General features: G+C 67.6%; 57 protein-coding genes and 2 tRNA genes (2 of these 59 cut by a window edge). 38 read left to right on the forward strand and 21 right to left on the reverse strand.

Annotation, left to right across the window (positions count from 1 at the left end; translation table 11 throughout):
* Positions 1-913: the 5' portion of a TonB-dependent receptor gene (locus ACW175_RS18000; RefSeq protein WP_492101365.1), read on the reverse strand. Its footprint begins 1,469 nt before the window's first position; only the first 913 of its 2,382 coding nucleotides appear in the window; its start codon is at positions 911-913; its stop codon lies beyond the left edge, outside the window.
* Positions 914-1,152: 239 nt separating this feature from the next.
* Here ACW175_RS18000 and ACW175_RS18005 point away from each other — a divergent pair, with 239 nt between their 5' ends.
* Positions 1,153-1,290: a hypothetical protein gene (locus ACW175_RS18005; RefSeq protein WP_199170637.1), complete on the forward strand. Its 138-nt coding sequence runs from the start codon at positions 1,153-1,155 to the stop codon at positions 1,288-1,290.
* Between the two features lie 3 nt (positions 1,291-1,293).
* Here the strand turns inward: ACW175_RS18005 and ACW175_RS18010 are convergent, their stop codons facing one another.
* Positions 1,294-1,674, reverse strand: coding sequence for a hypothetical protein (locus ACW175_RS18010; protein WP_492101366.1), 381 nt, complete (start codon positions 1,672-1,674; stop codon positions 1,294-1,296).
* A 148-nt stretch (positions 1,675-1,822) separates the two neighbouring features.
* A complete protein-coding gene (locus tag ACW175_RS18015) occupies positions 1,823-2,152 on the reverse strand; it encodes a DUF1491 family protein (RefSeq protein ID WP_492101367.1) in 330 nt (109 codons plus the stop codon).
* Between the two features lie 123 nt (positions 2,153-2,275).
* Here ACW175_RS18015 and ACW175_RS18020 point away from each other — a divergent pair, with 123 nt between their 5' ends.
* Positions 2,276-3,196: a hypothetical protein gene (locus ACW175_RS18020; RefSeq protein ID WP_492101368.1), complete on the forward strand. Its 921-nt coding sequence runs from the start codon at positions 2,276-2,278 to the stop codon at positions 3,194-3,196.
* Here the strand turns inward: ACW175_RS18020 and divJ are convergent, their stop codons facing one another.
* Positions 3,197-4,948 (reverse strand): cell cycle sensor histidine kinase DivJ, encoded by a 1,752-nt coding sequence (divJ, locus tag ACW175_RS18025; RefSeq protein WP_492101369.1) that lies wholly within the window; start codon positions 4,946-4,948, stop codon positions 3,197-3,199.
* A gap of 197 nt (positions 4,949-5,145) precedes the next feature.
* Between divJ and ACW175_RS18030 the strand changes: the two genes are divergently transcribed.
* The 5 genes from ACW175_RS18030 to ACW175_RS18050 all read left to right on the forward strand — a co-directional run bounded on the left by ACW175_RS18030 (position 5,146) and on the right by ACW175_RS18050 (position 8,287).
* Positions 5,146-5,940, forward strand: a complete 795-nt coding sequence (locus ACW175_RS18030; protein WP_492101370.1) for a sensor histidine kinase — start codon at positions 5,146-5,148, stop codon at positions 5,938-5,940.
* A 43-nt stretch (positions 5,941-5,983) separates the two neighbouring features.
* The gene (locus ACW175_RS18035; RefSeq protein WP_492101371.1) at positions 5,984-6,424 is read left to right on the forward strand and encodes a SufE family protein; all 441 of its coding nucleotides are present in this window, start codon (positions 5,984-5,986) and stop codon (positions 6,422-6,424) included.
* Positions 6,417-7,367 carry an oxygen-dependent tRNA uridine(34) hydroxylase TrhO gene (trhO, locus tag ACW175_RS18040; RefSeq protein ID WP_492101372.1) on the forward strand — a complete coding sequence of 317 codons (951 nt, stop codon included), beginning with the start codon at positions 6,417-6,419 and terminating at the stop codon, positions 7,365-7,367. The genes ACW175_RS18035 and trhO overlap by 8 nt, the downstream gene beginning before the upstream one ends.
* 60 nt (positions 7,368-7,427) lie before the next feature.
* On the forward strand, positions 7,428-7,880 hold the full coding sequence (locus ACW175_RS18045; RefSeq protein ID WP_492101373.1) for a PA2169 family four-helix-bundle protein: 453 nt from the start codon (positions 7,428-7,430) through the stop codon (positions 7,878-7,880).
* An 86-nt stretch (positions 7,881-7,966) separates the two neighbouring features.
* Positions 7,967-8,287, forward strand: a complete 321-nt coding sequence (locus ACW175_RS18050; RefSeq protein WP_492101374.1) for an ArsR/SmtB family transcription factor — start codon at positions 7,967-7,969, stop codon at positions 8,285-8,287.
* A gap of 113 nt (positions 8,288-8,400) precedes the next feature.
* Here the strand turns inward: ACW175_RS18050 and ACW175_RS18055 are convergent, their stop codons facing one another.
* A complete protein-coding gene (locus ACW175_RS18055; protein ID WP_492101375.1) occupies positions 8,401-9,498 on the reverse strand; it encodes a DUF1028 domain-containing protein in 1,098 nt (365 codons plus the stop codon).
* A gap of 131 nt (positions 9,499-9,629) precedes the next feature.
* Positions 9,630-10,103, reverse strand: coding sequence for a GatB/YqeY domain-containing protein (locus tag ACW175_RS18060; RefSeq protein WP_492101376.1), 474 nt, complete (start codon positions 10,101-10,103; stop codon positions 9,630-9,632).
* A gap of 215 nt (positions 10,104-10,318) precedes the next feature.
* Between ACW175_RS18060 and ACW175_RS18065 the strand changes: the two genes are divergently transcribed.
* The gene (locus ACW175_RS18065; RefSeq protein ID WP_492101377.1) at positions 10,319-11,068 is read left to right on the forward strand and encodes a glucose 1-dehydrogenase; all 750 of its coding nucleotides are present in this window, start codon (positions 10,319-10,321) and stop codon (positions 11,066-11,068) included.
* An 18-nt stretch (positions 11,069-11,086) separates the two neighbouring features.
* On the opposite strand, the gene ACW175_RS18070 is transcribed toward ACW175_RS18065, so the two are convergent.
* From ACW175_RS18070 to ACW175_RS18095, 6 genes are all read right to left on the reverse strand, one after another.
* Positions 11,087-11,752, reverse strand: a complete 666-nt coding sequence (locus ACW175_RS18070) for a DUF6456 domain-containing protein (protein ID WP_492104994.1) — start codon at positions 11,750-11,752, stop codon at positions 11,087-11,089.
* A gap of 62 nt (positions 11,753-11,814) precedes the next feature.
* Positions 11,815-12,186, reverse strand: coding sequence for a helix-turn-helix domain-containing protein (locus tag ACW175_RS18075; RefSeq protein WP_492101378.1), 372 nt, complete (start codon positions 12,184-12,186; stop codon positions 11,815-11,817).
* A gap of 136 nt (positions 12,187-12,322) precedes the next feature.
* Positions 12,323-13,243: a sugar kinase gene (locus ACW175_RS18080; RefSeq protein ID WP_492101379.1), complete on the reverse strand. Its 921-nt coding sequence runs from the start codon at positions 13,241-13,243 to the stop codon at positions 12,323-12,325.
* 2 nt (positions 13,244-13,245) lie between these two features.
* Positions 13,246-15,030 carry a DUF885 domain-containing protein gene (locus ACW175_RS18085; protein WP_492101380.1) on the reverse strand — a complete coding sequence of 595 codons (1,785 nt, stop codon included), beginning with the start codon at positions 15,028-15,030 and terminating at the stop codon, positions 13,246-13,248.
* A 110-nt stretch (positions 15,031-15,140) separates the two neighbouring features.
* Positions 15,141-15,215: transfer RNA gene (locus ACW175_RS18090), tRNA-Gly, on the reverse strand.
* A 49-nt stretch (positions 15,216-15,264) separates the two neighbouring features.
* A tRNA-Gly gene (locus tag ACW175_RS18095) sits at positions 15,265-15,339 on the reverse strand.
* Positions 15,340-15,488: 149 nt separating this feature from the next.
* Here ACW175_RS18095 and ACW175_RS18100 point away from each other — a divergent pair.
* Positions 15,489-16,349, forward strand: coding sequence for an SDR family oxidoreductase (locus tag ACW175_RS18100; protein ID WP_492101381.1), 861 nt, complete (start codon positions 15,489-15,491; stop codon positions 16,347-16,349).
* Positions 16,350-16,353: 4 nt separating this feature from the next.
* Here ACW175_RS18100 and ACW175_RS18105 read toward each other — a convergent pair whose 3' ends face one another.
* Positions 16,354-17,226, reverse strand: a complete 873-nt coding sequence (locus ACW175_RS18105; protein WP_492101382.1) for an alpha/beta fold hydrolase — start codon at positions 17,224-17,226, stop codon at positions 16,354-16,356.
* Positions 17,227-17,281: 55 nt separating this feature from the next.
* On the opposite strand from ACW175_RS18105, the gene ACW175_RS18110 reads away from it, so the two are divergent.
* Complete coding sequence (locus ACW175_RS18110) at positions 17,282-18,469, forward strand: glycosyltransferase family 4 protein (RefSeq protein WP_492101383.1); 1,188 nt, start codon at positions 17,282-17,284, stop codon at positions 18,467-18,469.
* Positions 18,466-19,437 carry a glycosyltransferase family 9 protein gene (locus ACW175_RS18115; RefSeq protein WP_492101384.1) on the forward strand — a complete coding sequence of 324 codons (972 nt, stop codon included), beginning with the start codon at positions 18,466-18,468 and terminating at the stop codon, positions 19,435-19,437. The genes ACW175_RS18110 and ACW175_RS18115 overlap by 4 nt, the downstream gene beginning before the upstream one ends.
* 9 nt (positions 19,438-19,446) lie before the next feature.
* Here the strand turns inward: ACW175_RS18115 and ACW175_RS18120 are convergent, their stop codons facing one another.
* Positions 19,447-20,046: a YitT family protein gene (locus ACW175_RS18120; RefSeq protein ID WP_492101385.1), complete on the reverse strand. Its 600-nt coding sequence runs from the start codon at positions 20,044-20,046 to the stop codon at positions 19,447-19,449.
* 252 nt (positions 20,047-20,298) lie between these two features.
* On the opposite strand from ACW175_RS18120, the gene infC reads away from it, so the two are divergent.
* The 13 genes from infC (at position 20,299) to msrA (ending at position 34,603) form a co-directional block, all read left to right on the forward strand.
* Complete coding sequence (gene infC, locus ACW175_RS18125; protein WP_099580303.1) at positions 20,299-20,820, forward strand: translation initiation factor IF-3; 522 nt, start codon at positions 20,299-20,301, stop codon at positions 20,818-20,820.
* A 131-nt stretch (positions 20,821-20,951) separates the two neighbouring features.
* Positions 20,952-22,886 (forward strand): alpha/beta hydrolase family protein, encoded by a 1,935-nt coding sequence (locus ACW175_RS18130; protein WP_492101386.1) that lies wholly within the window; start codon positions 20,952-20,954, stop codon positions 22,884-22,886.
* A gap of 62 nt (positions 22,887-22,948) precedes the next feature.
* Positions 22,949-24,997 carry an alpha/beta hydrolase family protein gene (locus ACW175_RS18135; protein ID WP_492101387.1) on the forward strand — a complete coding sequence of 683 codons (2,049 nt, stop codon included), beginning with the start codon at positions 22,949-22,951 and terminating at the stop codon, positions 24,995-24,997.
* Between the two features lie 111 nt (positions 24,998-25,108).
* A complete protein-coding gene (locus ACW175_RS18140) occupies positions 25,109-27,160 on the forward strand; it encodes an alpha/beta hydrolase family protein (RefSeq protein ID WP_492101388.1) in 2,052 nt (683 codons plus the stop codon).
* Between the two features lie 56 nt (positions 27,161-27,216).
* On the forward strand, positions 27,217-28,410 hold the full coding sequence (locus tag ACW175_RS18145; protein WP_492101389.1) for an MFS transporter: 1,194 nt from the start codon (positions 27,217-27,219) through the stop codon (positions 28,408-28,410).
* Between the two features lie 187 nt (positions 28,411-28,597).
* A complete protein-coding gene (rpmI, locus tag ACW175_RS18150) occupies positions 28,598-28,798 on the forward strand; it encodes a 50S ribosomal protein L35 (protein ID WP_018061454.1) in 201 nt (66 codons plus the stop codon).
* Between the two features lie 15 nt (positions 28,799-28,813).
* Complete coding sequence (gene rplT / locus ACW175_RS18155) at positions 28,814-29,173, forward strand: 50S ribosomal protein L20 (RefSeq protein WP_099580311.1); 360 nt, start codon at positions 28,814-28,816, stop codon at positions 29,171-29,173.
* A gap of 120 nt (positions 29,174-29,293) precedes the next feature.
* Entirely contained in the window at positions 29,294-30,367 is a 1,074-nt protein-coding gene (pheS, locus tag ACW175_RS18160; RefSeq protein ID WP_492101390.1) for a phenylalanine--tRNA ligase subunit alpha, read from the forward strand.
* A gap of 10 nt (positions 30,368-30,377) precedes the next feature.
* Complete coding sequence (gene pheT / locus ACW175_RS18165) at positions 30,378-32,816, forward strand: phenylalanine--tRNA ligase subunit beta (protein WP_492101391.1); 2,439 nt, start codon at positions 30,378-30,380, stop codon at positions 32,814-32,816.
* Positions 32,817-33,103: 287 nt separating this feature from the next.
* Entirely contained in the window at positions 33,104-33,250 is a 147-nt protein-coding gene (locus ACW175_RS18170; protein WP_492101392.1) for a hypothetical protein, read from the forward strand.
* 123 nt (positions 33,251-33,373) lie between these two features.
* A complete protein-coding gene (locus tag ACW175_RS18175; RefSeq protein WP_099580315.1) occupies positions 33,374-33,670 on the forward strand; it encodes a hypothetical protein in 297 nt (98 codons plus the stop codon).
* Positions 33,655-33,957 (forward strand): hypothetical protein, encoded by a 303-nt coding sequence (locus tag ACW175_RS18180; protein WP_492101393.1) that lies wholly within the window; start codon positions 33,655-33,657, stop codon positions 33,955-33,957. The genes ACW175_RS18175 and ACW175_RS18180 overlap by 16 nt, the downstream gene beginning before the upstream one ends.
* Positions 33,958-34,012: 55 nt before the next feature.
* A complete protein-coding gene (msrA, locus tag ACW175_RS18185) occupies positions 34,013-34,603 on the forward strand; it encodes a peptide-methionine (S)-S-oxide reductase MsrA (RefSeq protein ID WP_492101394.1) in 591 nt (196 codons plus the stop codon).
* A 40-nt stretch (positions 34,604-34,643) separates the two neighbouring features.
* Here msrA and ACW175_RS18190 read toward each other — a convergent pair whose 3' ends face one another.
* Positions 34,644-35,369, reverse strand: a complete 726-nt coding sequence (locus tag ACW175_RS18190; protein ID WP_492101395.1) for a DUF1134 domain-containing protein — start codon at positions 35,367-35,369, stop codon at positions 34,644-34,646.
* Positions 35,370-35,530: 161 nt separating this feature from the next.
* On the opposite strand from ACW175_RS18190, the gene lepA reads away from it, so the two are divergent.
* The 6 genes from lepA (at position 35,531) to ACW175_RS18220 (ending at position 43,816) form a co-directional block, all read left to right on the forward strand.
* Positions 35,531-37,339 carry a translation elongation factor 4 gene (gene lepA, locus ACW175_RS18195; protein ID WP_492101396.1) on the forward strand — a complete coding sequence of 603 codons (1,809 nt, stop codon included), beginning with the start codon at positions 35,531-35,533 and terminating at the stop codon, positions 37,337-37,339.
* A 66-nt stretch (positions 37,340-37,405) separates the two neighbouring features.
* Positions 37,406-40,360, forward strand: a complete 2,955-nt coding sequence (locus tag ACW175_RS18200) for a class I SAM-dependent DNA methyltransferase (RefSeq protein ID WP_492101397.1) — start codon at positions 37,406-37,408, stop codon at positions 40,358-40,360.
* A 64-nt stretch (positions 40,361-40,424) separates the two neighbouring features.
* Positions 40,425-40,838, forward strand: a complete 414-nt coding sequence (locus ACW175_RS18205; protein WP_492101398.1) for a very short patch repair endonuclease — start codon at positions 40,425-40,427, stop codon at positions 40,836-40,838.
* Positions 40,835-41,998, forward strand: a complete 1,164-nt coding sequence (locus tag ACW175_RS18210; protein WP_492101399.1) for a DNA cytosine methyltransferase — start codon at positions 40,835-40,837, stop codon at positions 41,996-41,998. The genes ACW175_RS18205 and ACW175_RS18210 overlap by 4 nt, the downstream gene beginning before the upstream one ends.
* The gene (locus ACW175_RS18215) at positions 41,995-42,825 is read left to right on the forward strand and encodes an Eco29kI family restriction endonuclease (protein WP_492101400.1); all 831 of its coding nucleotides are present in this window, start codon (positions 41,995-41,997) and stop codon (positions 42,823-42,825) included. Before ACW175_RS18210 ends, ACW175_RS18215 begins: the two co-directional genes overlap by 4 nt.
* 112 nt (positions 42,826-42,937) lie before the next feature.
* The gene (locus ACW175_RS18220; RefSeq protein ID WP_492101401.1) at positions 42,938-43,816 is read left to right on the forward strand and encodes a hypothetical protein; all 879 of its coding nucleotides are present in this window, start codon (positions 42,938-42,940) and stop codon (positions 43,814-43,816) included.
* On the opposite strand, the gene ACW175_RS18225 is transcribed toward ACW175_RS18220, so the two are convergent.
* Both ACW175_RS18225 and ACW175_RS18230 read right to left on the reverse strand, forming a co-directional pair.
* Positions 43,813-44,589 (reverse strand): protein NO VEIN domain-containing protein, encoded by a 777-nt coding sequence (locus ACW175_RS18225; protein WP_492101402.1) that lies wholly within the window; start codon positions 44,587-44,589, stop codon positions 43,813-43,815. The two genes, ACW175_RS18220 and ACW175_RS18225, sit on opposite strands and share 4 nt — an antisense overlap.
* Before the next feature lie 39 nt (positions 44,590-44,628).
* The gene (locus tag ACW175_RS18230; protein WP_492101403.1) at positions 44,629-45,171 is read right to left on the reverse strand and encodes a hypothetical protein; all 543 of its coding nucleotides are present in this window, start codon (positions 45,169-45,171) and stop codon (positions 44,629-44,631) included.
* A gap of 93 nt (positions 45,172-45,264) precedes the next feature.
* On the opposite strand from ACW175_RS18230, the gene ACW175_RS18235 reads away from it, so the two are divergent.
* Together ACW175_RS18235 and ACW175_RS18240 are read left to right on the forward strand one after the other, a co-directional pair.
* On the forward strand, positions 45,265-45,453 hold the full coding sequence (locus ACW175_RS18235; protein WP_492101404.1) for a hypothetical protein: 189 nt from the start codon (positions 45,265-45,267) through the stop codon (positions 45,451-45,453).
* Positions 45,450-46,070 carry a glutathione S-transferase family protein gene (locus ACW175_RS18240; protein ID WP_492101405.1) on the forward strand — a complete coding sequence of 207 codons (621 nt, stop codon included), beginning with the start codon at positions 45,450-45,452 and terminating at the stop codon, positions 46,068-46,070. Before ACW175_RS18235 ends, ACW175_RS18240 begins: the two co-directional genes overlap by 4 nt.
* On the opposite strand, the gene ACW175_RS18245 is transcribed toward ACW175_RS18240, so the two are convergent.
* Positions 46,000-47,085, reverse strand: a complete 1,086-nt coding sequence (locus tag ACW175_RS18245) for a M15 family metallopeptidase (RefSeq protein ID WP_492101406.1) — start codon at positions 47,083-47,085, stop codon at positions 46,000-46,002. The two genes, ACW175_RS18240 and ACW175_RS18245, sit on opposite strands and share 71 nt — an antisense overlap.
* Before the next feature lie 100 nt (positions 47,086-47,185).
* On the opposite strand from ACW175_RS18245, the gene ACW175_RS18250 reads away from it, so the two are divergent.
* Positions 47,186-48,274, forward strand: coding sequence for a L,D-transpeptidase family protein (locus ACW175_RS18250; RefSeq protein ID WP_492101407.1), 1,089 nt, complete (start codon positions 47,186-47,188; stop codon positions 48,272-48,274).
* 72 nt (positions 48,275-48,346) lie between these two features.
* On the opposite strand, the gene ACW175_RS18255 is transcribed toward ACW175_RS18250, so the two are convergent.
* On the reverse strand, positions 48,347-49,111 hold the full coding sequence (locus tag ACW175_RS18255; RefSeq protein WP_492101408.1) for a class I SAM-dependent methyltransferase: 765 nt from the start codon (positions 49,109-49,111) through the stop codon (positions 48,347-48,349).
* A 164-nt stretch (positions 49,112-49,275) separates the two neighbouring features.
* On the opposite strand from ACW175_RS18255, the gene ACW175_RS18260 reads away from it, so the two are divergent.
* The 4 genes from ACW175_RS18260 to ACW175_RS18275 all read left to right on the forward strand — a co-directional run bounded on the left by ACW175_RS18260 (position 49,276) and on the right by ACW175_RS18275 (position 52,792).
* Positions 49,276-51,378 (forward strand): acylase, encoded by a 2,103-nt coding sequence (locus ACW175_RS18260; protein ID WP_492101409.1) that lies wholly within the window; start codon positions 49,276-49,278, stop codon positions 51,376-51,378.
* 82 nt (positions 51,379-51,460) lie between these two features.
* Complete coding sequence (locus tag ACW175_RS18265; RefSeq protein WP_492101410.1) at positions 51,461-52,096, forward strand: beta/gamma-crystallin; 636 nt, start codon at positions 51,461-51,463, stop codon at positions 52,094-52,096.
* A gap of 12 nt (positions 52,097-52,108) precedes the next feature.
* Positions 52,109-52,573 carry a beta/gamma crystallin-related protein gene (locus ACW175_RS18270; protein WP_492101411.1) on the forward strand — a complete coding sequence of 155 codons (465 nt, stop codon included), beginning with the start codon at positions 52,109-52,111 and terminating at the stop codon, positions 52,571-52,573.
* A gap of 81 nt (positions 52,574-52,654) precedes the next feature.
* Positions 52,655-52,792, forward strand: a complete 138-nt coding sequence (locus ACW175_RS18275; RefSeq protein WP_099580356.1) for an entericidin A/B family lipoprotein — start codon at positions 52,655-52,657, stop codon at positions 52,790-52,792.
* A 30-nt stretch (positions 52,793-52,822) separates the two neighbouring features.
* On the opposite strand, the gene ACW175_RS18280 is transcribed toward ACW175_RS18275, so the two are convergent.
* Both ACW175_RS18280 and ACW175_RS18285 read right to left on the reverse strand, forming a co-directional pair.
* Positions 52,823-53,586, reverse strand: a protein-coding gene (locus ACW175_RS18280; protein WP_492101412.1) for an IS5 family transposase whose coding sequence is annotated in 2 segments (ribosomal slippage) — positions 52,823-53,248 and positions 53,251-53,586 — 762 coding nt in all. Because the reading frame shifts where the segments join, the coding sequence is not laid out codon by codon here.
* Between the two features lie 76 nt (positions 53,587-53,662).
* Positions 53,663-53,833 carry a hypothetical protein gene (locus ACW175_RS18285; RefSeq protein ID WP_492101413.1) on the reverse strand — a complete coding sequence of 57 codons (171 nt, stop codon included), beginning with the start codon at positions 53,831-53,833 and terminating at the stop codon, positions 53,663-53,665.
* A gap of 280 nt (positions 53,834-54,113) precedes the next feature.
* Here ACW175_RS18285 and ACW175_RS18290 point away from each other — a divergent pair, with 280 nt between their 5' ends.
* A protein-coding gene (locus ACW175_RS18290) for a DUF983 domain-containing protein (RefSeq protein WP_492101414.1) crosses the window boundary here: on the forward strand, positions 54,114-54,305 show its 5' end (the start). Its footprint extends 204 nt past the window's final position; only the first 192 of its 396 coding nucleotides appear in the window; it begins with the start codon at positions 54,114-54,116; its stop codon lies off the right edge, out of view.

Here is a 54,305-nt window from a genome sequence, read left to right on the forward strand (position 1 = left end):
AGCCTGGGAAGACGGGGCTGGTCCTGTACGAGGTGTCGGTCGACGGGTTGCGCCAGTTGAAGTCGGTGACGCCGTGCATGTCGCTGTAAGTGGCGAAACCATAGGCCTCGACCGCGTCGTTGAGCGGCAGGACCAGGTTCAGCGAGCCGCGCCACACCTCGCGGTCGGGCTGACCCCAGCGCTGAACGGGGTTGGGCACCTTGATGCTGGGATTGGCGGCCTGGAAGGCGGTGGCGTCCGGGCGCTGGCGCGTGCGTGAGGTGGCGTCGGCGTTTGTGTAGTCGATCGCGCCGACCAGACTGCCGCCGTTGCCGATCGCCAGGCCGTAGCGCGCGCCGATCTCGGTCTTGTCGCCGTCGCCGGCATAGTAGCGACCGAACTGGCTGTAGCCGTCGAAGCCGGCCTTGTCGCTGAGGATGATGTTGATCACCCCGGCGATGGCGTCCGAACCGTACTGGGCCGAGGCGCCGTCGCGCAGGACCTCGATGCGCTCGATGCCGCTGGTCCCGAGGGAAGCGAGGTCGACGCCCTGCTGGCCGCGTCCGCCCAGCACCGCCGAGCGGTGGCGGCGCTTGCCGTTGACCAGCACCAGGGTCTGGTCGGGCGAGAGGCCGCGCAGGGTGGCCGGGCGCACGAAGGCCTGGCCGTCGGCGGCCGGCAGACGCTGGACGTTGAACGACGGCGTCGTCGCCGCCAGCTTGTCCATGATCTCATCGGACACGGTGTTCTTCAGCACTTCCTGGCTGACGACGTCCACGGGGGCGACCGACTCGAAGGCGGTGCGATCGACGCGGCGGGTGCCGGTGACGACCACGGTGTCCACCTCGGAGGCGGCCGCCTGCTGAGCCGCCTGCTGGGCGTGGGCCTGGCTGGAGAGGGCAAGGGCGAGCGCGCCCCAAGCGACCGTGGACATGAGTTTCATCGTCAACCTGCACTGAAGAGTTTCAGCGCGGGTTAGCGGCGGGTCTTGTCGAGTCGGCGACGGTAAGACGTCGGTTTGATGAAGCCTCGCACACCCGCGTTCTTCCGAAAGGCGCAAATCGCCCGGAAATGCGTCAAAATACCCCTATTCGAAGAATGGGTTTGGAGTCATGCTTCCCTCATTCCGCACCGACGACGTCAGATCGTCGGGCGAATGGAGGAAATAGAAAGATGGCCCTGCTCGAGCATCATCGCGCCCCTACCCGGCAGCACCCCGCGGGCAGCGCGCTTTGCTTCGGCGTCACCATCGCCGGACTGGTCGTCCTGGCGATGACGCTGAGCTGGCTCTTCAAGCTGGTCTCGTTCTAGGCCCTAGGCGGCCAGGCGCCGCCAGACCTGACGATCGGCTTCGATATTGGTGAGCGCGCCGGAGTTCTGGCGCTGCAGCAGCGCGGCCATCACCTCGATGCCCAGCTGCGCATAGCGCACCTGGACGTCTTCCTTGCGGCAGCCCCGGCCCGGCGCGATGAACAGGGCCGCATTGACCTCCGGCGCCTTGGCCACGATCAGGGCCGCCAGGCGCTCGGCCCTTTCGTGATCCTTCTGGTGCAGCAGAGGCTCTTGCGCGAACAGCTCCTTGCCCAGCTCGCCGACATAGTTGAGCGACAGCGCGGCGAAGCGGTCGCGCGTCATCGGCGGCGAGAGGTCGGCCGCGTCAAAGCTCAGAATGACGTCGTTCATGAGAAAAAGCATGGCGGATACTGGCTGCTGAACTCTGGGGAAGGGGTTCGAAAGCTAGCGCAGCATGCCCAAAATGAGCTTTAGGTCAGGTTTAGGATCAGGGTTAACGGTCGCCTGGAGTCGAGTTCTCCCCAGCCTCTCCACCGATATTGAACGCGCTTCAGGCTTCGACGGGTTCGGTCAGAAAGTGTCGGCCGTCGCGGTCCTCGATCTCGACCACCCAGACGTCCGGGTCGATGCGGGCGGCGCGCTCGGCGTAGGCGTCCAGGTCTGGCTCGAACTCGGAACGGACCGGCTGCATCCAGAATCGCTCCCCGTCGCCACGGGTCGCTTCGCTGTAGAGCCGCGCGGTTCCAGCCCGGCGGTCGACGATCTTGACCAGCACCGCCCCGGCCCGGGCATCGCCCTTGCGGGCGACCATGGCGAAGGCCCCGCCCAATTCGGCCCGGCGGATCAACGCACCGACCCAGATATCCGTCGAAAGAAGCATCGCTAACCGAACCGCAACCCCACGGGGCTTAAGGCTGCCCCTTCAAGGCTCGAAGCATACGAGCAAATGACGCCCCTCCGCTCGCTTAAATAGGCCGGCGAAACGTCCAGGAGTTGAAGCGCGATGGCCGCCGAAATCGGCTTCCACTATCGGCCATCGCGCTCTCCGCGCCAGAAAGGCCGCTGGGCGCGATGGATCGGGGTATTGATCGGGCTAGCGACCTTCGCTCTCCCGACGGCGCTGTACGCCAACGCCGCCGACCAGCTCTACGAACGCACGCTGATGACGGCGGCCGATGGCCGCTGCCGGCTGTTCACGTCCACCGTCTCGGTCGCCCTGGACGCCTCGCGGGCCCAGGCGCGCGGCGCGACGTTGCGCTCGGGCGCCAGCGAACTGCAGGTCGCCGCCCTGGAGCAGCGGGCCCGCGCCAAGGCGGCTGGCACGGCCTGCGATTCCAAGGACCTGGCCCTGGCCGCCTCGCGGGTGAAGAAGGCCTTCGAAGGCTACTCCCAGATGCTGGCCATGACCTATCCGGGCGACGTCGCGTCCTGGAAGGCCGAGCGCTCGGTGTCGGCGACCATTCCGGTCTGGCGGCTATCGCAGCCGGCCAGCTTCGGCGGCGACCGGCTGATATTCGGCCTGGTCGGCCGCGCCCTGGCCGTGACGACGGTGGCGACCTTCGACAACGGCCAACGCCCCTATGCGGCGCGGATCATCGTGCGGGACACTAGCCGGACCCTGGGTCCCTACATCGCCTCCAACGCGGGCCGGAACCTGGCGGCCAAGGTCGCGCCGCGCAACGCCAGCCTGGTGTTCGCCGCCCAGACCCGCGAGGAAGCCCCCCTCACCTTGCTGCCGACCGGCGCGAAGACGGGCCTGGCTTTCCGGTTCCCGGCGGCGGCGATCGAGGCCATGTCGCGACTGGATCCGCGCGAGGCCGTAACGGTGGAGTTCGTGTTCCAGGGCGGGGGTCGCGACGAGGTCACCCGCAAGGCCTATATCGAGGTGGGGGATTTCGCGGCGGGTTTCGCGTTCCTGCGCTGATCAGCGCGGCGCGAAGGCGATCACATTGTCGCCCAGGGCGGTCGGCGCGGGCTTGGGTTCGCCCTCGACCGGCGCCTCGACCTGCGGCGCCGGCTCGGTCAGCGTCTCCAGAGTCACCGACTTCAGCGGGGCCATCAGCACGGGCAGGCGCACCGAAACGCTGGTGCCCGCGCCCAGGCGGCTTTCGATCGTCATCTCGCCGCCATGCAGCTTGGCGAAGGCGCGAACCAGCGACAGGCCCAGGCCCGTGCCCTTGGCGCGCTGCTCGACGCCGCCGGCCTGTTCGTAGGGGCGGCCCAGGCGCTCGAGGTCTTCGGGGCTGATGCCGACGCCGGTGTCGGCGACAATGATCTCCAGCACGCCGTCATAGCCATGGGCCGTGACCGTCACCTGGCCGCCGCGCGGGGTGAACTTCAGGGCGTTGGACACCAGGTTCAGTACGATCTGCTTCAGGGCGCGGCGATCGGCGTCGACCTCCAGCTCGCCCGGCGGCAGGACGCCACGCAACTGAACGCCGGCGCCGTCGGCCTGGACGCGCAGCAGGCGCATGGCCGCCTGCACCGCCTCGCGGGCGTCGAACACGCCGCGCTGCAGCTCGAAGCGCTCGGCCTCGATCTTCGACATGTCCAGGACGTCGTTGATCAGGTCCAGCAAGTGGCCGCCGCTCTCGTGGATCAACTCGGCGTACTCGGCGTAGCGATCGCTCAGCGAGCCGAACATGCGGGCGCGCATGATGTCCGAAAAGCCCATGATGGCGTTCAGAGGCGTGCGGAGCTCATGGGACATGTTGGCCAGGAACCGGGCGCGGCCGGCGGCCAGGGCCTCGGCGTCGGTGCGAGCCTGGTCGAGGGCGGCTTCGCGATTGCGCTCGACGGTGACGTCGCGCAGGACGCCGACTAGCTGGTTCGGCGCGATGCGGACCAGATCCAGGGCCACGATGCGCTCGACGCTCAAGGCCGGATTGAAGGTCAGGCTGGCCGCGCCCTCGCGATGGGCGGCGGCGATGGCGGCGGTCAGGCGCTGGCGGTCGCCCGGAGCGGCCGCGCCGGTCAGGCCGCGATTGACGAGGTCCACGGTGGTGACGCCGCGCGGCGGCGCGCCGCGCACGGCGGTCACCTGGCCTTGGCCCCTGATGGCGATCGCCAGATGCGGCAGGCCGTCGAGCAGGCTCTCCAGCCCGATGATCTCGGAGGCGTAGCGATCATCGCGAGCCCCTTGACGACGCCGGCCGATCAAGAGGCCCGCGGCCAGGCCGAGGCCCGTGGTGACCAAGGCGAGAAAACCCAGCACGAAGGCCAGCGGTCCGGTCGGGGCCGGCGGAGCCAGGCCGGAAAGTTGGGTCAGGGCCGCCACGCAGCCGCCGATCAGGGCCAGGGCCGCGCCCTCGGCCAGTCGCTTGGGCTGGTCCAGGGTCGAGGCCGCCGCGACGGGGGCTAGGCACCAGGCGGCCATGGCGCCCGAGACGCCGCCCGTCAGCGCCGCCGCGATCGAGCCCCCCACGGCCCACAGGACCAGCAGCACCGACTGGGTGCGCTCATCGTCGCGTGAAAAAAGCAGCGCCGCCAAGGCCGGGACCGCGCCCGCGCCCAGGGCCGCCCACACGGGCCAACCGCCGGTGTTGTTGGCGAACAGCGCCGCGGCGGCGGCCAGACAGATAGCGGCCAGCCAGCCCAGACGCCACGCATGCGCGGGATCGAACCCCGCCTGGGGAGCGGGGCGTCGGATCAGGTCTGGAAGCGTTTCGAATTCCAACGGCCGGTCGACTTGCAAGCGCGGCGGGGAGGCGCCGTCCTCAAACCTTAACGCGAGGGAGCCCTTCCCTCCAAGGCCACACAATCATTGAGCGACCTTTCCTGGTGGAAGCGCTGTGGATGGAAACGGAATCGTAAGCGCGAGTCGGCATCCTCCCGGTCTCAAGTCGTCACGGACAGAAGGTCCGGGAGCCCACCATGCCAGAACCGGCGTCCCTGGACGCACTGCCCGACCGCGCCTTCGCGGCCCCCGTCCCGGCCGACCGCCGGGCGGTCGCGAACGAGCGCCGACGGCTGGCGCTCGACGATCGCAAGCGCTCGTTCCTGCGCATGGTCAGCCACGAACTGCGCACCCCACTGAACGCCGTGATCGGCTTCTCGGAGATTCTGTCGCACGAGCTTTACGGCCCGCTCGGCAACCCGCAGTACAAGGAATATGCGGGGATCGTGCACGAGAGCGGCATGAAGCTCCTCAAGCTGGTCAACCAGATTGTCGAGATCGCCCGCCTCGAGGGGCATGTGACCGATATCGAGATGACGCCTGAGCCGCTGGACGAGGCGCTGGACGACGTGATTGACGGCTTGAAGGCCGAGATCGCCCGTCGGGACGTCATCGTTCATGTGGTCAATCAGGGCGCTCTGCCCAGCGCTGTCGCCGACAGTCGCGGCCTGCGCACGATGCTCTCCAATCTCCTGCAGAACGCCATTACGCACTCGCCTGCTGGGGGAGTCGTGCATGTCGCCGCCGCCAGGATCGGCGGCGAAATCGAGATCACCATCCGCGACCAGGGCCCCGGCGTGGAGAGTTCCGAGTTGCCGCGCCTGCTGCAGCCGTTCGAACAGGGCGGTTCGGCCCTGACCCGGACCCAGGAGGGCGTGGGCCTGGGCCTGCCGATCGTCGACCTGCTGTCACGGGCCATGGGCGGGCAGCTGAGACTGTCCTCCAGCCTGGGCGCGGGCTTCCTGGCGCGGCTGATCCTGCCGGCCGCCTAGGCTCAAGCTTGCCTTGAACCGGCGCGCCCCCTAAGTGGCCGCCATGACCAGTCCGATCGACACCGCCCTCAACGACCTCGCCGAAGAGTTCGAGCTCCTCGGCGATTGGGAAGAGCGCTATCGCTACGTGATCGAACTGGGCAAGGAACTCCAGCCGCTGACCGACGCCGAGCGCTCGGAAGACAACAAGGTGCGCGGCTGCGCCAGCCAGGTCTGGCTGGTCACCCTGCCCCAGGCCGACGGGACCCTGGCGTTCAAGGGCGACAGCGACGCCCATATCGTCAGCGGGCTGGTGGCCATCATGCTGCGCCTCTATTCCGGCCGCACGCCCGCCGACATCGCCGCCTTCGACGCCAAGCGCGCGATGGACAAGCTCGGTCTGTCCGAGGCCCTGTCCTCGCAGCGCTCCAACGGCCTGAAGTCGATGGTCGCCCGCATCCAGCACGACGCCCAGAACGCGCTGGGAAAGCTCGCCCTTGGCTAGTTTCCGCGTCGCAGCGCTCTATCGGTTCACGCGGTTCGAGGATCCGGCGGCGATCCAGGGTCCGCTGGCGGCGCTGTGCCGCGGCCTCGGCGTCAAGGGCACCCTGCTGCTGGCCCGCGAGGGCATCAACGGCACGATCGCCGGCGAGGACCCCGCCATCGAGGCGGTGCTGGACCACATCCGCGCCCTGCCCGGCTGCGAAGGCCTGTCGCCCAAGACCGCCTGGGCCGAGCGCATGCCGTTCCACCGGATGAAGGTCCGCCTGAAGAAGGAGATCGTCACCCTGGGCGAGCCGGACCTGGATCCGACCGACGCCGGGACCTATGTCGATCCCCGCGACTGGAACGCCTTGATCGCCGATCCCGACGTGGTGGTGATCGACACCCGCAACGACTACGAGGTCGCGGTCGGCCAGTTCGCGCGCGCGGTCGATCCCAAGACGGCCAGCTTCTCGGAATTCCCGGCCTGGTTCCGCGACTTCCGCCAGGGCCTTGAGGCCGAACGCGGCCCGGACGCCGCGCCGCTGAAGGTGGCCATGTACTGCACCGGCGGCATACGCTGCGAGAAGTCGACCGCCCTCCTGAAGGCCGAAGGGATCGAGGACGTCTTTCACCTGAAGGGCGGCATCCTCGACTATCTGGAGCAGGTGCCCGAACCCGAGAGCCTCTGGCGCGGCGAGTGCTTCGTGTTCGACGAGCGGGTCGCGGTCGGCCATGGCCTGTCGCAAGGGACCCACGTCCTGTGCCGCGGCTGCCGCATGCCGGTCAGCCCCGAGGCGCAAGGCTCGCCAATGTATATCGAGGGCGTCGCCTGCCCGGCCTGCCATGACCAGCGTAGCGAAGACCAGAAGGCCCGAGCGGCCGAGCGCCACCGGCAGGCTCAGCACTGCGAGGCCCTGGGCATCGACCACGTCGGCGCGACTTTTCCTTCACGGTCAAGCTGAACGCTTCGCGGTCGCCCCGCGTTGACCCGGCTCCCCTTCCTTCCAACGAGGAGCCGCCCCATGGCCCATACCAACGAAGACCACATCAAGCTTGTCAACGGCCTGGTCGAGACCACCATCGACAGCGCCGACGGCTATGCCGAAGCCGCCAAGGACGCCGACGCCTCGCGCTACAAGGACCTGTTCGAGCGCCGCGCTCAGGAACGCCGCTCGGTCGCCTCGGAACTGCAGGACGAGGTCCGACGCCTGGGCGGTGAGCCCAAGGACGACGGCACCATTCTGGCCGCCGCCCATCGCGTGTTCCTGAACCTGAAGGACTCGATCACCAAGGGCGACGAAGCCGTCGTCAACGAGGTCGAGGCCGGCGAGGACCACATCAAGGCCAAGTACGAAAAAGCCCTGCAGGACACCGATGTCGACGCCCAGACCCGCGCCGTGATCGACAAGGCCTGGACCTCGGTCAAGTCCGGCCACGACCAGATGCGCGACCTCAAGCTCTCGCTGAAGCACTAGGTTTCAGCGCTGAACCACCCAAGGGCGGGATCGAAAGGTCCCGCCCTTTCGCCTACGGATTTGCCTCCGCGCCCGACCGATCGCATATGAGGGGCATGGAAGACGCAGCCCACATCGTGTTGGACGCCGCTCTTGTCCTTGACGAGCGCCAGGTGAACCTGATCGCCAAGGCCCTGGCCGATCCGCGTCGCCGCCAGATTCTCAAGGAGGTCGGCGCGGCTAGCGAACCCTTCCCTTGCGGCGCCATGGCCCAGCACGTGCCGGTCACCGCCGCCACGCTCTCGCACCATATGAAGGAGCTAGAGAACGCTGGCCTGATCAAGATCTGCCGCCAAGGCAAGTTCGCCTTTCTTGTGCTGCAGCGCGACGTCCTGAACGCCTACCTCGCTCAACTGGCTGAAATCTGAGAAATCAGCGGCTTCGTGTCGCTCGCCCCGCAACGAATCCGGCTCGCAATGTGTCCGCAACGAACGCGCCGAGGCCGTCCACACGCGAGAGATGCTTCGTTGCTATACGGACTTCATCGCTTGCTGGTCATGCCGCCCTGTCCCGCCAACTCGGTCCGCCATCCCGCGGCTCCGGCGTCCCGCCACAAAGCTTGATAGATCGGGTCCTCAACCTCGATGCGCGCCCACGCAGGATTGAGGTGGGCGAACGCGGCCAGGGCCTGCAGCGTTGCCGACGTATCCCCAAGGGTGGCGTTGAGTCTGGCGGCGCGCCGCCAAATCCGGTCCCAGTTGCCTCCCAGCCGGACCGCCTCGGCCAGACTGGAGCGCGCCGAACCGACTTCGCCCCTGCGGGCCGCGCGTTCGGCCCGTACGACGGCGTCATTGGCTTGGTGAAGGTTCAGCAACGCCCTCAACGCGGGAATGGGCCGGTCCGCAGCATCGACCCGAAGATCCACGTCCTGGAACCCCCCGTCCGGAGTACGGACCAGTAGCGCCGCGGAAAGGCGTCCCGTTGTTTGCCCGCCCGCGGCTTCTCCAGCTTCCAGAGCGGAGATCAGACGGTCCGCCAGCGAGCCTTGCGCGGTGAGAAAGCGGGACCGCATGGCTTCCAGAACTTCCGGGCCGGCCAGGCCGTTGCCCTGAACACTGAAGCCCGGCCCGGTCAGTTCGCCCGTCCACCCCGAACGCCGCGCTTGAGCGCCGCTGAAGGCGGCGCCGTCTCCCGTCAGGGCGACGATCCCCACTTGCCGGAAGGACGAGTCCTGTCCCTCAAAGCCATCGTCTGTCTGCAGCAACTCCCGCAGCGCGCTTGCCGCCGACTGCTCTGACGCCAGCAGCGCCAACCCCTTGGGACCGTATGAGGGGTTGGTTTCGAACTGCGAGGCGACCGCGCCCACACCCGCCTCGGCGTAGATCACCGTCGCGCCCACGGCCAGATTGTTGGTGGCGACAGCGGCGCCGCAGTTTCTGGCGGAGTCGCAGGCCACGATCGAGAACGTGGCCCAGGCGGGGCTTGCCGCGAAGGCGCTGAGCGCGACCGATATCGCGGCGCCTGCCAGTGCTCTGTTCCATTTCATCTCGCGAACCTCGGAGGAAGCAGGGTTGAATATCACCACACCCAAACCTGTCGCGTCTTCGCCGGAACAGCGCGTCACCAGGTTTGACGTCAAACGCCTCTTACCAGGCGTCGAGGTCCCGGACAGTGATCATCCGCTCGTTGGCGGTCGCATGGCCGCTCGCCAAAAGCCGCCGCCCAGGCTCGCTTCGCGATCCCGCCGCGAGGCCGCGCGGTTGCCTCAATTCACGCCTTGGCCAACGCGCTGGCCGCCTTGCCGTCATACTGACCGCCGAAGCTGCTCTTCAGGTAGGCCATGATCATCCCGACATTGGCGCCGGGGTTCTTGGCCCGGAAGTCGTCGATGGCCTCGCGCAGTTCCGATTCCGTCATCTGCTTTGGACCATACGAGGACAGGATCGTCAGTTCGGTCTCGGCCGCCTTGGTCCGCGCGTCCACCTTCGACGCATCGCCACCAGCTTCGATCAGACGCGCGCGTTCGGTCGCGAGGTTCTCCAGCGTCAGCTTCGTGTTCTTCAAAAACTTCGCGACGGTCGCGACAACCTTTTCGTCAGTGACTTCCGTCACGCCGCGCTTGAATTCCTCGGTCGTGATCTGCGTCGCCTCGCCGATCAACGTGGTGAGCACGTCGGCCCTCAGACGGTCGTTCAGCTTGCGCGCCGCGAGTTGGTCAGCTTTGAGTTCGTCGAGCAAAGCCATGTCTTCGTCCTTTCGGTTCACTCTATTCGATAGTGCCGTAGCGGCCTTCGCGACTGCCTCGTGGTTCTGACAGCCCTAACCTGTTTCCGGGACACTTCCAGCCTGTAGCGACAAGCCCTTCAGAAATTCTCTCAAGCCTCGCTCATTGAATCATTTCGATAGATATCTAAATGTCGAAGCATGCGCCGTTAGGGCGCCAATGAGTGAGAGAGATCATGAGCAAGCTTGCTGGCAAGACCGCCGTCGTCACGGGCGCCTCGAAGGGTATCGGCGCGGCCATCGCCAAGGCCCTGGCCGCCGAAGGCGCGGCCGTCGCCGTCAACTACGCCTCCAGCCGTGAAGGCGCCGACAAGGTCGTGGCCGAGATCACCGCCGCCGGCGGCAAGGCCATCGCGGTTCATGGCGACGTGGCCAAGAGCGCCGACGTCACCCGCTTGTTCGACGAGACCCACAAGGCGTTCGGCGGCGTCGATATCCTGGTGAACAACGCCGGCGTCTATGAATTCGCCGCGCTGGAAGACGTCACCGAGGCGCACTTCCATCGCCAGTTCAACATCAACGTCCTGGGCCTGCTGCTGGCCACCCAGGAGGCGGCCAAGCGCTTCGGCGCCGACGGCGGCAGCGTTATCAACATCAGCTCGGCGGCGACCACGGTCGATATCCCCACCGCGGCGGTCTACACGGCCACCAAGGCCTCGGTGGACTCCATCACCCGCGTGCTGGCCAAGGAGCTGGGTCCGCGCAAGATCCGCGTCAACGCCATCTCGCCCGGCGCGGTCGAGACCGAAGGCACCCATACCGTGGGCATCATCGGCAGCGATCTGGAGACCCAGATGATCGCCCAGACCCCGCTGGGCCGCCTGGGCCAACCGTCCGACATCGCGCCGGTGGCGACCTTCCTGGCCTCGCCCGAAAGCTTCTGGATCACCGGCGAGATCATCGCCGTCGCCGGCGGCAACCGCTAACCGCTAACCGCTAGGCCTTCACGCCATCCGGTAGTGCCGCGCCAGGCGCTGCAAGGCGAGTTTCAGGACCGTCTTGCCCGCCCGGCGCGGCAGCTTCAGCGACCGCTCGGCCGTCTCCAGCGCCGAGCCCAGCAGGCAGACCCGCTCCAGGATCTCGCGCAGGCCCGGGCCCACCTCGGTCAGCGCCTTGGCGATCCGCTGGCGGGCCGCGACGTCGCGTTCGGCTGGCGCCAAGCCCGGCCGGCCGCCGTCCACGCGCGGCGTCGCATCCCAGCGCATGGTCATCCGCCCCTGGGCGCCCAGGCTCTCGAACTCCTCTCGAAGCCGCTCGCCGGCGGCCGCTTCGATCGGCGTCAGCCAGGGCTGTCCATTCCTGTCGCGACGACGCGCCAGCCAGGCGATCGGCGACTCGCCGAGATTGCGCCGCACCGGACCGCCGGCCGTAGCGACCTCTTCCTCGATCACGCCCGGCCGCCCCGGCGGCGGCGCCTTAGGCTCCGGCCGCGCCGTCATCGTCCAGCCGCCCTGGGCGCGGGCCGTCAAGGTCGCCTGGCGGGCCAACACCTGGAATGCCGCCTCGTCCAGGGTCAGCATCACGCTGCGCCGGCGACTGGCCCCCAGGCGAACGCCGTAGCCCAGAGCCTGGGCCTCTACGACCGCGCCGGGCCGCGACAGCAGCCGCATGGCGCGCTCGGCCAGACGTCGGGCTTCCAGCTCGGCATCGAAGATCTCGTCGGGGGCCGCGCTCACGCCGGGATCTCCTCGGCATGGGCCGGCGCTTGGCGCAGGCAGGCTTCCAGGTCCGAGAGCCGACGATCGAAGGTCGCGTCCTCGCGCATGTCCTCGATCTTGCGACACGCATGGCCGCAGGTAGTGCGGTCGCGGCCGAACGCGAAGGCCACCCGCGTCAACGGCCAGTGGAAGGTGATGTGGGTCAGGTAGATGGCCAGCTGCCGCGCGCGGACCGCGGCGTGGGTGGCGCGCCTCGGCGCGCTGATCTCGACCGCCGGCACCCCGGTGGCCAGGGAAACGAGATGGGTGACGAAACCGACCGTCAGGCGGTCGCGACGGGGATCGGGCGTGATCGCCCAGATGTCCTCAAGGGCTTCAACCAACATAGCGTCCTCTCCTCCCAGCCGCGAGCGCGGCGGGCGAGAACCACTATAGGTTTATTTTCTTATAGAGAGGAAGATATTCCTATTTTGCTCATACCTAAAAACGCTAAGCGATTGAAAATAAATGTATTGATCTTCGCTATTCCCGCGCCCAGACGGGCATTGATTCCGCAGGAATGATCGCGCCCTTGCAACAGACCACGGTCGCCGCGAGCGCGTGCGCCCGCCTCACCGAGTCGTCGATCGACAGCCCCGCCAGCCGTGACGACAGGTAGGCGGCGTTGAAACTGTCCCCCGCCCCCGTGGTGTCGATCGCCTTCACCCGGCCCGGCGGCGATGTCGCGGTACGGCCTTCCGGCTGGTGGACATTGACCGCGTGGCTCTCGTCGCGGGCCACCACCTCGGCGCCGGCGGCGGCCCATTCGGCGGCCAGGTCCTCGGCCTCGCGGCCGTAAAGCGGGCGGCTGTCCTCACTGCTCAGCGAGATGTAGCGGCAAGATGGAACGACGCCGTCCAACGCATCGCGAGCCGCCTCAGGGCTGGGCCAAAGGGCCGGGCGATAGTTGAAATCCAGCGCCACGGCGACGCCCAGCGAGTGGACATAGGCCAGGATGTCCTTCAGGCGCGCCCGGCCTATGTCGCCGACCACCGCCAGGGTGACGCCCGACAGGTAAACGAGGCCGCTGGCCTTGGCCGCCTCGATCAGTTGGTCGGCGGTGTGGGCCGAGAACAGGTCGCGGATCGGTGCCCGCTCGCGCCAGTAGTGGAACTTCCGCTCGCCGTGCTCGTCCAGGACGATGGCGTAAAGGCCCGGCAGGCGGTTCTCGACCTGGCGGACAAGGCGCGTGTCGATGCCCTCGCGGCGCATCGCCGACAGCACGCCCTCGCTGAACGGATCCCCCTGCCCCAGCGCCGTGCAGTAGGCGACCTCGTCGCCCAGGCGCGCCATGTAGATCGCCGTGTTGAACGTGTCGCCGGCGAAGCCCATCCGGTAAAGGCTGTCCGCGCTCTCGGGCGAGAGCTCGACCATGCATTCGCCGAGTACGGTGATCCTGGCCATGCTCAGCCCTTCTTATTGGCCGACTCGGCCTTGGACTTCTGGTCGATCCAGGCGTCGATCCGGGTCTCCAGCACCGCCAGCGGCAGGGAGCCGTGCAGCAGCACCGCGTCGTGGAAGCCACGCTCGTCGAACCGGTCGCCCAGCTTGGCTTCGGCCCGTTTGCGCAACTCGAGCAGCTTCAGCTCGCCGATCTTGTAGGCCAGGGCCTGGCCAGGCCAGGAGACATAGCGCTTCAGCTCGACCTCGATATTGGTCGGCGACAGGGCGGTGTTGTCGGTAAAGCAGGCGCGGGCCTGCTCCAGGCTCCAGCCCTTCCAGTGCATGCCCGTGTCAGCGACCAGGCGGCAGGCGCGCCACATCTCGTAGGACAGGCGGCCGAACAGCTCGTAGGGGTCGCGATAGATCCCCATCTCCTCGCCCAGCCATTCCGAATAGAGTCCCCATCCCTCGCCGAAGGCGTTGAAGTAGAGGTTGCGGCGGAACTCGGGGACGCCCGCCTGCTCGGCGGCCAATGAGGTCTGGATGTGGTGGCCGGGCGCGCCCTCGTGCAGCACCAGGGCCGGCAGCTCGTACAGCGGCCGCTGGTCTAGTTCAGAGGTGTTGATCATCAGCCCGCCAGCCCGGCCGAGCTTGGCGTCGCCGCCGAAATAGCGGCCGGTGGTGTAGCCCTTCTCGATGCTGGCCGGCACTGGCCGCACGCCATAGGTCAGGCGCGGCAGGACGCCGAAGTGGGCCGGCAGCTGATCGTCGGCGCGCTTGGCGATCTCGCTGGATTTCTCCAGCAGTTGCTGGCGGCTCGTGGCGTAGAAGCGCGGGTCCTTGCGCAGCATGGCCAGGAACGCCGGCAGGGCGCCCTGGAAGCCGGCGGCCTTCATGGTTTCCTGCATGCGCGCGCGGATCCGGGCAACCTCGGCCTGGCCGATGTCGTGAATCTGGTCCGGCGACAGGGTGGTGGTCGTGTGTCGGCGGGCCAGGAAGGCGTAGTAGCGCTTGCCGTCCGGCAGGTCCGACGCCGCCAGGCTCATGGCCGCGTGCGGGACGTACTCGTCGTTCATGAACTTCAGGAACGCGGCGCGGGCGGGCGCGACCTTGTCGGTCATCGCCTTCTCGCCCTCGGCGACCAGGACCGTGCGCGTGGCTTCCGGAATGCTGGCCGGCAGGCCGCGCAGCGGCGCCATCAGCGGATCGTCGGCCAGCGGCGTGGCGATGGCCCGCTGGGCGCGATCCCGCACCGCCTGGGCGGTCGGAATGGCCTGGACAAAGCCGGTCTTCACCCCGCGACGGGCGTTGTCGATATTGGCCGCGTACCAGCCGGGCATGGCGTCGAGCAGGCCTATCCAGCGCTTGGCCTCGGCCTCGCTCTTCAGCTTCATGCCGCTGGCGCGGTACAGCATCATCACGTCAAAGCCGCCGTCGCTACTGAACGGCATCCGCGACTCGTCGTAGCCGGCCGCCTCAATGCGGTCCTTGACGGTCCACTGCAGCAGGTCGCGGGTCAGCCTTTCCTCGTCGGACAGACCTTTCGTTTCCATCGACGACAGAGCGGTGGAGATCGCGTTCAGCTTGGTCAGGCGCGTGGCGTCGGCGGCCGGCGAGACGTCGGGCATACGCCAGCGCGCCTCGTTGGAGCCGCCGGAATCCGGATCCTCGTCGGCATTGCCCAGCGCCTCGTAGCGGGCGACCAGGCTGGTCAGATTGTCAGAGGGCCCGGCCCACGCGGCCGACACGGCCAGGGCGGTGAGACAGACGCCCGCCAGGGCGGCGCGCCAGGATGCGATGCGAGTCATAGGCGGAGCTTAGGCGAACGCGGATCGCCCGGCGACACGCGAATCGCCAACTTCAATCCCCTGGCGAGGACTGATTAGCAGCGTCTGAATTTTCGGAAGATGATCGAGAATGGAGCGGGCGAAGAGATTCGAACTCTCGACCCCAACCTTGGCAAGGTTGTGCTCTACCACTGAGCTACGCCCGCCCATTCGCGAGATATATAGTCGCTCCATTCTCCCGGAAGTTCGGAAGAATGGAGCGGGCGAAGAGATTCGAACTCTCGACCCCAACCTTGGCAAGGTTGTGCTCTACCACTGAGCTACGCCCGCATCGGCGAGGCTCAAAAGAGCGCCCCGCGACGAGGAGGCGGCTTATGGCAGAGGGCTTCGCGCTTGGCAAGCGCCCTTTGAGGGGTTGCCGACAGCCTTTTTTCGGAGGCTTGATCCGGACTGCATTTCCGGGGGCGGAGTTCTAGGCGTTGCGTCTGTTTGTGTTCGGTCTGGGCTATGTCGGCGCGGCGTTTTCGCGCGCTTTGCGAGCCCGAGGGTGGGAGATCGCCGCCACGGCGCGGGACGCGGACCAGGCTGATCGGCTGCGCGCCCAGGGAATCACGCCCGCCCATCCGGACGATCGAGAGGCCATGGCCGCCGCGCTACAGGGGGTAAAGGCCGTGCTGATCACCGCCCCGCCCGGCCCTGACGGCTGTCCGGCCCTCGAATCGCTGGTTCCCGCCCTGGCCCAGGCCCGGGCCTTCCCCGACTGGATCGGCTACCTGTCCACGACGGGCGTCTACGGCGACTACGACGGCCGCTGGGTGTTCGAGACCGCGCCGCTGAAGGCCCAGTCGGTCGAGGGCGCGCGCCGCGTGGGGGCCGAGCGCGACTGGCGCGAGGTCGGGCGCGGCATGGGCCTGACCGTCACCACCTTCCGCCTGCCCGGCATCTATGGCCCCGGCCGAAGCGCCCTGGATCGCCTGCGGGCTGGCGAAGGCCGTCGCATCGTCAAGCCGGGCCAGGTGTTCAGCCGCATTCACCTGGACGACATCGTCTCGGGCCTGCTGGCTTCACTGGAGCGACCGAAGGCGGGCGGGGTCTACAACCTCGTCGACGACGCGCCGGCCCCGCCGCAGGACGTCATGGAGCACGCCGCCCACCTGCTGGGCGTCCCGGTCCCGCCGGACCTTCCGTTCAACGCACTGGGCATGTCCCCCGCCACCCGCCGCTTCTACGCCGAGAACAAGCGCGTCTCGAACGCCCTGGCCAAGGCCGAACTGGGCTGGCGGCCGGCTTATCCGACGTATCGTGAGGGTCTGTCGGCGATTTTGAAGGCCGGCGGCTAGATGTCTACTCGTCGTCGATCGCCGGCGTGATCGGCGTGATGCCCACGGCCTCCAGACCCGCCGCGTTGCGCAGGCGCGCGGCGCGGGCCAAGCGGCGGGAGACCAGATCACCCTCCTCCGGTTCGGCCAGGCCCTTGGCCTCGGCCACGGCGGCCACCAGGCGTTGCAGGTCCTGGGGGCGTGAGAGCCGATGATCGCCGTCCTTGATCAGGGTGAAGACGACGTCCTGGCTGTTGACGGCGTTGGCCAGTTCCAGCGCATGGGTCCACGGCACGTCCGGGTCGGCGCCGCCTTGCAGCACCCGCACCGGCACGTCGATCGGCATGGGCCCCGGCAGGATCGACCACCGCGCCCCGTCTTCCAGCAGTTCTCGGGTGATCGCGTAGCCGCCGTCGTCGTACTCCGACGGCCGGATCCAGAAGCCGTCGCGGGCGATGGCCGCCTTGGCCTCGGCCGACAATTCCGGCTCCATCAGCTTCTCGGTGAAGTCCGGCGCGGGGGCGATCAGCACCATGGCCTTGACCCGGTCAGGTCGGGCGATGGCGGCCAGGCATGACAACCAGCCGCCCATGGACGAGCCGACCAGCACCAGCGGCCCGTCGGTCAGGTCGTCGATCACCGCCAGGGCGTCCGCGCGCCAGCGGCTGATCGTGCCATCCTTGAACGCGCCATCGGACTCGCCGTGGCCGAAATAGTCGAAGCGGACGTAGTTGCCGCCGGTCGCCTTGGCCTGCTCGGCCAGAACCTCGGCCTTCGTTCCGGTCATGTCGCTGTGGAAGCCGCCCAGCCAGACGACGGTGGGACCTTCGCCCTCGACGCGGCGAAAGGCGATCTTCGAGCCGTCTTCGCGCATCAGGGCGCCGGGGGATTCGGTCATGGCGTCGCCTTGATCCTTTCGATAACTAAAACGCGTCCGTTTCGCCGAGAGTCGCGTGCCCGACCTACCCGCCGATTTCACCCTGCTGCAAGTCACGCCTGAGCTGGAAACAGGCGGGGCCGAACAGACGACGATTGATGTCGCCCATGCCGTCGTGGCGCAAGGCGGCAAGGCGCTGGTGGCGACCAAGGGCGGGCGCATGGCCTCGCGGCTGGAGGCCGACGGCGGCCGTCTGGCCCAGATGCCGGCCCAGACCAAGAACCCGCTGGTCATGCTGGGCAACGCCGCGCGGCTGATCGACCTGATCCGGCGCGAGAAGGTCACGCTGGTCCACGCCCGCTCACGCGCTCCGGCCTTCAGCGCCCTGTGGGCGGCGCACGCCACCAAGGTGCCGTTCGTGGCCACCTATCACGGGGTCTACAACGCCAAGTCCAATCTCAAGCGGTGGTACAACGCGGTCATGACCAAGGGCGACCTGGTCATCGCCAATTCCGAGTACACGCGCGACCACGTCATCCGGGAACACAACATCGCGCCGGAGAAGGTCGTGGCCATCCCGCGCGGCGTCGACCTGTCGCGCTTCGAGCCGGGCGTGGTCGGCGCCGACCGCATCGCGGCCCTGCGCAAGGCCTGGGGCGTCGCCGACGGCGAGCGCCGGCTGAAGGTGCTGCTGGCCGGCCGCCTGACGCGGTGGAAGGGCCAGGCCCTGATGATCGAGGCCATGACCCTGCTCAAGGCGCGCGGCGAGGATCGGGTGCTTCTGCTGCTGGCCGGCGACGACCAGGGCCGCAAGGGCTATCGCGCCGAGCTGGAGGCCGCCATCGCCGCCGCCGGCTTGCAGGACGCGGTGAAACTGGTCGGCCATTGCGATGACATGCCGGCGGCCTATCTGCTGGCAGATCTGGCCATCGCCCCATCGCTGGAACCCGAAGCCTTCGGCCGCACGGCGGTCGAGCCGCAGGTCATGGGCCGTCCGGCCATGGCCTCGGACCACGGGGCGACGCGCGAGACCATCGTCCCGGGCGAAACCGGCTGGCTGGTCGCGCCTGGCGACGCCAAGGCCTGGGCCGACGCCCTGCTCGAGGCCTGTGAAATCGGCGCGGCCGGACGACAAACCCTCGGACAGGCCGCGCGCCTTCGTGCGCGACGGTTGTATTCAGTGGACGCTATGTGCGAAGCGACCCTCAAGGTCTATGCCCATATCCTGGGGGCACGCGTATTGGGTTCGGAGCGTTCGTCTTGAGCAAGGAGATCAAGAAGGTTCTGGTGATCAAGCTGGGAGCTCTGGGCGACTTCGTCCTGGCGCTCGCGGCGATGAAGAAGATCCGTGAGGCCCATCCGAAGGCCAAGATCACGCTCCTGACCACCCCGCCCTTCGAGGCCCTGGCCAAGCTCAGCCCCTATTTCAACACCGTCGAGACCGATGGCCGGCCCGGCGACGTGGGCGAGACCCTGGCCATGATCGGCCGGATCCGCAAGGCGCGCTACGACCGGATCTACGACCTGCAGACCAACAGCCGGACCAACTGGTACTTCCAGCTGCTGCGTCCGTTCCCGCCGCAATGGAACGGCGTCGCCTTCGGCGCGTCGCTGCCGCAGAAGGGCTCGGCCCGCCTGCGCATGCACACCCTGGAGCGCCAAGCCGACCAGCTTCGGGCCGCCGGCATCTGGCCGGACGCCCCCACCGAGCCGGGCAGCGCCCCACCGCCGGACCTGACCTGGATCCTGCGCAAGCACAAGGAGCCGCGCCCCGTGGCCGGCGCCGCGACCCCGCGCCCCTACGTCCTGTTCGTGCCCGGCGGCTCGGCCCATCGGCCCGAGAAGCGCTGGCCGGTCGAGAACTACGCCCAGCTCGGCTCGCTGCTGAAGGCGCGTGGCCTGGATATCGTCATCATCGGCGGTCCGCAGGAAAGCGCCATGGCGCGCCACATCCAGAAGGCTGTCGGCGGCGCCCGCGACCTGACCGGCCGCACCGACTTCGCCCAGCTTGCCGTGCTGGGGGCCAAGGCGGCCCTGGCCGTCGGCAACGACACCGGCCCGACCCACCTGCTGGCCGCCGCCGGCGCCCCGACCATCGCCCTGTTCTCCGACGCCTCGGATCCCGAGCTGTGCGGCCCGCGCGGCCACGTGGCCGTCATTCGTTCGCCGGATCTGAAGGCCCTGCCGGTCAGCACCGTTGCCAGCGCGGCGGTGGCGCTACTGCCGCACTGAGGTCTCGGGTCAGTACCCCGCGTACCTGCCCGGCTTGTGGTTGGCGATGATCACCGCGCTCAGCGCAACGGCGCTTGCGATGGACAGCAACAGCTTGTCGAACGGGATGATGAAGAAGGCGGCCAGGACGACCAGGCAGTCGGCGGCCATCTGGACCTTGCCCGCGCTGACGCCGCGGCGCTCGTGCAGATAGAGCGCCAGCACCCCGACCCCGCCGACACTGGAGCGGTGACGCGCGAGAGCCAGGATCCCCATGCCGATGATCGTGCCGCCGAAGACGGCCGAGAAGAGCGGATCGACGTGACTGACCTTCAGCCAGTGCGGCATGCCGAAGGCTAGGCCCGCCAGCAGCAGGTTGGTCACAAGGGTCTTGAAGGTGAAGGTCCAGCCCATGGTCCGCTGGGCCAGGACGTAGAACGGCAGGTTCAGCAGGAAGAACACCGTCCCCACAGGCCAGCCGCCCAGATAGGAGATGATCAGCGCCACCCCGGCCACGCCGCCGGTGACGAGTCCCGCGGCCTTGAGCAGGGTCAGGCCCACGGCGATGAAGCTGGAACCGATCAAGAGGGCGTGGACGTCCTCCAGGGCGGTGTGGCGGTGCTGATTCATGGAGCTCTGGCGGGGGTCTTGAAGAGGGAAAAACGTCCCCGCCTCGCCGTTTCCACCCCTTCGCCCGCTGAGATCAGAAAAAACTGGACCCGCCCGACGTCTCTTTGATCGCCTTCGCTTGATAGAGCGAGGCCGGCGCGTCATATATCACTTTCTCGCGGCGCGCCCAGCGCGGTGCGCGCGCGTTCAGCTATACCCTTACTACTCACGCTTCACATCAACAGTCCCGGAGCCGCCCCTATTCGCCGTCCTATGCAAACGCCGCCCGTTAAAGACGGACCGCGTATCAACGAAGACATCCGCGTCCCCCGCGTCCTGCTGATCGACCAAAACGGCGAGAAGCAAGGCGAGATGCCGACCGCGTCCGCTATGGAAGCGGCCGAGGAAGCTGGCCTGGACCTGGTGGAAATCGTTCCGAACGCCAATCCGCCCGTCTGCAAGATCCTGGACTACGGCAAGTTCAAGTTCCAGGAGCAGAAGAAGAAGAACGAGGCGCGCAAGCGGCAGAAGGTGGTCGAGCTCAAGGAGATCAAGCTCCGGCCGAACATCGACATCCACGACTACGAGGTCAAGGCAAAGGCCATGACCCGTTTCTTCGAGGAAGGCGACAAGGTGAAGGTCACCCTGCGCTTCCGCGGTCGTGAAATGGCGCACCCCGAGCTGGGCATGAAGCTGCTGCACAAGGTCAAGGCCGACTTCGACGAAGTCGCCAAGGTCGAGTATGAGCCGCGCATGGAAGGCCGTCAGATGATCATGATCCTGGCCCCGCGCTAGGATCGATCTCTGGGTAGACAACAAACGCCCCGGCCCCAGCGGTCGGGGCGTTTTGTTTTGCGCATCCGAATCCGAGAGCTCGACAGAAACGCTCTTCTTGGTAGAAATCGCCCATCGCTTCGGGGGACTTCGTGCTCAAGACCTTTTTCGCCGCGACCGCGGCCTGCTTCGCCATGCTTTCCGGGCCGACCTGGGCCGCGCCCAAGCCGGACCTGGCCATCTACGGCCAGCTGCCGACCATCGAGATGGTCGAGATCTCGCCCGACGGGACCAAGCTGGCGATCGTCGCGTCCAGCGGCGAGCAGCGCATCCTGACCGTCCGCCAGATCGGCGGCGGCGTGATCAGCGGCATGAACATCGGGACCGCCAAGCTGCGTGGCGTCGAGTGGGCCGGACCCGATCACCTGCTGCTGGTCGGCTCGCAGACCGCCATCGTCCCCGGCGTTCAGGGACCGAAGCAGGAATATTTCATGGTGTCCGACTTCGACATCGCCACCGGCAAGCAGGCGCCGCTGCTGAACGATCAGGCCGGGGCCATGAACATCATCGTCGGGTGGCCCATGCCGCGCACGATCGACGGCCAAGCCGTGGCGATCCTTGAAGGCGTTCGCTTCGTCGACAATCGCGGCCAAGTCACGCTCTACCGGACGCTGATGTCCACCCGGGCCACCAAGATTCATGACTTGGCGGGCGAACCGAACACCAACGGCTGGCTGGTCAACGCCGCCGGCGAGCCCGTCGCCCAGTCGCTCTATGACCAGAAGCGCGGCGTCTGGTATCTCAAGACCAAGGTTGACGGGGCGTGGCGCCAGATCGACGAGGCCGTGACGCCGATGGGCTCCTATGGCCTGGCGGGCTTTGGACGCGACGGCAAGTCGATCCTGATCTGGCGCACTGACGACCAGGGTAACGACACGCTGCGCGAGTACCAGATGGATGGCGCGCACCAGGATCTGGCGCAAGGCATCGACCAGACGGCCCTGCTCCATGACCCCGTTACCCTCGCGCTGCTGGGCGGCTACAAGCTGGACGGCGACGACCTGCGCTACACCTTCTACGACGCCACTGTCCAGAAGACCTGGGACTCTGTACGCAAGCCGTTCGGCGCGGATTATGTCAGCCTAGCCTCGTGGTCGCACGACCGGCGCAAGGTGGTCGTGCGCGCCGACTCCAAGACCGAAGGCCCTGGCTACTTTCTGGTCAATCTCGACACCAAGCGGGCCGACTTCCTGGGTCCGGTCTACAAGGGCGTGGACGCCAATACCGTCTCGCCGGTGCGTTCCATAAAGTACAAGGCCGCCGACGGCCTCGAGATCAGTGGCTACCTCACCTTGCCCAAGGGGCGCGATCCCAAGAACCTGCCGCTGATCGTGCTGCCGCACGGCGGGCCGCAAGGACGCGACACGCCTTCTTTCGACTGGTGGAGCCAGGCGCTCGCCTCGCGCGGCTACGCGGTGTTGCAGCCCAACTTCCGAGGCTCGGAGGGTTTCGGCTGGGACTTCATCAAGGCGGGCTTCGGCGAGTGGGGCAAGAAGATGCAGACCGACCTGTCGGATGGCGTCCGGGATCTGGCCAAGCAGGGGATCGTCGATCCCAAGCGCGTCTGCATCATGGGCGCCTCCTACGGCGGCTACGCGGCCCTGGCCGGAGCGACCCTCGACAAGGACGTCTACCGGTGCGCCGTGTCGGTCGCCGGCCCCTCCGACCTGCAGACCATGCTGGCCACCAACAGGGAACTGCATGACGGTCAAAGCTCGGCCGCTCAACGCTATTGGATGCGCTTCATGGGCGCCGATGGCCTTCGGGATCCCGATCTGGCCACCATCTCGCCGGCCCGCCAGGCCGCCAAGATCGACATTCCCGTGCTGCTGATCCACGGCAAGGACGACACCGTGGTCCGCTATGACCAGAGCCAGACCATGGCGAGCGCGATGAAGCGGGCGGGCAAGCCGGTCAGCTTCGTCACCCTGGACGGCGAGGACCATTGGCTCTCGCGCGGCGCCACGCGCCTGAAGATGCTGACCGAGGCGATCGCCTTCGTCGAGAAGAACAATCCGCCGGACTGAGGCCGGGCTGACGCCGTCTACGACGCGCGGTAGAGCCTTTTTTTTGGGGGGGGAGACTTTCGATGCTCAAGACCATCCTTGCCGCCGGCGCGGTCGCCTTCGCGACTCTGGCTATCGCCTCACCTGTCGCCGCAGCCGACAAGCCGGACCTCGCCATCTATGGCGCCTTGCCCAGCATCGAGGCGGTGGAGATCTCGCCCGACGGCTCGAAACTGGCCGTGGTCACCACCGACGGCGCGCACCGCTTCCTGACCGTGCGCAAGACCGAGGGCGGCGCCATCACCGGCCTGGCCCTGGGGACGGCCAAGCTGCGCAACCTGCGCTGGGCCGGCGAGAAGGACATCGTCTTCGTGACCTCCGAAGCCGTCCGCGGCGCGGGGACCGTCGGTCCGGCGCGGGAGTATTTCCAGGCCGTCGACTTCGACCTGGTCGGCGGGAAGCAGAAGCCCCTGCTGCACGGCGAGAAGGACACGATGAACATCGTCGTCCAGCCGCCCCACGTCCGCGTGGTCGATGGCGATCCCATCGCGTTCCTGGAAGGCGTCTACTTCATGCGCGGCCAGGGCGCCGACACCCTGTTCCGCACCAGCCTGAAGACCGGAACCCTTCGCCGCCTGGACATCGGCGCGCGCTACGGCGCGGACGCCTGGCTGGTCGACACCGCCGGCGAGCCGCTCGCCCAGACCACCTATGACGGCAGGACGGGTCGCTGGAGCCTGCTGATGCGGTCGGACGGCAACTTCAAGACGGTCGACGAGGTCGAGGCGCCCACCGGGTCGTTCGGCCTGTCGGGCCTAGGCCGCGATGGCAAGTCGGCGCTGGTCTGGCGCACGGGCGAGAGCGGCGAGAATACCTTGCGCGAATATGCGGTCTCCGGCGCGTCCCGGGACGTTCCGGGCGGTCCCTATGCCGGCGTGGTCCACGATCCCGCCACCCTGGCTTTGATCGGCGGCTACCGTCTGGACGGCGACGCGCCGCGCTACAGCTTTTTCGATGCGGCCACGGAGAACGCCTGGAACAGGGTCAGCGCCCCGTTCAAGACCGATCGCGTCTTCCTGCACGCCTGGTCGAACGACAAGCGCAAGGTCGTCGTGCGCGTGGAGTCGGCCACCGAGGGTCCGGCCTACGCCCTGGTCGATCTTGACGCCAAGCGCGGCGGCTATCTGGGCGCGGTCTACCAGGGGGTAACGCCGCGGACGATCTCGTCGGTCAAGGCGATCACCTACAAGGCCGCCGACGGCCTGGAGATCAGCGCCTACCTGACCCTGCCGCGCGGCAGGGACGCCCGGAACCTGCCGCTGATCGTCGTGCCGCACGCCGATCCGCAAGGCCGCGACACGCTCGACTTCGACTGGCTGAGCCAGGCCCTGGCGTCGCGCGGCTATGCCGTGCTGCGCCCGAACTATCGCGGCTCAGAAGGCTTCGGCGCCGCCTTCGTGAAGGCCGGCTTCGGCGAGTGGGGCCGAAAGATGCAAACCGACCTGTCGGACGGCGTCCGCGACCTCGCCAGGCAAGGCCTCGTGGATCCCAAGCGAGTCTGCATCCTGGGCCAGGCCTATGGCGGCTACGCGGCCCTCGCGGGCGCGGCGCTGGATAGGGGCGTCTATCGCTGCGCGGTGTCGGTGGCCGGTCCGAGCGACCTCGTCCAGATGCGCCAGAACATCCTGAACCCCGAACCGATCTGCGGCAGGAGCTCCACCTTCGTCGCGGCCGGCGTGCGGGGCAGCTACGAGTGTTCCACGGCGATCACCGCCCTGCCCGATCCCGGCCGCATCCTGGCAGCCAATATCGACGAGCATCAGCGCCAGACCACACCCCGCGGCTGGCTGCGCTACATGGGTGTTGGAGGCGGCGCCGATCTGGCCGCCCTCTCGCCGGTCCGGCTGGCCGAGCGCGTCGATATCCCGATCCTGCTGATCCACGGCAAGGACGACACGGTCGTGCCCTTCGCGCAGAGCCAAGCCATGGCCGACTCGCTGACGAAAGCCGGCAAGTCCGTCAGGCTGATCGCGCTGGAGAACGAAGATCACTGGCTCACCCACGGCGAGACGCGCCTGAAGGCCCTGACCGAGGCCGTCGCCTTCCTGGAGAAAAACAATCCTCCGGACTGAACGCCCGTGGACAATGGGCCTAAGTCCCAGCCCGGAATCTCAACTTAAGATTTACAAACCTCGCCACTTCGCTGCACTCTCCACTTAAGTTCCTCGGCTAGGGAGTTTGTGATGCTGAAGGTCATTCTGGCCGCAAGCGTGGCCGCTGTCCTGGTTCTGGCGGGGCCCGCCGTCGCGGCGGACAAGCCTGACCTGGCGATCTACGGCGCCCTGCCAAAGATCGAAGAAGTGGTCATCTCGCCCGACGGCTCGAAGCTGGCGGTGGTCACCACCGATGGTGAACAACGCTACCTGACGGTGCGCAAGACCGAAGGCGGCGGCATCGCCGGCATCGCGCTGAAATCCAACAAGCTGCGCAAGGTCATGTGGGCGGGTGAGGACCATGTGGTTCTGGTCGTCTCCCAGGCCAGCCAGGGCATGACACTGGTGGGCCCTTCACGCGAGTATTTCACGGCCAGCGACTTCAACATCGTCACCAACACGCTGCGCACTCTTCTGGAGGGCTCCAAGAAGACCAGCACCAAGATCGGCGTGGAGCAGACCTTCAACATCATCGTCGGCCCGCCTCAGGTCCGCATGATCAAGGGCGACCCGGTAGTGTTCCTGGAAGGGGTCCAATACCTGCGCGGAACCGCGGCCGACACCCTGTTCGCCGTGAACCTGCGGACGGGGACGCAGCGCCAGGCCGAGAATAACCCGCGCTACAGCACGGACGGCTGGCTGGTCGACGTCGATGGCAAGTCGGTCGCTCAATCCACCTATGACATCAAGAGCGGCCGCGGAGCCTTGCTGATCGCGGCCGGCGGCGGCAACTGGAAAAAGGTCGACGAGGCCGACTCGCCGACAGGCTCCTATGGCATTTCCGGCCTGGGCCGCGACGGCAAGTCGGTGCTGGTCTGGCGTCGCGGCGACGATGACGTGCTGCGCGAATACAGCAGAGGCGGCGGGCGCGAGGCGCTGCCGGACGATCTCGATTTCGACGGCCTGATCCACGATCCGTACAGCGCCCGCCTGCTCGGCGGCTACACCCTCGACGGCGACGAGCTGCGCTACACCTTCTTCAATCCGGCCGTTCAGAGCGCCTGGTACGCCGCCATCAAGCCCTTCAAGGACGCGCGCGTCAGTCTAAAGTCGTGGTCCAGGGACTGGGGCCGGGTGATCGTGCGCGTCGACGCGCCCACGGAAGGCCCAGCCTACTACCTGATCGACCTCAAGACCGGGAAAGGGTGGTTCCAGAGCCGCGTCTACGACGATCTCAAGCCCGAGGCGATCTCGCCGGTGCGCGCGATCAAGTACAAGGCCGCCGACGGCCTGGAGATCAGCGGCTACCTGACCCTGCCGCGCGAGCGTCAGCCCACGAACCTGCCGCTGATCGTCCTGGCGCACGGTGGCCCGGAAGGCCGCGACGCGCCGGGCTTCGACTGGTGGAGCCAGGCCCTGGCGTCGCGCGGCTACGCCGTGCTGCAAGCCAACTTCCGCGGTTCGGCGGGCTTTGGGAAGGACTTCGTGAAGGCCGGCTATGGCGAGTGGGGCCGCAAGATGCAGACGGACCTGTCGGACGGCGTCCGAGACCTGGCGCGTCAGGGCCTCATCGATCCCAAGCGCGTCTGCATCATGGGCGCCAGCTACGGTGGCTACGCGGCCTTGGCCGGCGCGACCCTGGACAAGGGCGTCTATCGCTGCGCCGTCTCGGTCAACGGCCCGTCCGACCTCGACCTGGTTCGCAAGGACGTCGTCTCGCCCAAGGAGGTCTGCATGTGGACCGGGTTGGGAACGCCGTGCCCGAAGTCGGGCGCCGGCCCTGTCAATCCGGGCCGGATGCTGTCGTCGAACCTTGAGGATCACAGCGCCCGCAGTTCGACCTCTCCGCGCTACTGGCTGCGCTTCATGGGCGCGGACAAGAAGGCCGACCTGGACGCCCTCTCGCCGGTCAAACTGGCGAGTCAGGTCGATGTCCCGGTCATGCTGATCCACGGGACCGACGACACCATCGTCCGCTTCGAGCAGAGCCAGGCCATGGCCGCCGCGCTGAAGAAGGCCGGCAAGCCGGTCACGCTGGTCCCTCTGGAGGGCGAGGACCACTGGTTCTCCCGAGGCGAGGCGCGCGTGAAGATGCTGAACGAAGCCGTCGCTTTCGTCGAAAAAAACAACCCGCCCGACTGAGTTCGTCGATTGGCTGATCGCCAAGGCCGGGGTTCGGGCGTAAACCGCGCGTCCTGATGTCCGAACCCGCCAACAGTCCCCGCGCCCTGGCCGTCCTGCTCCTGGTTGTCTTCATCAACCTGGTGGGCTTCGGCGTGGTCATTCCGCTGCTGCCCTTCTACGCCAAGGCCATGCACGCCGCCCCGTGGCAGGTGACGACCATGTTCGCCGCCTACAGCCTGGGCCAGTTCTTCGGCGAGCCGTTCTGGGGGCGGATGTCCGACCGAATCGGCCGGCGGCCGGTGCTGGTCGTCACCATCGTCGCCAACGCCATCGCCTATCTGGCCCTGGCCTTCGCGCCGAACATCTGGATCGCCATGGCCATCCGCCTGGTCGGCGGCTTCGGCAGCGGCAACATCTCGACCATCCAGGGCTATATGGCCGACGTCACCCCGCCCGAGAAGCGCGCGGGCCGCATGGGCCTGCTGGGTTCGGCCTTCGGGGCCGGCTTCGTGATCGGCCCGTCACTGGGCGGCCTTCTGGCCCGCCCCAGCGCCGGTCAGCTGGGCTTCCAGATCCCGCTGTTCGTGGCCGCCGGGATGGCGGCGCTGGCGGCGGTCGGCGTCCTGCTGTTCGTGGCCGAGAGCCGCCCGCCCTCCGCCCCCGGCGTCAAGCAGCCCGGCCGACGCGAGGCGCTGAGCGCGGCTTCGGCCCATCCGATCCTGTCGCGCGTGCTGCTGGTCACCCTGGTCTCCACCGGGGCCTTCGCGGGCATGGAATCGATCTTCGGCCTGTGGGCCAACGCTCGGTTCGACTGGGGCCCGCGCGAGGTCGGCCTGTGCTTCGCCGTCATCGGCGTCATCGCCTCACTGGGCCAGGGCTTGCTGACCGGACGCCTGGCCCGCCGCTTCGGCGAAGGCCGCGTGCTGACCACGGGCCTGGCCATCATCTGCGTCAGCCTGTTCATCTCGCCGTTCGTGACCCATCCCGGTCTGGCCATCGTCGCCGTCGGCAGCACCGCCTTTGGCCAGTCGCTGGTCTTCCCGTGCGTGGCAGCTTTAATCTCGCGCGCCAGCCCGCCGGACCGCCAGGGGCAGATGCTGGGCCTGAACATGGCCGCCGGCTCCCTGGCCCGCATCGGCGGACCACTGCTGGCTGGTCCGCTGTTCGGCCTCGCCATCGGCGGCCCCTACTGGTTCGGGGCGGCCCTGACGGTTCCAGCCATCTTCTTCGCCGTGACCATAGTTCACCGGACGAAAACGCCGGCTTAAGGCCTCTTAAAGAGAAGCATGGCGGACGCCGAAACCGCGGACACTTTCGGCTGCCATGCTCTCCGCGCTTGCCTTGGGCGAGTCTTTCCCCTAGTAACGCCCCCTTTCCGGAACCGCCTGGCCAATTGGCATGCCATGGCGGTTCGTCTTGCTATCCCAGAGGACGGGGCGAAAGCTCCGACGCGAAATGCCTAAGTTGAAGACCAAGTCGGGCGCTAAGAAGCGCTTCAAGATCACGGCCACGGGTAAGCTGAAAGCCGGCGTCGCCGGCAAGCGCCACCGTCTGATCGGCCACAACGGCAAGTACATCCGCCAAAACCGCGGAACGAAGGTGATGAGCGAGGCTGACGCCAAGACCATCCGTTCGTACCTGCCCTACGGCCTTTAAGAGGAGCGCTGACACATGGCTCGCGTCAAACGTGGCGTTACCGCCCACGCCAAGCACAAGAAGGTTCTTGAACAGGCGAAGGGCTTCTACGGCCGCCGCAAGAACACCATCCGCACCGCCAAGGCCGCCGTCGATAAGGCCGGTCAATACGCGTACCGTGACCGCAAGGTGCGCAAGCGCGCCTTCCGCTCGCTGTGGATCCAACGCATCAACGCCGGCGCTCGCATCGAGGGCTTCACCTACTCGCAGTTTATCCACGGCCTGGACGTGGCGGGTGTGGTGATCGACCGTAAGGTCCTCGCCGACATCGCGGGCAACGACCCGGCTGCGTTCAAGGCTATTGCTGACAAGGTCCGCACCGCCCTGGCCGCCTAAGGTCTTTTTCGGGTCCGTCCCGATTGCGATCTAGAAAAGCCCTCCGGTGCGAACCGGAGGGCTTTTTGCTGCGCGCTCCCCTACTCCGCCCCGCCCGAATGCTCTAGACGGATGCCCGTCATGACCGATCTCAACACCCTCGAATCCGACGTCCTGGCCCAGGTGGCCGGCGCGACGGACCTCGCCGCCCTCGATGCGGTGCGCGTCGCCGCGCTCGGCAAGACCGGCTCGATTTCCGGCCTGCTGAAAACCCTGGGGGCGATGAGCCCCGAGGAGCGCAAGACGCAAGGCGCCGCGATCAACGCCCTGCGCGACGCCGTCGCCGCCGCCATCGCCGAGAAGAAGGCCGCCCTCGAGGCCGCCGAACTCGACGCGCGACTGGCCAGCGAGACGCTGGACCTGACCCTGCCAGCGCCCTACCACCGCAAGGGCAGCGTCCACCCGACCATGCAGACCATGGACGAGATGATCTCGATCTTCGCCGAGATGGGCTTCGCGGTCGCCGAAGGTCCGGACATCGAGGACGACTTCCACAACTTCACGGCCCTGAACTTCCCGCCGAAGCACCCGGCCCGCGAGATGCACGACACCTTCTTCTTCAACACCAAGGACTCGGGCGAGCGTATGCTGCTGCGCACCCACACCAGCCCCGTGCAGGTGCGGACCATGGTGTCGCAGAAACCGCCCATCCGCATCATCGCGCCAGGCCGCACCTATCGCGTGGATAACGACGCCACCCACACGCCGGTGTTCCACCAGGTCGAGGGCCTGGTGATCGATAAGGGAATCCACATGGGCCACCTGAAGTGGACGCTGGAGACCTTCCTGGCCCGGTTCTTCGAGACCGACGCGGTCACCACCCAGTTCCGGCCGCACCACTTCCCGTTCACCGAGCCGTCGGCCGAGATGGACGTGCAGTGCGACCGCTCGGGCGGCGAGATCAAGATCGGCCAGGGCACGTCGTGGCTGGAAATCCTGGGCTGCGGCATGGTTCACCCGAACGTGCTGCGCGCCTGCGGCATCGATCCGGACGAGTACCAGGGCTTCGCCTTCGGCATGGGCGTCGATCGCCTGGGCATGCTGAAATATGGCATGCCGGACCTACGCGACATGTGGTCGTCGGACGTCCGCTGGCTGTCGCACTACGGCTTCAGCGCCTTCGCCGCTCCGAACGCCGCCTCGGGCCTGAGCTGAGACAAGAACGATGAAATTCACCCTCTCCTGGCTCAAGGATCACCTTGAGACCACCGCCACCGTCCCCGAGATCGTCGCGGCCATGACCATGGCCGGGCTCGAGGTCGAGCACGTCATCGATCCGGCGACCAAGCTTAAGCCCTTCACGGTCTGCAAGATCGTAGAGGCGGCGCGCCACCCGAACGCCGACCGACTGCAGGTCTGCCAGGTCGACACCGTCGACGGCCGCAAGGAGATCGTCTGCGGCGCGCCAAACGCTCGCGCGGGCCTGACCACCATCTACGCCCCGATCGGCGCCTATGTGCCCGGCCTGGACGTGACCCTGGTCGAAAAGCCGGTGCGCGGCGTCGTCTCGAACGGCATGCTCTGCTCGGCCGCCGAACTGGAATACGCCGTCGAGAGCGACGGCATCATGGAGCTGCCCGACGCCCTGCCGGTCGGCGCCCCGGCCGTCGACGCCCTGGGCCTGGAAGCCGTCATCGACTTCGAAGTGACCCCCAACCGCCCCGACTGGCTGGGCGTCGTGGGCATCGCCCGCGACCTGGCCGCCGCCGGCGTGGGCAAGCTGAAGGACGTCTCGATCGCGCCGATCCCGGGCGCGTTCCAAAGCCCAATCACCGTCAAGGTCGATGGCGAGGCCTGCCCGGCCTTCGCCGGCCGCTACATTCGCGGCGTCAAGAACGGCCCTTCGCCCAAGTGGCTGCGGGACCGCCTGACCGCCATCGGCCTGCGCCCGATCAACGCCCTGGTGGACGTCACCAACCTGATCTCCTACGACCGCGCCCGGCCGCTGCACGTCTATGACGCGGCCAAGCTGTCGGGGACAGAGATCTCGACGCGCCTGGGCCGCCATGGTGTCAACGGCGACGAGCACCTGATCGCCCTGGACGGCAAGACCTACGAACTGACGCCCGAGATGTGCGTGATCGCCGATGCGCATGGCGACAGGCCGATCGGCCTGGGCGGGGTGATGGGCGGCGAAAGCACCGGCTGCTCGGACGAGACCACGGACGTCTTCGTCGAGAGCGCCTGGTTCGAGCCGATCCGCATCGCCCAGACGGGCCGCGCCACCGGCATCGCCAGCGACGCTCAGTACCGCTTCGCCCGCACGGTCGACACCGGCTCGCTGGTCCCGGGTGTCGAACTGGCCACCAAGCTGATCCTGGAGCTGTGCGGCGGCGAACCGTCGGAAGTGATGTTGGTCGGCGAGCCGCCCGAGGCGCCCAAGCCCGTGCTGTTCGACCCGGCCTATGTCGGCCAGCTGTCGGGCCTGGAGATCGCGTCCGAGCGATCCTTGCGGATCCTGCGCGACCTCGGCTTCACGGTCGAGCCGCCCAAGGATGTGTCGGCCGCCGACTTCGTCACCCATGCCGAGAGCGTGGTCTGCGTGACCCCGCCGACCTTCCGCCGCGACGTGGAAGGCAAGGCCGACCTGGTGGAAGAAGTCGCCCGCATCGCCGGCTACGGCGCCCTGCCCTCGACGCCGCTGCCGGAGGTTTCGCGCGCCGTTGGCGGCATCCTGACCGCCAAGCAGGCCCGCGCCCGCACGGCCCGTCGCGCCCTGGCGGCGGCAGGCTATGCGGAAGCCGTGACCTTCAGCTTCACCAGCCACAAGACGGCGCGGCTGTTCGGCGGCGGTCAGCCGGAAATGCTGCTGGCCAATCCGATCGCCTCGGAACTGGACTGCATGCGCCCGTCGCTGCTGCCCAACCTGATCGACGCGGCCGGCCGCAACGCGCGCCGGGGCTTCCCCGACGCGGCCCTGTTCGAGATCGGCCCGACCTTCCACGGCGAACGCCCCAACGACCAGCGCACGGTGGTCTCGGCCATCCTGGTTCCGAAGGCGCCGCGCGGCTGGGGCAAGGCCGCGCAAGAAGACGTCTTCACCGTCAAGGCCGACCTGTTGGCCCTGCTGGAAGAGCTGGGCGCACCGGTGGCGTCGCTGCAGACGGCGCAGGGCTCGGCCTCGTCCTGGTGGCACCCGGGCCGCTCGGCGCGGCTGCAGCTGGGCCCCAAGGCGGTGATGGCCGAGTTCGGCGAGATCCACCCGGCGGTGCTGAAGGCCCTGGACGTGGCCGGCCCGGTCTACGGCTTCGAGATCACCCTGGAGGCGATCCCCGAGCCGAAGAAGAAGTCGATCAAGAGCCGCCCGGCCTTCTCGCCCTCGGCCCTGATGCCGCTGACCCGCGACTTCGCGTTCGTCATGGAGAAGGCCAAGGCGGCCGGCGATCTGGTGAAGGCCGCGCTCGGCGCCGACAAGGCGCTGATCACCACCGCGCGCGTGTTCGACGTCTATGAGGGCCCGGGCGTGCCGGAGGGCTTCAAGTCGATCGCGATCGAGGTCGTGGTCCAGCCGCGCGACGCCACCCTGACCGACGCCGAGATCGAGGCCCTGTCGGCCAAGGTCGTGGCGGCGGCCGAGAAGGCCGGCGGCAAGCTGCGGTCGTAAGCTGTTTGGGGGTAGGCTCGGCGCTGGCCCCCTCCACCGCCTTTCGGCGGTCCCCTCCCCCCAGAGGTGGAGGAGAGGCAGGTGCGATCCCCGCTGCTCTCCGCCCCGCTTGGGGGCGGATGGACCTGCGCGGCAGGTCAGGTGGGGGCCTGTGCTGAGTTTCGAGGCGCCACGGGCCATTTCTTGCCCGCCCCCGCGACCGATCGCCTCTCTCGCAGGCAAGACCTTGCGCACAGCCCAACGTCACGCTACCTGTATCAAGCGCTAACTGGACTCATAGCTTCCACATGCAATCGACCTTCGCCTTTGCCGCCTTCGTGACCACCGGCCTCGCCGCCGTGGCCGCGATGTCGTGCGTGGCGATGTGGAGCATGATTAATAACCAGATTAAAACCGTGCGAATTCGAACGGGGCAAAATCGGCGCAAGCGGTAGGAAACCCCACCCACCACACAGCCGAAGGATCGCAAGATCTCCAAAAAGCCCCGCTCCCACGAGCGGGGTTTTTTGTTGCGCGGTTCCTCGGTCTCCAAGCCTCTCATGCAAGGGACCACTCCAATGAGCTACCTGCCTTCTCCACCCTCTTTCCATAGCGACCTGGACGGAGTCACCGTTCACCAGCTGCTGCTGGCCGCCCAGGACGCGCCCAGCGCGCTGGAAGCCGTGCGCCAGGGTCTCGCCGACAGCGGCGCCGAACTGTGCGGCCTGACGATGAAGCCGGTCGGCCAGATCGTCGAAGCGAGCTTGCGCGTCCGCCACCTGGGCGACCAGGCGGCCCGCCTGCTGGCCCGCGACCTCGCCGCCTGGCCCGGCGTCAATTCGGCTTCGGTCGAGCATCAATGGTTCCGACCGTGAGTTCGCTCGTAGACCCGCTCAAACCCGAAGAAGACGCCCTCGCCACTCTTCGGCGCCGTCTCTTCCTCGTAACCGCCGAGGACACGCCCGATGCGCTCTTGCGCGTACTGGGCGTGGCTTCGGTGCAGCAAGCCCGCCTGCGCGCCCTGTCCGCCGCTCCCGAGGGTCAGCACATGGCCATTAGGCTCGAGATCGACGACCAGGGCGACGCCCGGGCTGAGATGCTGGCCTCGCGCCTGGCCGCCTGTCCAAGCGTGCGCGGCGTCGGTTTTGGTTGGCGGGCGTAACCTTTCGGCGTTTCCCTGCGTATCTAAGTCCGAGTCCGCTTCTGGAGAGACGTCGATGCGCCGCCTGCTTGCCCTTCTCGCCACCCTCTTCGCCCTCACCGGCGTCAGCGCGTCCTCCGCCGCGACGCTCAAGACCGAGACCGCCGTCTTCGCTGGCGGCTGCTTCTGGTGCATGGAGCACGACATGGGCGGCATCCCTGGCGTGCTGAAGGTCGAGAGCGGCTACACCGGCGGCCATCTGAAGAACCCGACCTATCGCGACGTCACAAGCGAGACCTCGGGCCACTACGAGTCGGTGCGCGTCACCTACGACCCGGCCAAGCTGGACTACGGCTTTCTGCTGTACCGCTACTGGAAACTGGTCGACCCGACCGATGACGGCGGCCAGTTCTGCGACCGCGGCCCGTCCTATCGCCCGGCCGTCTTCGTCACCCCCGCCCAGCGCCCGATCGCCGAGAAGTCCCGCGCCGACGCCGCCAAGCGCTTGAAGAGCGGCACGATGAAGACCGAGATTCTAGACCTCAAGACCTTCTATCCGGCCGAGGAATATCACCGCGACTACGCCAAGCGGAACAAGCTGAACTACTTCGCCTACCGCACCGGCTGCGGACGCGATGCCCGACTGAAGCAGGTCTGGGGCGGCTAACTGGAAACAAGGAGGGGGCCCCCAAGGCCCCCTCAAATCGTTAGAGCGGCATCCAGCGACGTTTGCGGCTGTAGCCGAGATAGCCGACATTGGCCCCCAGGCGCAGGCCGACACCGGCGCGGATCGGGGCCAGGGTGATGTCGTCGGCCTTCTGGTAGTTCATACCCAGGCCGCCGATCAGATAGGCGCTGCCCTCGACGCCCGGGAACCGGCGGAAAACGGCGTCGGGATACTGCAGGTTATAGCAGAGCGTAAAGACGCGGCTGGCGTTGCCGCCCCAGTCCCAGCCCACGGTCGGGCCCTGCCAGAACGTCTCCAGGGTCGGGCGGCCCTTCATGTAGAGCAGGCCCCGGCCATAGCGCAGCCCGGCCACGAAGGCGCCCGAGCCTTCCTCGCCGGCGATGTAGCCCGTGGGCTGGCCCTTGTCCTTGAAGATCTTCTCGATCACCGCGCCGGCGCTCTCGGCCGTCACGCCCAGGAAGTCGGACGTGGCGCGGATCATCTCGTCGGCCGAATAGGTCTGGGCGCGCCCGGTATCGTACACCGGCGTATTGCCGTTCGAACCCGGCGTCTGGGCGGGCGGCGGCGGGGAAGCATAGGCGTCCTGCGCGGGGGGCCGATACTGTGGCGGCGCGGCGTTCGGGTCGGTGATCGGCTGGGCCGGCGGCAGTTGCTCGGAGGTGATCCGCTGGCGGGCCAGAGCCTCGCTGGCCATGGCGCTCAGGCCGACGGCGGCGCCCGAGACGATCAGCTTGCGACGGTCCATGTCAGGCCCTCCAGGTCAGTTTCATTGCAACACTGTTGCAAGCCATTGAGACCGGTTTGCGGCTCCAAACTTAACGACCGGTTAAGCATGCGCGACCCGCGACCGCGTCCCGGATGCGCTCCCCCCTCGCGAAGCCGGCCAAATGTGGTATGCGCACGCCTATGACTTCGACGCCTCTCGACAAGATCCGTAACTTCTCGATCGTTGCACACATCGACCATGGGAAGAGCACCCTCTCCGACCGCCTGATCCAGGAGACCGGCGGCCTGACCGCGCGCGAGATGAGCGCCCAGGTTCTCGACAACATGGACATCGAGAAAGAGCGCGGCATCACGATCAAGGCGCAGACCGTGCGCCTGGAGTACAAGGCCGACGACGGCGAGACGTACATCCTGAACCTGATGGACACCCCCGGCCACGTCGACTTCGCCTACGAAGTCAGCCGCAGCCTGGCCGCGTGCGAGGGTTCGATCCTGGTCGTCGACGCCTCGCAAGGCGTGGAGGCCCAGACCCTGGCCAACGTCTATTCGGCCATCGACAACAACCACGAGATCGTCCCGGTCCTCAACAAGATCGACCTGCCCGCCGCCGAGCCTGAACGCGTGCGCGCCCAGATCGAGGACCTGATCGGCCTGGACGCCAGCGACGCCGTCCTGGCCAGCGCCAAGTCGGGCCTGGGCATCCACGACGTGCTGGAAGCCATCGTCAAGCGCCTGCCCCCGCCCAAGGGCGACGAAAACGCGCCCCTGAAGGCCCTGCTGGTCGACGCCTGGTACGACGCCTATCTCGGCGTCGTCGTGCTGGTCCGCGTCATGGACGGCCGCCTTAAGGCCGGCATGAAGATCAAGATGATGCAGCACGGCTCGACCCACCTGGTCGACCGCGTCGGCGTCTTCAAGCCCAAGAACACTCCGGTCGAGAGCCTGGGCCCCGGCGAGATCGGCTTCTTCACCGCCCAGATCAAGGAAGTGGCCGACGCCGCCGTCGGCGACACCCTGACCGATGAAAAGCGGCCCACCGACAAGGCCCTGCCCGGCTTCAAGGACGTGCAGCCGGTCGTGTTCTGCGGCCTGTTCCCGGTCGACGCCGCCGACTTCGAGGACCTGCGCGCCGCCGTCGGCCGCCTGCGCCTGAACGACGGCAGCTTCACCTACGAGATGGAAAGCAGCGCCGCCCTCGGCTTCGGCTTCCGCTGCGGCTTCCTGGGCCTGCTGCACCTGGAGATCATCCAGGAGCGCCTGTCCCGCGAGTTCGACCTCGACCTGATCGCGACCGCCCCGTCGGTGGTCTACAAGATCCACATGCGCGACGGCTCGGAGATCGAGCTGCACAACCCCGCCGACCTGCCCGACCCGATGCACATCGAGAGCATCAGCGAGCCCTGGATCAAGGCCACCATCTTCACCCCCGACGACTATCTCGGCGGCGTGATCAAGCTGTGCCAGGACCGTCGCGGCATGCAGCGCGAGCTCAGCTATGTCGGCAGCCGCGCCATGGTCGTCTACGACCTGCCGCTGAACGAGGTGGTGTTCGACTTCTACGACCGCCTGAAGTCGATCTCGAAGGGCTATGCCAGCTTCGACTACCAGGTCGAGGACTACCGCAAGGGCGACCTTGTGAAGATGTCGATCCTGGTCAACGCCGAGCCCGTCGACGCCCTCTCGATGCTGGTCCACCGCGACCGCGCCGAGAGCCGCGGCCGGGGCATGTGCGAGAAGATGAAGGACCTCATCCCGCAGCACATGTTCGTCATCCCGATCCAGGCGGCCATCGGCGGCAAGATCATCGCCCGCGAAACCGTCCGCGCCCTGCGCAAGGACGTGACCGCCAAGTGCTACGGCGGCGACGCCTCGCGCAAGCGCAAGCTGCTGGACAAGCAGAAGGCCGGCAAGAAGCGTATGCGCCAGTTCGGCAAGGTCGAGATCCCCCAGGAAGCGTTCATCGCGGCGCTGAAGATGGACGAGGATTGATCGTCGGGCGCCCTACCCCCTCCGCCACGCGTCCGGCTATGGTCGAGCCGTTGAGTCGGAGACCCCATGACCCCCGCGCAGTTCGTCAAGAAATGGAGCGACAGCCACCTGCGTGAACGGCAGGGATCGCAGGAACATTTCATCGACCTGTGCCGGCTGCTGGGCGAGCCCACGCCCGCCGAGGCGGACCCTCATGGCGAGCACTATTGCTTCGAGCGCGGCGCGGCCAAGACCGGCGGCGGCGACGGCTGGGCCGATGTCTGGCGCAAACACTGCTTTGGCTGGGAGTACAAGGGCAAGCACAAGAACCTCGACGCCGCCCTGCGTCAGCTCCAGGCCTATGCGCTGGACCTGGAAAACCCGCCCTACCTGATCGTCTCCGACATGGAGCGGATCATCGTCCACACCAACTGGACGAACACCGTCAGCCGCAAGATCGAGTTCACGCTCGACGACCTGCACGAACCCGAGAAGCTGGCCGTCCTGCGGCTGGTGTTCGAGGGCTCCGAAAGCCTCAAGCCGAAGATCAGCCCCCAGGAATTGACCGCCAAGGTCGCCCAGCGGTTCGGCGATCTGGGTCGACGCCTGCAGGAGCGCGGCCACGACCCGCGCGAGGTCGCCCACTTCCTCAACCGCGTCGTCTTCTGCATGTTCGCCGAGGACGCCAAGCTGCTGCCCGAGGGGCTGTTCACCCGCATGACGCGGTCGATGCAGATGCGCCCGCCCACCGAGGCGGGGGCGCAGTTCGACGCCCTGTTTGCGATGATGCGCACCGGCGGCCTGTTCGGCGCCGACGTGATCCGCTGGTTCAACGGCGGCCTGTTCGACGACAAGCCCGCCCTGCCGCTGGAGCGGCCGGACATCAAGCTGATCTGCGACACCGCCGGCGAGCATGACTGGTCCGAGCTGGACCCCTCGGTGTTCGGCAACATGTTCGAGGAGGCGCTGAAGGCCACGCGCGAGCGGGCGGCCCTGGGCGCCCACTACACCGACCGCGCCAAGATCCTGAAGATCATCGACCCGGTGATCACCTGGCCGCTGATGGCCGAGTGGGAAACGGCCCTGGCCGAGATCCGCGCCGCCATGGACGCCCGCGCCGCCACCGAGGGCGAGCGCAAGGCCGTGCTGGAAGCCGCCGCCGACGCCATGCGGCAAGACCCTGACAAGGCCAAGGCCGGCGAGGCGGGCCGCCGCAAGGCCCTGACCGCCATCGCCAAGCGGGCCGACGCGGCCCTGGGCCAGGCCAAGGACCGGCTGGAGGCGTTCCTCAGCCGCCTGGCCGCCTTTCGCGTGCTGGACCCGGCCTGCGGCAGCGGCAACTTCCTCTATGTGGCCCTGCACGCCCTGAAGGACATCGAGCGCCGCGCCCTGGTCGACGCCGCCCGCCTGGGCATCGAGGTCCCGGCCCCGCGCGTCGGCCTGGAATGCGTGCGCGGCATCGAGATCGAGGACTATGCCGCCGAACTAGCGCGCGTCACCCTGTGGATCGGCGACCTGCAATGGAACGCCAAGAACAACTATACCGGCCTGGCCGAGCCGATCCTGTCGTCGCTGGACCAGATCGAATGCCGCGATGCGTTGCTGAACCCGGACGGGACCGAGGCGGTCTGGCCGGAGGTCGATGTGATCGTGGGGAATCCGCCGTTCTTGGGCGGGAAACGACTGCGCGACAGTCTGGGCGATGCCTATGTCGAGCGGCTGTTCGCGACCTATCGCGGCAAGGTGCCGGCCGAGGCCGATTTCGTCGCCTATTGGGTCGAGAAAGCGTGGGAAGTTGTTCAATCGTCGAGTGGCAAGCGGGCGGGTCTCGTCACCACTAATTCCGTCCGAGGCGGGGCAAGCCGCAAGGTGCTCGACCCGATCGCCGACGCCGAAGCGTTGATGGAAGCTTGGGCGGACGAGCCTTGGGTATTGGACGGCGCGGCCGTGCGCGTCTCAATGTTTGGGTTTGGATCTGGCTTTATGCAACGGCGGCTGAATGGGGCCGGCGCTGACGCGATTAACTCGGATCTGACGGGATCAAGTGTGGATCTGACGAAATCCGCAAAGCTCAATGACAATCAGGGCTTTGCCTTCCAAGGACCAGTCAAAGTTGGAGATTTTGACATAGATGGGGATACGGCTCGCTCAATGTTGCTGTCCCCTACGAATCCGAATGGTAAGCGAAACGGAGATGTCATCTGCCCTTGGGCGAATGGGATTGATATTGTCCGCAGGCCATTGGATCGATGGATTATTGACTTCGACGGATACTCAGAGGCCGAAGCCGCTCTGTTCGAAGCACCGTTCCGGCATCTTCTTTTGATGGTCAAGCCAGTACGAGACCAGAATAATGACCGCCAGCGACGGGAACGTTGGTGGCAGTTGGGCAGATCGGGCGGCGACTGGCGTAAGTCGGCTGTCGGATGTAGTCGCATCCTCGTGACACCCAGGGTCGCCAAGCACCGGGTCTTTGCCTGGCGCACCGCTGAACTTTTGCCCGATAGCGCGATCGTCGCCATCGCCCGCGACGACGACACCACGTTCGGCATCCTCCACTCGCGCTTCCACGAACTGTGGTCGCTGCGGATGGGCACGTTCCTGGGTGTCGGCAACGATCCCCGCTACACCCCGTCCACCACCTTCGAGACCTTCCCCTTCCCGGAAGACCTGACGCCGAACATCCCCGCCGCCGACTATGCCGACGACCCGCGCGCCGTCGCCATCGCCAGGGCGGCGGCCGAGTTGAACCGGCTGCGGGAAAACTGGCTCAATCCGCCCGACCTAGTGCGGATCGAGCCCGAGGTGGTTTCCGGCTATCCCGACCGCATCCTGCCGGTCAGCCCCGAGGCGGCGGCGGAGTTGAAGAAGCGCACCCTGACCAACCTCTACAACCAGCGTCCGGCCTGGCTGGACATGGCCCACAAGCGCTTGGACGCCGCCGTCGCCGCCGCCTACGGCTGGCCAGGCGACCTGTCTGACGACGAGGTGCTGGAGCGTCTGTTCGCCCTGAACCAGGAACGGGCGGCGGCGGGACGGTAGCGCGCGGGGACGCCCCCGCGGGACGTCAAGGTTTGGCCACGGGTCGTGACGACCATGCTTCTCCATGGACACCCTCTCCCCCGCCGAACGCAGCGCCCGGATGGCTCGCGTCAAGGGCAAGGGGTCCAGCGCCGAGATGCTGGTCAGGCGGCTCGTTCACCGCCTCGGCTACCGCTACCGCCTGCATGGCGCGAAGCTGCCTGGGCGGCCGGACTTGGTGTTTCCCAGCCGCAAGAAGGTGATCTTCGTCCACGGGTGTTTCTGGCATCGCCATCCCGATCCGGACTGCAAGCTGGCGCGGCTGCCCAAATCACGGCACGAGTTCTGGATCCCGAAGCTGGAGGGGAATCGCGCCCGCGATCTTCGCAAGCTGGCGGAGCTCGACGCCCTGGGCTGGAGCGCGCTGACCCTTTGGGAATGCGAGCTCAAGGACGAGGCTTCCCTTGAGAACGAAATTAGAACATTCTTGGACTCATGAAGTCGATCGAACTGTTCGCGGGGGCCGGGGGGCTGGGCATCGGCCTGTGCCAGGCCGGGTTCAAGCCGGCCAAGGTGGTCGAGTGGAACCGCTATTGCCGCGAGACCATCGCCGAGAACCGCCAGAGCCCGCTGTCGCCCATGGCGGGCTGGCCCGAGGTCGAGGGCGACGTGCGCCATGTCGACTTCAAGGGCCTGGAGGGCAAGGTCGACCTGGTCTCGGGCGGTCCGCCCTGCCAGCCGTTCTCGCTGGGCGGCAAGCACCGGGCCTATGACGACACCCGCGACATGTTCCCCCACGCCATCCGCGCCGTGCGCGAGACGCGGCCGCGGGCCTTCGTGTTCGAGAACGTCAAGGGCCTGACGCGGGCCAGCTTCCGCAACTATTTCGAATATATCCGCCTGCAGCTGGAGCATCCGGAGGTGGTCGCCCGCCCGGACGAGGACTGGTCCGAGCACCTGGCGCGGCTGGAGGAGCACCACCTGCGCGGCGCGCGCGACGGCCTGGCCTACCGCGTGGTGGCCCGGGTGCTGAACGCCGCCGACTACGGCGTGCCGCAGAAGCGCGAACGGGTGATCTTCGTGGGCTTCCGCGACGACCTGGACCTGGAGTGGTCGTTCCCCGTCGCCACCCACTCGGCCGAGGCCCTGCTGTGGGCGCAACATCGCTCGGGCGACTATTGGGACGCGCACAAGGTGGCCAAGGCCGAGCGGCCGGATCCGTCCGAGGCGCCGGCGCGCGCCCTGGCGCTGCGCGACAAGCCGAGCGAGATCGCCTGGCGGACGGTGCGCGACGCGACCGCCGACCTGCCCGATCCTGAACGGGATCCCAAGCGCGCGGCGCGGATCGCCTATCACCGCTTCCAGCCCGGCGCCCGCGCCTATCCCGGCCACACCGGCAGCCCGCTGGACGAGCCCGCCAAGACCCTGAAGGCCGGCGTCCACGGCGTGCCCGGCGGCGAGAACATGCTGGCCCGCCCCGACGGCACGGTGCGCTATTTCTCGATCCGCGAAAGCGCGCGCCTGCAGACCTTCCCTGACAGCTTCATCTTCCACGGGGCGTGGAGCGAGGTCATGCGTCAGTTGGGCAACGCCGTGCCGGTTCGTTTGGCGCAAGTGATTGGCGAGGACGTCGCGAGGAAGCTACGCTACGCGGCGTGAGCAAGACCAATTCCCTCGACGCCGAGATCGCCGCGCTGCGCGAGCGTGTGGCGGCCCTGACCAGCCTGGCTGATACCGCCCCCTTTTCGCCTGTCGCGCGCCGGAAGGTCGATCACGAACTGCGCGACGTCATAGACACGCTGGAGGCCGCGTTGAGGCGGCTGGATCCGATCGCCATGCCGCGCTCGGTCTTCGACCCCAGCAATCCCAAGGTGATCGGGCGCTTCACGGCCCTGGCCATGGTCGCGCAGGAACGCGTGCCCTTGAGCGCGATCGGTCAGTTCTACGGATCAGGCGTCTACGCGATCTACTATCGAGGCGCCTATCCGCTCTACGCGCCTCTTTCCGGGACCGAAACACCGATCTATGTCGGTCAAGCGGCTCCCGGCCAGCAGGGTGCGCATAGCGCTCGCGATCAAGGTCCGCGGCTCGCGGCCCGCTTGAACGAACATCGAAAGAATATCAGCAAAGCGATCTCGACCCTGGACGTCGCCGACTTCGACGCACGCTTCCTCGTCGTTCAATCGGGCTGGGAGACAGCGGCCGAGGATTACTTGATCCATCTCTTCAAGCCGATCTGGAATAACGAGACGAACCTGCTCTATGGCTTGGGCAAGCACGGCGACAGCGCCACGACCCGGGCCAACAAGCGCTCGCCGTGGGACACCTTGCATCCCGGCCGCGCCTGGGCGGCTCATTCGACTGAAGACGCACGTTCCTCCGAACAGATCGTCGCCGAGGTCACCGCCCACTTCGGGCGGCACGCTCCCTATAGCGAGCGCGCGACATTGCTCGAGGACTTCTTCGCCGAGTTGAGACAGAGCTAACGCCCGCCGCGACGCTCTTGCCACCGACGTTGGAGACAAGCCTTTTCAAGGCCTTGTCGATTGTTGACGCCCTTCTGTCCCCGCCTTCCCGGGCGGCCGCACACTGGCGGGCATGAAAACACATCCCGACGCCCGCCCGAATTGGTTCCGGCTCTCGGAGGACTCCTGGGCCAAGATCGCCGAGGCTTACAAGAACGGCGCGACCGCCGCCGAACTCGGCGCCAAGTGGAAGGTCTCGCCGACCAGCATCTACCGCCACGCTTGCAAGAACGGCTGGACCAAGAAGGCGCATGGCGACGCCGTGGCCCGCGCCCACGCCGAGGCCCAGACCGAGGCGGAGGCGGCGCGCTTCCGGCAGCCCGCGCCCCTGCCCGGCGAGATCTGGCTGACGGACGCCGACGCGGTGGAAGCTCTCAACGCCGCGCCGCTGTCGACGGCGCCCTCCGATCTGCGCAACGCCGCCTTGGCGCGTCTGGCGGCGGCGATCCACGACGGGCGCGACCACGAGGCGCTGCGACTGACCACCCTGGCCGACCGGCTGGCGCGGCTGACCGCGCCGGAGCCGCCTTCGGACGCCGCCCTCACGGGCGCGACCGCCGACGGCTTCGACGACGAGCGCGCCAAGCTGCTGATGACAGGCTTCGTCGACTGGCGGCCGACGAGGGCGGCGGTCGAGCATGAGACCGACCTGATGTTCCGCAGCATCTACCTGCTGGCCCTGGCCATGCTGCTGGCCCCCGAGCGCGTGCCGGCGCTGTTCAAGCGGCGGGTGATGCGGTTTCGCCGCGACTATCTGGGCGAGGACGACGCCGACGCGCTGGCGGCGGCCGAGCGCACGACGGCCTACGCGCTGAAGGAGCTGGACATCACGTTCATGGACTTCAACGGGCCCGAGCCTCGTCCGGCCCGCAAGGTCCCGGCGCGCACCTGGCCGCCGTCCCGTCCGCCCTATCCGAGCCGGCGGCGCCTGGCCGGGTCCGGGACGCCCTAACCGAACGGCGGCTTCATCCTGTAGAACCGCGCCTCGCCCAGCAGGTCGTAGACCCGGCGGATGCGGAAGGCCTCGGGGCGGGACTCGGCGAGGTCGAACTCGCTCTGGCTGAGGCCGAAGGGCGAGACGTCGCCGGACAGGGTGGTCTTGACGACGATCAGGCGCGGGCTCTCGTCGAGGCCGAAGGCGATCACGTCGCAGCCGTCCGGATCGCCGTCGCGGGACGGACGGATCTTGGCCGCCAGGTCGGGCCGGCCCCGGTCGGCAAGGCGACGGGCCTCGAAGGCGATGATGCTGGAAACGCCCAGCCCCTTGAGAAAGCGGTCTTCGGCCTCCCGGGAGCCCATGTCGAAACGCTGGATCACCCGGATCAGGCGTTCGTCCATCGGCATCGGCCGGGGCGGCGCGGCCTCGATCAGCGGCACGGCCGGCGGGGCGGTGAACAGCGAGGCCGGTCGGACGGCGGCGCTGAGCAGAGCCGGCTTGGCGGCCAGTTGCTCCTCGACCGCCTCCAGCAGGGCCATGTCGTAGGACCAGCGCGGCGGCTGATCGCGCAGGATCGGCAGGCCGATCAGCGACAGCACGGCCGAGATTTCGCCCTGCTTCCAGATGATCGGCATGTCGGACTTGCCGGTTACGAAGCGGACAGTGCGATCGTGGGCGCTACGATCCACCGGCTTGCCGGCGAGGGTCTTCTCCAGTTGGGCGACATAGTCGCCCACGACCACCGCGAGGTCAGCCCCCGTCCACTCGCGTCCCGATTCCCCCGTCATCGGACGATGATGCGTTACCGCGAGGGCTTACGCCACAAGCTAGGGTAAGCTCGGCTGTTTCGCCGCGCCCGCCACGGCCATGGGCGCGTCCTGCACGGGCATCTGGTCGGTCTGCAGCTTGGCGGCCTCCATGGCGCGACGGACGGTGGTGACCGGCGCGGCGGAATCGACCTTGAAGGTCAGCACCGCGGTGTGGGCAGGGTTCTCGCCCAGATTGGCGAAGCCGCCGGTCCGCTCGGCGTTGAAGGTCACGCCATAGGTGCGGTTGGCCAGCACCCGGCATAGCAGCACGAAGGTCTTCTGGTCGTTCAGCAGCCGGGGTGTCTTCACGCAGTCCATCGGCTCGGCGCCCGGCGCGGGGGCATAGTTCCAGGCGGCCGGGGCCATCTGCTGGTCGAAGGCCGCCTTCAGGATCAGCACGCCCGGCGCGACGGTCTGGTCCTGGGCCGGATAGGTCGAGACGAGGTTCGGCGGCAGGGTCGGCGGCAGGATCAGGATCGGCGAGACCGTGTTGGGTCCCTCCTGGGGCGTCAGCCGGGTCTGGGCGTGGACCACCGTCGCCGTCAGGGCGATGAGGACCATCAAAAGGGGAACCGAACGGGGCGACAACATCTTTCCAGACTGTCCTTCAAGCGCGGCCTTCTCAAGGCGCCATTCGAGGCCTACATCGCCTTCATGACCGATAAAACCGAAGTCCCGCCCCCTGAAGCGCAGGACGGCGAAACGCCGATGCAACGCGCCTTGCGCCTGAAAAAGGCCGCCCAGGGCAAGCACGGCCACGGGGCCAAGGCCTCGACCGGCAAGATCGAGCGCTCCAGCGTCGCGGCGCCGACCGGCAAGTCCAGACCCTGGATGACCCGGTGACGATCCCCAAGGTCCTCGGCCGCACCTCGTCCATCAACGTCCGCAAGGTCCTCTGGACCCTGGACGAGCTGGGCCTGGCCTATGAGCGCGAGGACTGGGGCCAGGGCTTCGCCCCCACCAACGACCCGAAGTTCGTGGCGTTGAACCCCAACGCGCTGGTGCCCGTGCTCATCGACGAGCACGGCCCTGTCTGGGAGAGCAACGCGATCTGCCGCTATGTGGCGGCCGATACTCCGCTGTTCCCGACCGACCGCCGCCAAAGGGCGCTGGTCGATCAGTGGATGGACTGGCAGTGCACCGAGCTGAACACCGCCTGGCGCCACGCCTTCGCCGGCCTCGTCCGCAAGACGCCCGGCTTCGACGACCCCAAGCAGATCGCGGCCAGCGTCACGGCGTGGAACGCGGCCATGGGCCTGCTCAGCGCGCGGCTGGTCGACACCGGCGCCTATGTCGCTGGCGAGCACTTCACGCTGGCCGATATCGTGCTGGGCCTGTCGGTGCATCGCTGGCTGTTCAGCCCGATCGAGCGCGAAGAGTGGCCGACGCTCAGCGCCTATTACGAACGGCTGCGGGAACGGCCGGCTTTCCGGACGTGGAGTCTTCCGGAGGTTCCGTGACCACCGGCTCGGAGCCCTCCTGGGGCAGGCTGGAGATCGGCACGCCGGGCAGCAGCGGCTCGCCGGTCCATTCCCAGTGCCAGGGCTCATAGGCGTAGTTGACGAAGCCGAAGCGCGGCGCGTTCACGATCATCCAGCGATAGAGCGGCGAGCGCGCCATGACGAGACGGTTGGCGTCGGCCGAGCTGTCTGGGCGCAAGCCCGGCGCGGCGTCGATCACCACGTCCATGGCCAGGCCCGTGCGGTGGGCCGAACAGATGGTGCGGATCAGGCCCTGGCAGTTGCGGTCGCGCGCGCAGCGCTGGGCGTCGGCGTCCGGGGCGCGGTAGCCGGAGAAGATCATCAGCGACTCCGGGCGAGACAGCACGCCCGCCGCCCGGGCGGCGTCGGCCATCCGGCGATAGGCCTCCAGCGCGGCGGGCCGCATCTGGATGACCTTCCCGCCATAGCTTTCCTTGGGACCGGCCTGGGCCAGGTTGGCCTCTGGCGGCGCGCCGGGGCAGACGCCTTCGCGGTTCACCCGCACGAACGGCCGCGCCAGGTGCCAGCGGACCAGCATCGCCCCGAACACCGCCGGATCGACGACGCCGGTCTTGGGCAGGCCGTGCGCGCCCTGCCAGCGGGCCAGGGCCGAGGCGAAGCCGTTCGAGCCGGGACCGCAGGTCGTGCCGATCTCGGCGGCGATGCGGGGGGCATAGATCTCCCAGCCGGTCTCGGGCTTGCCGAACGGCGTCCAGGCCAGGGTCGACAGCGAGGCGGCGTTGACGGCGGCGGCGGTCTCGGGGGCGTCGGTCCCATCGCAGGTCTCGGCCGCGCCGGCCAGCGGCGTCAGGGCCGAGGGCGGATCGATCGAGGCGAAGTGTTGGTTCGCCGGCGCTTCATGGGCGGCCTCGTCACGAGGCATGGCGACCGTCGGCGCGGTTCCGTTCGAAGGCCAGGTCGCCCATAGCCAGAACCCGCCGAACGCCAGCAGCAGCAGGCCCAAGCCCCAGAGCAGTCGGCGCAACGCCTTCAAGTCATTCCTCGCATCTGGCCTCGCGCCTCGTGGAACTTCGCCATGGCTCAAGGCTTGAGCACGGTGAGTCGTTCCCGCCTGTTGGCCCGCTGGAGTCTATATGACCGTCCTGGTTTCCCGTTTCGCCCTGATCGCCGTGTTGGCCCTGTCGGCCTGCGACGACAAGCCACCGGCCAAGCCCGCGCCGGCCAAGACGGTCCAGAAGTCCGCGCCCGCCCAGCCCCCGGTCGTCGCCGCCCCGCCGGCCGCCGCGGCCAGCTCGCCGCTGGCCCAGACGATCAACGCGGCCACCTTCGATCCAGCCGCCACGGATCCCGAGGCGCACCGCAACCTGCTGATCCGCATCCAGACCCTGCTGGACCGCGCCCACTTCTCGCCGGGCGTCATCGATGGTCGGGACGGCACGAACCTGACCCTGGCGATCAAGGCCTTCCAGACCTCGCGGAGCCAAGCGGCCGACGGCGCGATCACGCCAGCGTTGGTCGAAACCCTGACCGCCGGCGACGCCGGGCCGGTGCTGGTCGACTATACGATCACCGCCCAGGACGAAGCCGGCCCGTTCTCGCCGCCAATCCCCACGGACGACTACGAGGCAATGGCCAAGCTGCCGGCGCTCGACTACATGACCCCGCTCGAGATGCTGGCAGAGCGGTTCCACATGGACGAGGCGTTGCTGCGGGCGCTGAATCCCGGTGTCGACTTCGGCGTCGCGGGGACGACGATCGTGGTGACGGCGGCCGGCGCCGACACCCTGGATCGCAAGGTCGACCGCATCGAGATCGACAAGGCCCTTGGCCAGGTCCGCGCCTTCGACAAGGACGGCGCCCTGCTGGCGACCTATCCGGCCACGGTCGGCAGCACCGAGCGTCCCGCTCCGTCCGGCGAATGGGCCGTGCGCACCCTGGCGCCCAACCCGACCTACACCTACGACCCGTCGCGCCTGACCTTCGGCAAGCCCAAGGGCAAGCTGACCATCAAGGCCGGGCCAAACAACCCTGTGGGCTCCACCTGGATCGACCTGACCAAGGACACCTACGGCATCCACGGCACGCCCGATCCGAAGCTGGTCAACAAGCGCGCCTCGCATGGCTGCGTGCGCCTGACCAACTGGGACGCGGCCGAGCTGGGCTCGGCCGTCAACAAGGGCGCCAAGGTGGTGTTCATGGGCGCGGAAGCGCGGGCAAAATAGCCCTTCTACCCGAACCAAAACTCGTCATCCCGGAAGCCTCGTAGAGGCTGTCCGGGATGACAAGTATTTGAATCACTTCGGCTTGCGGAACTTCAGGATGAACTGATCCGTCTTCCCGCGAATGCTGGGGTCGAACACGCTCGCCGTATGCGGATCCTCCTTGCTCGCCAGCAGCGGGCTCTCGGCTTCCAGCTTGAAACCCGCCGCCTCGACCTCGGTCTTCACGGCGGCGATGTCGATACGGTGCAGGCTGTCGGCGCCGCTAATCCCCGAGCCGGCGCTGGCGGCGTGGTCGATGACCAGGAAGACGCCGCCCGGCTTCAACGACTTGAAGATCTCGGCATTGGCCTTGGCGGCCGTGTCGGCCGGGAACGACTTCAGGTGCTGGTCGTGATAGTTCTGGACGGTGATCGCCACGTCGGCGCCGTCCGGCAGGTCCAGCGCGGTCATCGGACCGTTCAACGGCTTGACGTTCGAGAGCGCCGCCGCGACCGCCTTCTGGTCCTCGCCATACTTGGCCTTGAACTGGATGAACTCGGCCGGCTGATAGGCATAGACCACGCCCTTGGGACCGACGGCGGCCGACAGGATGCGGGTGAAGTAGCCGCCACCCATGATGTAGTCGATCACCGTGTCGCCCGGCTTGACGCCGGCCAGGGCCAGCACCTCGCCCGGATGGCGAGCGGCGTCGCGGGCCGCGTCAGCGGCCGGACGCGTCGGATCGGCCAGGGCCTTGGTGATGTTGGCCGGGACCTGGGCGAACGCGCCGCCGCCGACGCTGAGCGCCCCGAAAGCCAGAACGCCGGCGAGTACCGAAACCAAGTGCTTGCGAGCCATGAGCCGCCTCCCTCTTTGCTTAAACTGAACCTAGCAGCCCAGTTAGGGATGGCGAACGACGTTATCGCGACGTTTCAGCCAGCTTTCGTCGAAACCGGCTCTAGGCACGACCAAGCGCGCCCCGCATGATCGTCGGTAACGAATAATGGGCTGGGGAGGCTCGGATGAAGTGGATCCTGCGCGGGATCGGCGCCTTGTTGGCGCTTGTGGTGCTGGCGGCGGCGACGCTGATCGTCATCGACCAGGCCAGCCTGCCCAAGGCCCCTGCCCGTCAGACCCTGCTGGCCAAGGCCAAGGCCTATGACGTCCGTATCCGCCGCGACGACTGGGGCGTGCCGCACGTGCTGGGCAAGACCGACGCCGACGCCGCCTTCGGCCTCGGCTACGCCCAGAGCGAGGACGACTTCGCCACCCTGCAGGACGTGGTGCTGGCCACCCGCGGCGTGCTGGCCCGCGACAAGGGCAAGGCCGCCGCGCCGACCGACTATGTCACCGCCCTGCTCGACGTCTGGCCGACCACCAACGCGCACTATGGCGAGCTGCCGGCTGAGCTGCGCAGGATCATGGAAGCCTATGCCGACGGGGTCAGCGTCTATGCCGCCAAGCATCCGGAGAAGGTCAAGGCGGGCCTGCTGCCCCTGACCGGCCACGACATCGAGGCCGGCTTCGTCTTCAAGCAGCCGTTCTTCTACGGCCTGGACGGCGAGCTGAAGCACCTGACATCACCCGGCGCGCCGCCCCCGCCGGCCAAGGGCTCCAATGGCCTGGCGACCGCGCCCGCCCGCGGCGCCGACGGCGCCACGCGCCTGCTCGTGAACTCACACCAGCCCTATACCGGCCCCGTCGCCTGGTACGAGGCGGTGGTCGAGAGCGGCGAAGGCTGGCACGTGGCCGGCGGCTTCTTCCCCGGCGCGCCCTTCATGCTGCACGGCCACAACGCCAATCTGGGCTGGGCCAATACGGTCTCCAAGCCCGACCTGGTGGACATCTACCGCCTGACCATCAACCCCGCGAATAGGAACCAGTACCGGCTGGACGGCCAGTGGAAGGACTTCGACAAGCGCTACGTCACCCTGCGCGTGAAGCTGCTGGGCCCCATCGTTCTGCCGGTGAAGAAGGCCGTGCTGCGCTCGGCGCACGGACCGGTGCTGGAGACCGATCACGGCGTCTTCGCCATCCGCTACGCCGGCATGGGCGAGTGGCGCCAGCCGCTGCAGTACTGGCGACTGAACCGCGCCCGCACCGTCGAGGAATGGCGCGCCGCCATCGCCACCCACGCCATCCCCAGCCTGAACTACGTCTATGCCGACAAGGCCGGAAACATCGGCTTCGTCCACAACGGCCAGTATCCGAACCGCACCGTCGAGGCCGATTGGAAGGGCATCCTGCCGGGCGACCGCTCGGACCTGATCTGGCGAGGCTATCGCCCGGTGGATCAGATCCCGCAGCTGTGGAATCCGAAATCGGGCCTGGTGTTCAACTCGAACAACAGTCCGTTCCAGGCCAGCGAGGCGGCCGACAACCTCAAGCCCGAGGCCTTCCCCGCCTCGATGGGCCTGCAGACCAACATGACCAACCGCGCCTGGCGGGCGCTTGAGACCTTCGGGACCGACCACGCGATCACCGACGCCAGCTTCCGCGCACACAAGTTCGACGTGGCCTTCAGTGACCGCTCGTCGGTGATGGAGATGGTCCGCGAGGTCATCGCGATCGATCCCAAGGGCGACGCCGACCTCGCCAAGGCCCAGGCGATCCTGCGCGCCTGGGACAAGAAGGCCGACGTGCACGATCGTGGCGCGGCCCTGGCGGCGCTGATGAGCCAACCGATCCTGTTCGCCCGCTCGAACGGCGATCCGGCCCCGACGCCGCTGGCCAGCCTCCAGGCGGCGATCAAGCAGCTGAAGACCCACTTCGGCCGCCTGGATCCCGAGTGGGGTCAGGTCAATCGCATCCGCCGGGGAACCGTGAACCTGCCGATTGATGGCGCGGCGGACACCTATCGCTCGGTTTGGGGCAAGCCCGAGAAGGACGGCACGACGACGGCGGACGGCGGCGACACCTTCATCATGTTCGTCACCTGGGACAAAGCCGGGACGCTGCGCTCGGAGAGCATCCACCAGTTCGGCTCGGCCACCCTGGACGCCGCCTCGCCCCACTATGCCGACCAGACGCCGCTGTTCGTGGCCATGAAGACCAAGCCGGTCTGGTTCACCGAGGAGCAGTTGAAAGGACACGTCAAGGTCGACTATCGCCCGATCGATCGTTAACTTTCACAGCTAGACCGTTCAGGCGCCGTTCAGTTGGGGAACGGCTAGGTGCCGACAACGAAGCTTTCGTGGGGAAACAGACATGCGCAAGACCCTCGGCCTGACGGCCCTTTCCGTCATCGCCCTTTCCGCCTCCCTGGCGGCCAGCGCCGCCTCGGCCCAGGCGCCGAACTGGAACGGTCGCTACGACGATCCGCCGCGTGGCTCCTACACTCAGTCGTGCCGCGAGATCACGGCCTTCAACGGCCAGGTCTGGGCCCGGTGCCAGAGCAGCCGCGGCGGTTGGGAGTGGACCAGCGCCCGCGCGCGCGACTGCGGCGGCCAGGGTCTCGAGAACCGCGACGGTCGCCTGCAATGCGCGGGCTTCAACGGTCCGGGTCAAGGCGGCGGCGGTTGGGGCGGCAATAATGGCGGCGGCTGGAACAACGGCGGCGGCGGTCGCCCCGGTGGTGGCGGCGGTTCCCGCGACGGCGTCGTGCTGTTCGAGGACCCCAATTACCAAGGCCGCGCCTTCGAGGTGAACGGCGACATGCCCGACCTCGGCGCCGTGAAGTTCAACGACAAGGCCTCGTCGATCCAGATCGGTCGCGCCGGCGGCCGTTGGGAGATCTGCGAACACGCCAACTATCAGGGCCGCTGCAGCCGCCTCGACGCCGACCAGGCCATCCTGCCCCGTGAATGGAACGACGCGATCAGCTCGATCCGTCGCGTCCGCTAGGAGCTCGCCAATATGCGCAAGATCGCTTTCCTGATCGCTTGCGGGGCCATCGCCCTGGTGGCCACCGGCGCCGTGGCCCAGGACCGCTACCAGGGCCGCGACGATCGCTATGACCGTCGTGACGACAGACGTGATGACAGACGTGATGACCGTCGCGACGATCGCCGTGACGGCCGCTGGGGTCCCGGCGACCGTCGCGACGATCGCCGTGACGGCCGCTGGGGTCCCGGCGGCGAAGTCGTGCTGTTCGAGCACGACGGCTTCCGCGGCGAGGCCCGCCCGCTGCGCGGCGACATGCCGGACCTGGGCCGCATCGGCTTCAACGACCGCGTCTCGTCCATGCGCATCTCGCGCGGATCGTGGGAGTTCTGCGAGCACGCCTACTATCAGGGCAAGTGCTGGCGCTACGACTACGATATGGCCAGCCTGCCGAAGAAGCAGAACGACCGCTACAGCTCGGTCCGCCGGGTGCGCTGATCCTTAAGCCGCGCCGGGCTCTTGAAGCTCGACGCGGCCCACGGTTAAGGTCCGCCGCCTTCCAAGCTGGAGCTCTGATCTATGCGTAAGTTCGTCGTTCTCGCCGCCGCCGCGGCGGCCCTGCTGGTCTCGGCCTGCAACACCATCGAAGGCGCCGGTCGCGACGTCTCGTCGGCCGGCAAGGCCGTCGCCGGCGCCGCCCGCGACGCCAAGCACTAACCCGCCCCAAGCCCTAGGTTCTGTGGACACTTACCGCAGCCATAGGACGATGGCGGCGAGGGTGACGACGGCGAGGTAGTTCCTGGCGGTCTTCTCGAAGCGAGTGGCGACCCTGCGGAACTGCTTGAGCTTGGAGAAACAGCACTCAACGAGGTGGCGCTGGGCGTAGAGGGCCTTGTCCAGCGCATACTTGCGGGCGCGGGACGGATTGTTGGGAATGACGGCGATAGCGCCCTTGTCGGCGATGGCCTGGCGCAGGTGGTCGGCGTCGTAGGCGGTGTCAGCCATGACGACCTTGGCGGGGAGATCCTGGATCAACGGGCCGGCCTGGGGCGCGTCGCCCTTCTGTCCGGCGGTGAGGGTGAAGTTGACCGGGCAGCCCAGGCCTCGGACGGCCATGTGGATCTTGGTGCTCAGGCCACCGCGCGAACGACCAATGGCCTGATCTTCAGACCCCCTTTTTTTGCCCCCGCCGCATGCTGGTGGGCGCGAACGATGGTGGAATCCACAATCAGGTATTCAAAGTCTGGATCGTCCGACATCGCCGCGAAGATCCGCCACCACACCCCCTTGGCGCTCCATCGACTGAAACGCCGGAAGACGCTGTTCCAGTCGCCGAACACTTCGGGCAGGTCGCGCCAGGGCGAGCCCGTCCGGACCAGCCAGAGCACGGCCTCGACAAACATCCGGTTGTCGCGGCCTGTCGAGCCCTTCTGATCCGGACGGCCAATGATCAGCGGCTCAATCCGCGCCCATGCCGCGTCGTCCAAGACAAGGCGATCCATCACACCCAAGGCTGCCTCCAAAAGACAGCTTTGAATCACAAGCCTAGTTCAATGGGAATCCTAAGAGTCCACACCACCTAACCCGCTAAGCATCTTCCTCGCGCGAGGTCTCGGCGCCGATCGTCCGCTTCTCATGCGGCGCGACGGCGCTGTCCGGCGCGTGACGGACGGCATGTTCGGCCTTGGAGGCGCCGTCGCCCTTTCGTGGCGGCGTCTCCTGGCCGGTCTCGTGTTCGGTGGGGCGTTCTGGAGCCATGGCGCGCCTCTTGTGCAATCCAGGCGATCAACGCCGGCGCCCGACAACTGTTCCCGTCACCTCCGGTCAGGAAGAGACGGCGGCTTTTGAAATAACCGCCATCGACCACGCCCAGTGGCGCGGCCAGAGGCGATACCGTTTGCATTGCTTGATCGAAATAGATTCACGATGCGCTGGGTTCTACGTCCTTCAAAAATCTACAAGATCTTACGCCAAGCCTGGACATATCGTCGCCGTGCGACGGCTGGTCGCCCTTTTCCCGCCGGATCCGAAAGCGCATATGAACGGCATGTCAGAGTTCAGCACCTCCGCACCGCCCATGCTCGTCGGCCTCGCGCGCGGCGTAAGGCATCGCTGCCCCAACTGCGGCGAGGGCCGGCTGTACCGCGCCTATCTGAAGGTCGAGCCGGTGTGCGAGGCCTGCGGCCACGAACTGGGCAGCTATCCGGCCGATGACGGCCCGGCCTATTTC

This window comes from Caulobacter sp. FV1ye6ST, from assembly GCF_058681225.1.

What these genes read in the sequence shown, in the direction of transcription:
- ACW175_RS18135 (WP_492101387.1), top strand. Translation starts at nt 22,949, where the DNA reads ATGCTCAAGACCATCCTTGCCGCCGGCGCGGTCGCCTTCGCGACTCTG.
- ACW175_RS18050 (WP_492101374.1), top strand. Translation starts at nt 7,967, where the DNA reads ATGAGGGGCATGGAAGACGCAGCCCACATCGTGTTGGACGCCGCTCTT.
- ACW175_RS18255 (WP_492101408.1), bottom strand. Translation starts at nt 49,111, where the DNA reads ATGGCTCGCAAGCACTTGGTTTCGGTACTCGCCGGCGTTCTGGCTTTC.
- infC (WP_099580303.1), top strand. Translation starts at nt 20,299, where the DNA reads ATGCAAACGCCGCCCGTTAAAGACGGACCGCGTATCAACGAAGACATC.
- ACW175_RS18260 (WP_492101409.1), top strand. Translation starts at nt 49,276, where the DNA reads ATGAAGTGGATCCTGCGCGGGATCGGCGCCTTGTTGGCGCTTGTGGTG.
- msrA (WP_492101394.1), top strand. Translation starts at nt 34,013, where the DNA reads ATGCGCCGCCTGCTTGCCCTTCTCGCCACCCTCTTCGCCCTCACCGGC.
- ACW175_RS18005 (WP_199170637.1), top strand. Translation starts at nt 1,153, where the DNA reads ATGGCCCTGCTCGAGCATCATCGCGCCCCTACCCGGCAGCACCCCGCG.
- ACW175_RS18270 (WP_492101411.1), top strand. Translation starts at nt 52,109, where the DNA reads ATGCGCAAGATCGCTTTCCTGATCGCTTGCGGGGCCATCGCCCTGGTG.
- ACW175_RS18170 (WP_492101392.1), top strand. Translation starts at nt 33,104, where the DNA reads ATGCAATCGACCTTCGCCTTTGCCGCCTTCGTGACCACCGGCCTCGCC.
- ACW175_RS18265 (WP_492101410.1), top strand. Translation starts at nt 51,461, where the DNA reads ATGCGCAAGACCCTCGGCCTGACGGCCCTTTCCGTCATCGCCCTTTCC.
- ACW175_RS18235 (WP_492101404.1), top strand. Translation starts at nt 45,265, where the DNA reads ATGACCGATAAAACCGAAGTCCCGCCCCCTGAAGCGCAGGACGGCGAA.
- ACW175_RS18145 (WP_492101389.1), top strand. Translation starts at nt 27,217, where the DNA reads ATGTCCGAACCCGCCAACAGTCCCCGCGCCCTGGCCGTCCTGCTCCTG.
- ACW175_RS18190 (WP_492101395.1), bottom strand. Translation starts at nt 35,369, where the DNA reads ATGGACCGTCGCAAGCTGATCGTCTCGGGCGCCGCCGTCGGCCTGAGC.
- ACW175_RS18035 (WP_492101371.1), top strand. Translation starts at nt 5,984, where the DNA reads ATGACCAGTCCGATCGACACCGCCCTCAACGACCTCGCCGAAGAGTTC.
- ACW175_RS18285 (WP_492101413.1), bottom strand. Translation starts at nt 53,833, where the DNA reads ATGGCTCCAGAACGCCCCACCGAACACGAGACCGGCCAGGAGACGCCG.
- ACW175_RS18250 (WP_492101407.1), top strand. Translation starts at nt 47,186, where the DNA reads ATGACCGTCCTGGTTTCCCGTTTCGCCCTGATCGCCGTGTTGGCCCTG.
- ACW175_RS18085 (WP_492101380.1), bottom strand. Translation starts at nt 15,030, where the DNA reads ATGACTCGCATCGCATCCTGGCGCGCCGCCCTGGCGGGCGTCTGTCTC.
- rplT (WP_099580311.1), top strand. Translation starts at nt 28,814, where the DNA reads ATGGCTCGCGTCAAACGTGGCGTTACCGCCCACGCCAAGCACAAGAAG.
- ACW175_RS18120 (WP_492101385.1), bottom strand. Translation starts at nt 20,046, where the DNA reads ATGAATCAGCACCGCCACACCGCCCTGGAGGACGTCCACGCCCTCTTG.
- ACW175_RS18010 (WP_492101366.1), bottom strand. Translation starts at nt 1,674, where the DNA reads ATGCTTTTTCTCATGAACGACGTCATTCTGAGCTTTGACGCGGCCGAC.
- ACW175_RS18275 (WP_099580356.1), top strand. Translation starts at nt 52,655, where the DNA reads ATGCGTAAGTTCGTCGTTCTCGCCGCCGCCGCGGCGGCCCTGCTGGTC.
- ACW175_RS18015 (WP_492101367.1), bottom strand. Translation starts at nt 2,152, where the DNA reads ATGCTTCTTTCGACGGATATCTGGGTCGGTGCGTTGATCCGCCGGGCC.
- lepA (WP_492101396.1), top strand. Translation starts at nt 35,531, where the DNA reads ATGACTTCGACGCCTCTCGACAAGATCCGTAACTTCTCGATCGTTGCA.
- ACW175_RS18070 (WP_492104994.1), bottom strand. Translation starts at nt 11,752, where the DNA reads ATGCGGCTGCTGTCGCGGCCCGGCGCGGTCGTAGAGGCCCAGGCTCTG.
- pheS (WP_492101390.1), top strand. Translation starts at nt 29,294, where the DNA reads ATGACCGATCTCAACACCCTCGAATCCGACGTCCTGGCCCAGGTGGCC.
- ACW175_RS18230 (WP_492101403.1), bottom strand. Translation starts at nt 45,171, where the DNA reads ATGGTCCTCATCGCCCTGACGGCGACGGTGGTCCACGCCCAGACCCGG.
- ACW175_RS18205 (WP_492101398.1), top strand. Translation starts at nt 40,425, where the DNA reads ATGGACACCCTCTCCCCCGCCGAACGCAGCGCCCGGATGGCTCGCGTC.
- ACW175_RS18180 (WP_492101393.1), top strand. Translation starts at nt 33,655, where the DNA reads ATGGTTCCGACCGTGAGTTCGCTCGTAGACCCGCTCAAACCCGAAGAA.
- ACW175_RS18060 (WP_492101376.1), bottom strand. Translation starts at nt 10,103, where the DNA reads ATGGCTTTGCTCGACGAACTCAAAGCTGACCAACTCGCGGCGCGCAAG.
- ACW175_RS18030 (WP_492101370.1), top strand. Translation starts at nt 5,146, where the DNA reads ATGCCAGAACCGGCGTCCCTGGACGCACTGCCCGACCGCGCCTTCGCG.
- ACW175_RS18200 (WP_492101397.1), top strand. Translation starts at nt 37,406, where the DNA reads ATGACCCCCGCGCAGTTCGTCAAGAAATGGAGCGACAGCCACCTGCGT.
- ACW175_RS18065 (WP_492101377.1), top strand. Translation starts at nt 10,319, where the DNA reads ATGAGCAAGCTTGCTGGCAAGACCGCCGTCGTCACGGGCGCCTCGAAG.
- pheT (WP_492101391.1), top strand. Translation starts at nt 30,378, where the DNA reads ATGAAATTCACCCTCTCCTGGCTCAAGGATCACCTTGAGACCACCGCC.
- ACW175_RS18020 (WP_492101368.1), top strand. Translation starts at nt 2,276, where the DNA reads ATGGCCGCCGAAATCGGCTTCCACTATCGGCCATCGCGCTCTCCGCGC.
- ACW175_RS18105 (WP_492101382.1), bottom strand. Translation starts at nt 17,226, where the DNA reads ATGACCGAATCCCCCGGCGCCCTGATGCGCGAAGACGGCTCGAAGATC.
- ACW175_RS18220 (WP_492101401.1), top strand. Translation starts at nt 42,938, where the DNA reads ATGAAAACACATCCCGACGCCCGCCCGAATTGGTTCCGGCTCTCGGAG.
- ACW175_RS18140 (WP_492101388.1), top strand. Translation starts at nt 25,109, where the DNA reads ATGCTGAAGGTCATTCTGGCCGCAAGCGTGGCCGCTGTCCTGGTTCTG.
- ACW175_RS18045 (WP_492101373.1), top strand. Translation starts at nt 7,428, where the DNA reads ATGGCCCATACCAACGAAGACCACATCAAGCTTGTCAACGGCCTGGTC.
- ACW175_RS18175 (WP_099580315.1), top strand. Translation starts at nt 33,374, where the DNA reads ATGAGCTACCTGCCTTCTCCACCCTCTTTCCATAGCGACCTGGACGGA.
- ACW175_RS18080 (WP_492101379.1), bottom strand. Translation starts at nt 13,243, where the DNA reads ATGGCCAGGATCACCGTACTCGGCGAATGCATGGTCGAGCTCTCGCCC.
- rpmI (WP_018061454.1), top strand. Translation starts at nt 28,598, where the DNA reads ATGCCTAAGTTGAAGACCAAGTCGGGCGCTAAGAAGCGCTTCAAGATC.
- ACW175_RS18225 (WP_492101402.1), bottom strand. Translation starts at nt 44,589, where the DNA reads ATGACGGGGGAATCGGGACGCGAGTGGACGGGGGCTGACCTCGCGGTG.
- ACW175_RS18210 (WP_492101399.1), top strand. Translation starts at nt 40,835, where the DNA reads ATGAAGTCGATCGAACTGTTCGCGGGGGCCGGGGGGCTGGGCATCGGC.
- ACW175_RS18075 (WP_492101378.1), bottom strand. Translation starts at nt 12,186, where the DNA reads ATGTTGGTTGAAGCCCTTGAGGACATCTGGGCGATCACGCCCGATCCC.